General features: G+C 60.2%; 49 protein-coding genes and 4 pseudogenes (1 of these 53 running past the window's edge). 30 read left to right on the top strand and 23 right to left on the bottom strand.

Features of this window, described 5'->3' with window-relative positions:
* On the bottom strand, positions 1 to 1,793 hold the 5' portion of the coding sequence (locus BM374_RS35310; protein ID WP_092303300.1) for a UPF0182 family membrane protein. 988 nt of this gene lie to the left of the window's left edge; only the first 1,793 of its 2,781 coding nucleotides appear in the window; its start codon is at positions 1,791 to 1,793; its stop codon lies off the left edge, out of view.
* A gap of 467 nt (positions 1,794 to 2,260) precedes the next feature.
* Here BM374_RS35310 and BM374_RS35305 point away from each other — a divergent pair, with 467 nt between their 5' ends.
* The 4 genes from BM374_RS35305 (at position 2,261) to BM374_RS35290 (ending at position 6,514) form a co-directional block, all read left to right on the top strand.
* On the top strand, positions 2,261 to 2,731 hold the full coding sequence (locus BM374_RS35305) for an aminoacyl-tRNA deacylase (protein WP_177248762.1): 471 nt from the start codon (positions 2,261 to 2,263) through the stop codon (positions 2,729 to 2,731).
* A gap of 176 nt (positions 2,732 to 2,907) precedes the next feature.
* On the top strand, positions 2,908 to 3,327 hold the full coding sequence (locus tag BM374_RS35300) for a CBS domain-containing protein (RefSeq protein WP_092303260.1): 420 nt from the start codon (positions 2,908 to 2,910) through the stop codon (positions 3,325 to 3,327).
* Positions 3,328 to 3,742: 415 nt separating this feature from the next.
* Positions 3,743 to 5,449, top strand: a complete 1,707-nt coding sequence (locus tag BM374_RS35295) for an ethylbenzene dehydrogenase-related protein (protein ID WP_092303258.1) — start codon at positions 3,743 to 3,745, stop codon at positions 5,447 to 5,449.
* A 54-nt stretch (positions 5,450 to 5,503) separates the two neighbouring features.
* Positions 5,504 to 6,514: a 2Fe-2S iron-sulfur cluster-binding protein gene (locus BM374_RS35290; protein WP_092303255.1), complete on the top strand. Its 1,011-nt coding sequence runs from the start codon at positions 5,504 to 5,506 to the stop codon at positions 6,512 to 6,514.
* Positions 6,515 to 6,561: 47 nt separating this feature from the next.
* On the opposite strand, the gene BM374_RS35285 is transcribed toward BM374_RS35290, so the two are convergent.
* Positions 6,562 to 7,365, bottom strand: coding sequence for a PstS family phosphate ABC transporter substrate-binding protein (locus BM374_RS35285; RefSeq protein ID WP_092303253.1), 804 nt, complete (start codon positions 7,363 to 7,365; stop codon positions 6,562 to 6,564).
* Between the two features lie 386 nt (positions 7,366 to 7,751).
* On the opposite strand from BM374_RS35285, the gene BM374_RS35280 reads away from it, so the two are divergent.
* On the top strand, positions 7,752 to 10,241 hold the full coding sequence (locus BM374_RS35280; protein WP_244552817.1) for a bifunctional diguanylate cyclase/phosphodiesterase: 2,490 nt from the start codon (positions 7,752 to 7,754) through the stop codon (positions 10,239 to 10,241).
* Between the two features lie 1,493 nt (positions 10,242 to 11,734).
* Here BM374_RS35280 and BM374_RS39040 read toward each other — a convergent pair.
* The 3 genes from BM374_RS39040 to BM374_RS35245 form a co-directional block, all read right to left on the bottom strand.
* A complete protein-coding gene (locus tag BM374_RS39040; RefSeq protein ID WP_177248761.1) occupies positions 11,735 to 12,007 on the bottom strand; it encodes a hypothetical protein in 273 nt (90 codons plus the stop codon).
* A complete protein-coding gene (locus BM374_RS35260; RefSeq protein WP_177248760.1) occupies positions 11,988 to 12,398 on the bottom strand; it encodes a hypothetical protein in 411 nt (136 codons plus the stop codon). The genes BM374_RS39040 and BM374_RS35260 overlap by 20 nt, the downstream gene beginning before the upstream one ends.
* A 1,139-nt stretch (positions 12,399 to 13,537) precedes the next feature.
* The gene (locus BM374_RS35245; RefSeq protein ID WP_092303298.1) at positions 13,538 to 14,038 is read right to left on the bottom strand and encodes a YybH family protein; all 501 of its coding nucleotides are present in this window, start codon (positions 14,036 to 14,038) and stop codon (positions 13,538 to 13,540) included.
* 1,960 nt (positions 14,039 to 15,998) lie between these two features.
* Between BM374_RS35245 and BM374_RS35235 the strand changes: the two genes are divergently transcribed.
* The gene (locus tag BM374_RS35235) at positions 15,999 to 16,178 is read left to right on the top strand and encodes a hypothetical protein (RefSeq protein ID WP_092303239.1); all 180 of its coding nucleotides are present in this window, start codon (positions 15,999 to 16,001) and stop codon (positions 16,176 to 16,178) included.
* 20 nt (positions 16,179 to 16,198) lie between these two features.
* On the opposite strand, the gene BM374_RS39035 is transcribed toward BM374_RS35235, so the two are convergent.
* Positions 16,199 to 16,387: a cysteine peptidase family C39 domain-containing protein gene (locus BM374_RS39035; protein WP_177248759.1), complete on the bottom strand. Its 189-nt coding sequence runs from the start codon at positions 16,385 to 16,387 to the stop codon at positions 16,199 to 16,201.
* A gap of 1,696 nt (positions 16,388 to 18,083) precedes the next feature.
* On the opposite strand from BM374_RS39035, the gene BM374_RS35215 reads away from it, so the two are divergent.
* The 3 genes and pseudogenes from BM374_RS35215 to BM374_RS35200 all read left to right on the top strand — a co-directional run bounded on the left by BM374_RS35215 (position 18,084) and on the right by BM374_RS35200 (position 19,636).
* Positions 18,084 to 18,485, top strand: coding sequence for an MOSC domain-containing protein (locus tag BM374_RS35215; RefSeq protein ID WP_244552816.1), 402 nt, complete (start codon positions 18,084 to 18,086; stop codon positions 18,483 to 18,485).
* 490 nt (positions 18,486 to 18,975) lie between these two features.
* Positions 18,976 to 19,197 carry a hypothetical protein gene (locus tag BM374_RS35205; RefSeq protein WP_092303296.1) on the top strand — a complete coding sequence of 74 codons (222 nt, stop codon included), beginning with the start codon at positions 18,976 to 18,978 and terminating at the stop codon, positions 19,195 to 19,197.
* Between the two features lie 57 nt (positions 19,198 to 19,254).
* A pseudogene (locus BM374_RS35200) lies at positions 19,255 to 19,636 on the top strand (hypothetical protein).
* 238 nt (positions 19,637 to 19,874) lie between these two features.
* Here BM374_RS35200 and BM374_RS35195 read toward each other — a convergent pair.
* Positions 19,875 to 21,032 carry an MFS transporter gene (locus BM374_RS35195; protein WP_092303294.1) on the bottom strand — a complete coding sequence of 386 codons (1,158 nt, stop codon included), beginning with the start codon at positions 21,030 to 21,032 and terminating at the stop codon, positions 19,875 to 19,877.
* Positions 21,033 to 21,420: 388 nt separating this feature from the next.
* On the opposite strand from BM374_RS35195, the pseudogene BM374_RS40380 reads away from it, so the two are divergent.
* Positions 21,421 to 21,672 (top strand): annotated as a pseudogene (locus BM374_RS40380) (Ku protein); the annotation flags it as partial.
* A 95-nt stretch (positions 21,673 to 21,767) separates the two neighbouring features.
* Positions 21,768 to 22,529, top strand: coding sequence for a Ku protein (locus BM374_RS35185; protein WP_092303227.1), 762 nt, complete (start codon positions 21,768 to 21,770; stop codon positions 22,527 to 22,529).
* Here BM374_RS35185 and BM374_RS40050 read toward each other — a convergent pair.
* From BM374_RS40050 to BM374_RS35145, 9 genes are all read right to left on the bottom strand, one after another.
* Positions 22,526 to 22,657 carry a hypothetical protein gene (locus tag BM374_RS40050; protein WP_283807105.1) on the bottom strand — a complete coding sequence of 44 codons (132 nt, stop codon included), beginning with the start codon at positions 22,655 to 22,657 and terminating at the stop codon, positions 22,526 to 22,528. The genes BM374_RS35185 and BM374_RS40050 overlap by 4 nt on opposite strands.
* 230 nt (positions 22,658 to 22,887) lie before the next feature.
* Positions 22,888 to 23,085: a hypothetical protein gene (locus BM374_RS35175; protein ID WP_092303225.1), complete on the bottom strand. Its 198-nt coding sequence runs from the start codon at positions 23,083 to 23,085 to the stop codon at positions 22,888 to 22,890.
* A 160-nt stretch (positions 23,086 to 23,245) separates the two neighbouring features.
* Entirely contained in the window at positions 23,246 to 23,419 is a 174-nt protein-coding gene (locus BM374_RS38220; RefSeq protein WP_283807104.1) for a hypothetical protein, read from the bottom strand.
* A 64-nt stretch (positions 23,420 to 23,483) separates the two neighbouring features.
* Positions 23,484 to 24,575, bottom strand: a complete 1,092-nt coding sequence (locus tag BM374_RS35170) for a HupE/UreJ family protein (RefSeq protein WP_244552815.1) — start codon at positions 24,573 to 24,575, stop codon at positions 23,484 to 23,486.
* Positions 24,572 to 25,630, bottom strand: a complete 1,059-nt coding sequence (locus tag BM374_RS35165) for a DUF4340 domain-containing protein (RefSeq protein ID WP_143270325.1) — start codon at positions 25,628 to 25,630, stop codon at positions 24,572 to 24,574. Before BM374_RS35165 ends, BM374_RS35170 begins: the two co-directional genes overlap by 4 nt.
* On the bottom strand, positions 25,627 to 27,216 hold the full coding sequence (locus BM374_RS35160; RefSeq protein ID WP_177248758.1) for a Gldg family protein: 1,590 nt from the start codon (positions 27,214 to 27,216) through the stop codon (positions 25,627 to 25,629). Before BM374_RS35160 ends, BM374_RS35165 begins: the two co-directional genes overlap by 4 nt.
* Before the next feature lie 8 nt (positions 27,217 to 27,224).
* Positions 27,225 to 27,926: an ABC transporter permease gene (locus BM374_RS35155; RefSeq protein WP_092303219.1), complete on the bottom strand. Its 702-nt coding sequence runs from the start codon at positions 27,924 to 27,926 to the stop codon at positions 27,225 to 27,227.
* A complete protein-coding gene (locus tag BM374_RS35150) occupies positions 27,923 to 28,861 on the bottom strand; it encodes an ABC transporter ATP-binding protein (RefSeq protein ID WP_092303217.1) in 939 nt (312 codons plus the stop codon). The genes BM374_RS35155 and BM374_RS35150 overlap by 4 nt, the downstream gene beginning before the upstream one ends.
* A 112-nt stretch (positions 28,862 to 28,973) precedes the next feature.
* Complete coding sequence (locus BM374_RS35145; protein ID WP_177248757.1) at positions 28,974 to 29,771, bottom strand: N-acyl homoserine lactonase family protein; 798 nt, start codon at positions 29,769 to 29,771, stop codon at positions 28,974 to 28,976.
* Between the two features lie 555 nt (positions 29,772 to 30,326).
* Here BM374_RS35145 and BM374_RS35140 point away from each other — a divergent pair.
* From BM374_RS35140 to BM374_RS35120, 5 genes are read left to right on the top strand one after another with little or no spacing between them, the layout of a single operon-like run.
* Complete coding sequence (locus BM374_RS35140) at positions 30,327 to 31,562, top strand: ABC transporter substrate-binding protein (protein ID WP_092303214.1); 1,236 nt, start codon at positions 30,327 to 30,329, stop codon at positions 31,560 to 31,562.
* 6 nt (positions 31,563 to 31,568) lie between these two features.
* On the top strand, positions 31,569 to 32,468 hold the full coding sequence (locus tag BM374_RS35135; protein WP_092303212.1) for a branched-chain amino acid ABC transporter permease: 900 nt from the start codon (positions 31,569 to 31,571) through the stop codon (positions 32,466 to 32,468).
* A gap of 44 nt (positions 32,469 to 32,512) precedes the next feature.
* Entirely contained in the window at positions 32,513 to 33,424 is a 912-nt protein-coding gene (locus BM374_RS35130; protein ID WP_244552814.1) for a branched-chain amino acid ABC transporter permease, read from the top strand.
* Between the two features lie 38 nt (positions 33,425 to 33,462).
* Positions 33,463 to 34,173, top strand: coding sequence for an ABC transporter ATP-binding protein (locus tag BM374_RS35125; RefSeq protein ID WP_244552813.1), 711 nt, complete (start codon positions 33,463 to 33,465; stop codon positions 34,171 to 34,173).
* Positions 34,170 to 34,880 (top strand): ABC transporter ATP-binding protein, encoded by a 711-nt coding sequence (locus tag BM374_RS35120; RefSeq protein WP_092303206.1) that lies wholly within the window; start codon positions 34,170 to 34,172, stop codon positions 34,878 to 34,880. Before BM374_RS35125 ends, BM374_RS35120 begins: the two co-directional genes overlap by 4 nt.
* 28 nt (positions 34,881 to 34,908) lie before the next feature.
* Here the strand turns inward: BM374_RS35120 and BM374_RS38215 are convergent, their stop codons facing one another.
* A complete protein-coding gene (locus BM374_RS38215; RefSeq protein ID WP_143270324.1) occupies positions 34,909 to 35,193 on the bottom strand; it encodes a hypothetical protein in 285 nt (94 codons plus the stop codon).
* A gap of 539 nt (positions 35,194 to 35,732) precedes the next feature.
* Between BM374_RS38215 and BM374_RS35110 the strand changes: the two genes are divergently transcribed.
* Entirely contained in the window at positions 35,733 to 36,041 is a 309-nt protein-coding gene (locus BM374_RS35110; RefSeq protein WP_092303202.1) for a c-type cytochrome, read from the top strand.
* A 135-nt stretch (positions 36,042 to 36,176) separates the two neighbouring features.
* A pseudogene (locus BM374_RS35105) lies at positions 36,177 to 36,857 on the top strand (helix-turn-helix domain-containing protein).
* A gap of 586 nt (positions 36,858 to 37,443) precedes the next feature.
* On the opposite strand, the gene BM374_RS35100 reads toward BM374_RS35105, so the two are convergent.
* Positions 37,444 to 37,656, bottom strand: coding sequence for a hypothetical protein (locus BM374_RS35100; protein ID WP_092303200.1), 213 nt, complete (start codon positions 37,654 to 37,656; stop codon positions 37,444 to 37,446).
* A 469-nt stretch (positions 37,657 to 38,125) separates the two neighbouring features.
* Between BM374_RS35100 and BM374_RS35095 the strand changes: the two genes are divergently transcribed.
* The gene (locus tag BM374_RS35095; RefSeq protein WP_092303290.1) at positions 38,126 to 39,556 is read left to right on the top strand and encodes a caspase family protein; all 1,431 of its coding nucleotides are present in this window, start codon (positions 38,126 to 38,128) and stop codon (positions 39,554 to 39,556) included.
* 1,674 nt (positions 39,557 to 41,230) lie between these two features.
* The gene (locus BM374_RS35080; protein ID WP_092303196.1) at positions 41,231 to 41,503 is read left to right on the top strand and encodes a hypothetical protein; all 273 of its coding nucleotides are present in this window, start codon (positions 41,231 to 41,233) and stop codon (positions 41,501 to 41,503) included.
* A gap of 929 nt (positions 41,504 to 42,432) precedes the next feature.
* Here BM374_RS35080 and BM374_RS39030 read toward each other — a convergent pair.
* The gene (locus tag BM374_RS39030) at positions 42,433 to 42,582 is read right to left on the bottom strand and encodes a hypothetical protein (RefSeq protein ID WP_177248756.1); all 150 of its coding nucleotides are present in this window, start codon (positions 42,580 to 42,582) and stop codon (positions 42,433 to 42,435) included.
* A 463-nt stretch (positions 42,583 to 43,045) separates the two neighbouring features.
* Positions 43,046 to 43,606 carry a hypothetical protein gene (locus BM374_RS39685; protein WP_244552812.1) on the bottom strand — a complete coding sequence of 187 codons (561 nt, stop codon included), beginning with the start codon at positions 43,604 to 43,606 and terminating at the stop codon, positions 43,046 to 43,048.
* Positions 43,607 to 43,633: 27 nt separating this feature from the next.
* Between BM374_RS39685 and BM374_RS39680 the strand changes: the two genes are divergently transcribed.
* From BM374_RS39680 to BM374_RS35010, 10 genes are all read left to right on the top strand, one after another.
* A complete protein-coding gene (locus tag BM374_RS39680) occupies positions 43,634 to 43,819 on the top strand; it encodes a hypothetical protein (protein ID WP_244552811.1) in 186 nt (61 codons plus the stop codon).
* A gap of 344 nt (positions 43,820 to 44,163) precedes the next feature.
* On the top strand, positions 44,164 to 44,469 hold the full coding sequence (locus tag BM374_RS35055; RefSeq protein ID WP_092303190.1) for a DUF1488 family protein: 306 nt from the start codon (positions 44,164 to 44,166) through the stop codon (positions 44,467 to 44,469).
* A 47-nt stretch (positions 44,470 to 44,516) separates the two neighbouring features.
* On the top strand, positions 44,517 to 44,693 hold the full coding sequence (locus BM374_RS39025; RefSeq protein ID WP_177248755.1) for a hypothetical protein: 177 nt from the start codon (positions 44,517 to 44,519) through the stop codon (positions 44,691 to 44,693).
* 2,064 nt (positions 44,694 to 46,757) lie between these two features.
* The gene (locus BM374_RS35045) at positions 46,758 to 47,486 is read left to right on the top strand and encodes a hypothetical protein (protein ID WP_092303288.1); all 729 of its coding nucleotides are present in this window, start codon (positions 46,758 to 46,760) and stop codon (positions 47,484 to 47,486) included.
* 998 nt (positions 47,487 to 48,484) lie between these two features.
* Positions 48,485 to 48,844, top strand: coding sequence for a VanZ family protein (locus tag BM374_RS35035; RefSeq protein WP_092303188.1), 360 nt, complete (start codon positions 48,485 to 48,487; stop codon positions 48,842 to 48,844).
* 1,748 nt (positions 48,845 to 50,592) lie between these two features.
* Positions 50,593 to 50,925, top strand: a complete 333-nt coding sequence (locus BM374_RS35030; RefSeq protein ID WP_092303186.1) for a hypothetical protein — start codon at positions 50,593 to 50,595, stop codon at positions 50,923 to 50,925.
* Positions 50,926 to 52,047: 1,122 nt separating this feature from the next.
* Positions 52,048 to 52,221: a hypothetical protein gene (locus tag BM374_RS39020; RefSeq protein ID WP_177248754.1), complete on the top strand. Its 174-nt coding sequence runs from the start codon at positions 52,048 to 52,050 to the stop codon at positions 52,219 to 52,221.
* Positions 52,222 to 54,035: 1,814 nt separating this feature from the next.
* A complete protein-coding gene (locus BM374_RS35020) occupies positions 54,036 to 54,824 on the top strand; it encodes a hypothetical protein (protein ID WP_092303286.1) in 789 nt (262 codons plus the stop codon).
* A gap of 388 nt (positions 54,825 to 55,212) precedes the next feature.
* Positions 55,213 to 55,428 carry a hypothetical protein gene (locus BM374_RS35015; RefSeq protein WP_092303182.1) on the top strand — a complete coding sequence of 72 codons (216 nt, stop codon included), beginning with the start codon at positions 55,213 to 55,215 and terminating at the stop codon, positions 55,426 to 55,428.
* 360 nt (positions 55,429 to 55,788) lie between these two features.
* Positions 55,789 to 56,322, top strand: coding sequence for an NUDIX domain-containing protein (locus tag BM374_RS35010; protein WP_092303181.1), 534 nt, complete (start codon positions 55,789 to 55,791; stop codon positions 56,320 to 56,322).
* Positions 56,323 to 56,375: 53 nt separating this feature from the next.
* Here the strand turns inward: BM374_RS35010 and BM374_RS35005 are convergent, their stop codons facing one another.
* From BM374_RS35005 to BM374_RS39235, 3 genes and pseudogenes are all read right to left on the bottom strand, one after another.
* Complete coding sequence (locus BM374_RS35005; protein ID WP_092303180.1) at positions 56,376 to 56,573, bottom strand: hypothetical protein; 198 nt, start codon at positions 56,571 to 56,573, stop codon at positions 56,376 to 56,378.
* Positions 56,574 to 57,158: 585 nt separating this feature from the next.
* Positions 57,159 to 57,407 carry a PRC-barrel domain containing protein gene (locus BM374_RS34995; protein ID WP_502689487.1) on the bottom strand — a complete coding sequence of 83 codons (249 nt, stop codon included), beginning with the start codon at positions 57,405 to 57,407 and terminating at the stop codon, positions 57,159 to 57,161.
* Positions 57,408 to 57,451: 44 nt separating this feature from the next.
* Positions 57,452 to 57,671: pseudogene (locus tag BM374_RS39235) on the bottom strand (hypothetical protein); the annotation flags it as partial.

The following is a 57,671-nucleotide window of genomic DNA, read 5'->3' as shown; positions in this document are numbered from 1 at the left end:
TAGGAACTCACCGTGTAGGCGTCCTGCATCCAGAACATCCGCCCATTGCTGATGACCAGATAAGGATCGTGATCGAGCCTGAGGAACGGAGCGATCGTTTGTACCCGTTCCCCGATATTGCGGCGGATCATGATCCGACTGTCTGTGGTGATGTAGCTTGAGAGCAGCAGGTTCGGGTCATTGAAATAGTAGGCAAACAGGCCTCTCCACACCGCCGCTCCTATCGGAATGCCACCCGTGCCGTCATAAGCCGCGTAGACATTGTCTTTTCCCTTCGGATAGTCGAACTCAGGTGTGCTCCCCTTGACGATGACGTAGTTGTTGCTCTGTTCGCTGTAGTAGATGCGCGGCTCGTGGATTTTGGGGCCTCCATCCGCAACGGGAGGGATATCCCGCAAATAGAGGAGCGGCAGTCCTTCAGTGCTCTTGCGAGTGACCGGGCTCATCACCGCACCATTGCCATGAGTAAACAGCACGTGGCGGTTGACCCAGGTCTGGGCGTTCGGCGGCAGCAAGGAGGGCCGCAGTTCGCGTGCCGAGAGCATCACACTTTGGTAGGAGCCGTCGAGCCAGTAGCGATCGACGTCAAGATCATGGAATTTGTAGTAAGTGCGGATCTCTTGCAGCTGCGCGTAGGTGTCCGACAGAGGCAGCCAGTCCCACAGCCTGATATTGTCGATTGTCGCCTTGTTGGCGTCGAGCGTCTTGGAGGTAAGCTTCTGTTCGGCCGCAAAGGGCCTGGCTGCGATCTTGTCCAGATTGTAGGCCTGCCGGGTGAGCGCAATATTGCGCTCGATGTAGGGCTTCTCCAGATCCAACTCGCTTGGTTTGACGAAGAATTGCCAGACCAGAACGGGGGCTACGCCGGACAGCACGAAGGTGCCGAGGACGACGAGCAGGAACGCGGCGACAGGAAGCCGGTAACTGCGCGTCCGCAAGTTCGCCCACGTGGCGAGAGCCGCGACGATCGAAAGTCCGATCATCAGCCACAGGGCCGGCAGCCCCACATGGACATCGGTGTAACTTGCGCCGACGACCACGCCGTTGTCGCCGTAGAGCAGCAGATAGCGATCGAGACTATAGGACCAGGCCTTCACCGCGAAGAAAAGACCGAGCAGCGCCGAGCCGTGGCCGATCACTGTTGGCGACATTGAACGATGTTGAGAGTCGTATTCGATATCGCCGTGAGCCCAGTAGATCGTTCCGGCGACAAGCGCACTCAGAGCGAGCGTGAGCATCATCCAGTTCTTGATCAGGATATAGGCGGGCAACGAGAACAGATAGAAGCCGATATCCTTGCTGTAGAGCGGCTCGTCAGCGCCATATGGCACCTGATAGAGAAACCGCAGGAAGGCGCCCCAGTTGGCTACTTCGGCCGCTGCGACGAGAAGGGCGATCAGGACAGCCCCGCCCGCGATAATCGAGCGCCACGGCCAGCGATCACGCCACTGTGCAAGCGGATTGGGCGGCGCGCTGCCCGCGGCCTGCCATACCGCCGCCGCAAGCTGTGTCGACCGCTTGCCGGCGACACGCAGCGCGAGCCACCCGTTCACCCAAAGTACGAGAGCAGTTGCTGTCCAGATCGCGACAAAGACGGCGGCTTTAGCGCCGATCGTCATCCAGAAGACCTGCAGATAGCCGACCGACGAAAACCATAGCCAGTCGACCAGGAAATCGCTCCCGAGCGCGAGCAGGATCAAGCAAATCGTAACGACGACAGCCGCAACGGTTAGCGTGACCACGCCACTTGGTCGTGGTGCCTTGCGTTGGGGTCCGGCAATCCGGATCGTCATGCGCCTGATCATAGCGCAAATGACGGGCATCCGCCGCTTGATTCGGGCCGGGATTACGCCCACGGCGAGGGACGCACGTGGGCGAAGCCCCGGCGCGCGCGGAGCAACGCAAAGCGGAAAGCTCGGCGATGCTGCCAACGCAATCAGTCACTCATCGCCCGAGATGGTGCTGCGGCCGCGGAGCCGTATCGTACAATGTGCTGGTAGAGCGCAGACTTGGCGCGCCACCCAGAATAAAACCGCGAACTCTTATGTGATTGAAATTACTATATAATTTTGACTTGGCCTGATGTGCCCAAATGAAGCGCGGCCATCCCGCTATGATGTTTGGTCAAGGATGATGAATTGCAGCTTGCGGATGGAAGACCTATGTTGGCTCTATAGTCAGGCAGCCGCCCATCGTATGGCGAGAGTCTGCGGGTCGACCTCACGATGGATGGTTTCCAATCCGCTTCGGAGGTGACGCCATGGCCATTGCTCCCACGCTCCAGAAATACCTCGCCGCTGAGAACATCCAGTACGAGATCATCCCGCACGAACTCAGCATGACGTCCGCTCGAACAGCGCAGGCATGCCATATCTCGGGCGACCGCCTCGCCAAGGGCATCGTACTGCGGCGCGACGGCGGATACATGCTGGCCATATTGCCCGCATCGCATCACCTCCGCCTGTCGGACCTGAGGACAAGCCTCGGCGACAGTGTCCGTATGGCCGATGAAACCGAGATCAATCGGCTGTTCAGCGACTGTGCGCATGGTGCAGTTCCTGCCGTCGGCAAATGCTACGGATTGGATATGATCGTCGACGACAGCATCGAGACACAGCCGGACATCTACATGGAAGCCGGCGATCATGAGACGCTGCTTCATATGGGTCGCGCGCAGTTTGCACGCCTGACGGTCAACGCACCGCACGGGCACTTCAGCGCGCATGATTGAGGATTTTGTGCATCGCCCATTGGCCTCGCGATCCTGGGCGGGAACTTTGGCCGCGAAGTCGCCGTCATACTGTTCAGCAGGGTGGCGGCAAGAGTGTCTGCAGTTGGCCGTCGGAGTGGGAAGATGGGGGTGCCGCTGCATTGCATCAACGCACTTGAAACCCACGGAGGCTCGCCATGAAAGTCAAAGACGTTATGCACAAGGGTGTCGACTGGGTCAGCCCCAACACCCCAATCACCGAGCTTGCCAAACTGATGCGGGCGCATGATATCGGCTGCATTCCGATTGGCGAGGACGATAAGCTGGTCGGAATGGTGACCGACCGCGATATCGTCTGCAAAGGGCTCGCAAGCCACAGCTTCGATGCCGGCCGTGCGACAGCGCGCGACGTGATGACCGAGGGTATCCATTGCTGCCGCGATGACGATGACCTTGCCAAGGCGATGCATCATATGGAGAAGCTGCAGGTCCGCAGGCTGCCGGTGATCAACAAGAGCAAGCGGATGGTCGGCATCATCAGCCTGGGTGACGTCGGCCATTCCGCGTCGGGTGATATGCTCACCGAGACCGTCAGGAGCGTTTCGGCGCATCACTGACTTACGGCCAGGCGCCTCTCGCGATCGTCGCTCGAACAGGCGTTGAGGGGAGCCATGCGCTCGTCATGCACGCGGAACGGAAGCAACGGCGCGATATGGCTTATTTTGCGCCTGAGTATCGCGGCTTTGGCGCACCAGTCAGAACAAAATTACGAACTCGTATATAATTGAAATTATTATATAAATTCAATCTGTGGGGCAGGATCGACTCACTGACCACCTGCCCCCCAACGGTTTCCGCGCGGCCTACAATAGACGTGGTTTAGCGACCCGCGCAGCGGCCGCGCTCTGAGCTGCTCCGCACCAGAGCGCCCAATCCCCAATGCGTCGCAGCCTTTCTGGCGCAACTGCTGGTTTACCGCGGGTAAGCTTTATGCAATGAACGAAGTCACCGCTTCGAAAGAACGCCGCTGCCTTGACCGAGAGACGCATCGCTCAAACAAAGACTCGAGAAAGCCCGCCACGTACTGACGTCGGGACGATAATCCTCCATTGGGCGACCGCGCTCGCGTTTATCGTAAGCCTCGTTACCGGCATCCGCATCGCAGCGGACGCGCTGCACGCCCCCTTCTCGAAATGGCTTGCTCCGGTCCTGCCGCAGGGCGAGATCTTTTCCTGGCATTTCATCGCGGGGCTCGCCCTCTTCTTCTGCGGGGCGGCCTACGTCGCCTACCTCGCGCGCAGCGGCCTCGTCGAGCGCAACAGCCCCAAGAAGACGCGGATCCTGGCGATGCGCGCCCCGGCTCGCCTCAAGTGGGGAGCCGCCAACGTCATCCTGCACTGGTTCGTCTATGCGCTCGTGACCTTCCTCACGGGGACGGGCGTCATGATGTATCTCGGCTATGGCGGCTGGTGGGCTTATCTCCACTCGATCGCCGCCTTCGTCGCACTCGCCTATATCTTCGCGCATGCCGCCGCGCATTATCTCTATGGCGGCTGGCAGCAGATTCTCCGCGTGTTTCGGCCGACGCCGCTCGCGATCACAAAGGCCGTGCTGCCGAGGCCTCTTCTCGTCGCCGCTGCAATCGGGGTGGTCGTCGCGTGCGGCGTTGCCGGGCTCGACTGGGCGACGCGCGATACGCTCGTCGTCGCGCGGGTGGACGCCGCGCCCAAGCTCGACGGCGCCATGGGAGATCCCGCCTGGTCGCGCGCGCTCCCCGTCTTCATTCGCACGCAGCAAGGTGCCAATCTCGGCGGATCGGGCGAATCGCTCGTGGAAGTGCGCGCCCTGCACGACGGGCAGAAGATCTATTTTGCCTTCCGCTGGGAGGATCCCACGCGCTCCCTCCGCCGCATTCCGATCATCAAGCAAGAGGATGGCTGGCACGCCCTCGACGAGCGTGCGGGTCTGCAAGACGCCGCCGACTTCTACGAGGATAAACTGTCGGTCATTTTCTCGGATAATCCATCGCTAGGCGGCGCAGGCGCGACGGATCTCGGCGCCAACCCGCTGCCCGGCAAACCGATGCCGATCAACGGCCGGGGCTTCCACTTCACGACCGATGGCAGCTACATAGACATGTGGCAGTGGAAGGCGTCGCGCGGGGGCATGCTCGGGCGCGTCGACAGCCAATATATCGGCCCGCCCTACGCCCCAACCCTGGACGAGCAGAATTACGATGCCCGCTATCAGGGCGGCTATTGGAATAAGCCTGGCCGCACTCTTTATTCGTACAACTTCAAGTTCATCCACCGGGACGACAAAGGACCGGTCACGGTTCTGCGGCTTCCCAAGGACTGGAAGGCGCAGGTCGCAGCCCTCGGCAAATTCGATCTTGATCCCAACAGCAGCGACGACGAGAACGGCCGCTGGTACATGTTCGAATCGGAGAGCGAACCCTACACGCCAGAGGCCGACGCGAGGATTCCCGTTGGCACGATCCTGCCTGGCGTGATTATTGCCGGCGACAACGAAGGAGAGCGCGCCAATATCACCGGGGTTTCAAAATGGAGCAACGGACATTGGACGCTCGAGCTGACGCGCAACATGAAAAGCGATGGCAGATATGACAAAGCCTTCGTGCCGGGCCGCGATCTCTACATGTGGGTCGCCGTCTTCGACCATGCACAGACGCGGCATGCGACCCATAACCGCCCGGTGCGGGTCGTGCCGCAGAAATAGGGCTCTCATGATCGGCGACGTGCTCGACCGGAGGCCACTTCTAGAGGCCTCGCGATGAAGAGGCATTGTCGGCTCGTCATCAACGGCAAGCCCGTCGAAGCCCGCGCCGGCGAAAGCCTGATCGACGCGGCGCTCGGCGGCTCGATACTCGTTCCACACGACTGCAGATCGGGACAATGTCAGAGCTGCCGGGTGACGGTCATTTCGGGCTCGGTCGATGACGGCGGCTCGGGCCACGGCCGCACTGTGCTCGCTTGCCAGGCCGCGGTCGCAGGCGATGCCGAGATCGAATTCGAAGAATTGCCGCTGCCGATGAAGCGGGCGGGCGCCGTCACCGAGATCAAAGAGCTCTCGCCGGAGATCGCCGAAGTGGTGCTGACGACTTCAGCGCCGCTCGAGTTTCGGCCGGGCCAATATGTGCGCGTCAAGTTTTCCGGCTATCCTGCGCGCGAGTACAGCCCGACCTTCAGGCTCGATGGTTCCTTCAAGCAAGTCGAACTCGTCTTCCACATCAGGCGCCTGCCCGACGGCACCGTGTCGAGGCAACTCGGCAAAGCCATCAGGCCTGGCCATGCGGCGCATGTGCAAGGCCCCTTCGGACAAGCCTATCTACGACAGGGCCAGGGGCCGCTGGTGCTGGTCGCCGGCGGAGCAGGCTGGGCCCCGATCTGGGCGCTCGCCCGCTCGGCGCGCTCGACCCAGCGCAACCGCGAGATGGTGGTCGTCGCCGGCAGCCGGGATGCCGATAATCTCTATATGCTTCCCTCGTTGCAATGGCTGATCGACGACGGTGTCCGCGACGTCGTCGCGACGACGGAGGTCGGGTCTACCCTGCCGATCAGGCCCGGGCGCCCATCGCACTACCTGCCCCTGCTTGGGCTGGAGGATACGGTCTACGTCGCCGGCCCTGTTGGTCTCGTCGAGATCGTGAAGAACAAGGCGCGCTCGGCCAATGCGCAGTGCTATGCCGATCCTTTCGTGCCGAGCTCTCAAACCCCATCGCTGATGGACAAAGTCACCCGTCTATGGCGAAGCCGGGAGCAGCCTCATCGCCCCGGTCTGTGAGCCGATGCCGGGTTCAGCAGCGCCGGCGGCCGCCGAGCCCCGGCGCCTTACGGCTTGACGGGCAGACTACCGAGGCTGGTGATGACGTCGGCTGCCTTCTGCGCATCGGCAAAGCGTAGAAAGGCCAGGGCCTCCGGATCCTGCAGTGTGTTTAAATAGATCAGCGCCAGCACCACGCTCGAGGGATAATCCGCATCCGTCGGGTAGTGGCCGTCCACGCGAAGCACCGTCAGCCCCTGCTCCAATGGCCGCGAGAAGGGACCGAAGCCGATCGCGCCTTGAACATCGCGAACCGTCTCGATCGCTTCCTGTGTGGTCGTTGCCATCTTCGATTTCTCGGTGATCTCGAGATCATGCCAGCCGGGCATGCTGGCCCTTAGCACGGTGAGAGTGCTGTCCTGGTCCTCGCGCCGCACGACGCGGATACGCATGTCGGCGCCACCCAGCTCCTTCCAATTCGAAAGGCGGCCCGAATAGATCGCAACGAGCTGAGCGCTTGTGACGGCACTCACTCCGCAGCCGGGATGGACGATGAAAGCCGAGGGAAGGCGGGCAATCGCCTTGTAGACGATGCCGGAAGCCGCTTCGGCGTCGGTCAGGCGGCGTGCGACGCGCCCTAGGGTCGCCTTACCGGACCCCACGGCCGCGATGCCTCCGCCAGAACCGATGCTCGGCGGGACCTCGACCTGTGCCGATCCTTCCTGCTGCATGAAGCTCGCTGCGATGGCACGCAGGACATCGATGCCGTCTCCGGTCCCGACGATGTCGAGCTTGCGTGTTTCGGCGCCAGCGGCATTCACCCCCGCAAGGCAAAGGCCCAAAAGGGCTGCCATTATCCGCGAAAAGGCCATTGCGAACCCCTTCAAATCACGAGGTGCACAATCTGGCAAAGAAACCTAAACCTTCTGTTGTCGCAACGCCGCGCCTTTTGGAATCATCAGTGTGGCGAACAGAAAGTGAAAGCACACAATCTGATGGTTTCGAAAAACCATTTGGTAATTAACTAGCCACAAAATATCGATTTATAGACGATTTAGAGGGTTTCACTCGCCTAAATTCGGCGCCCGGAAGACAACTCAGTCGGGGCCTCAGTGAGCGAGATTGATCGGCCCCTAAGTTCAGGGTGCTGGCAGTGGTGGCGACTGACACCGATATGGCGAAGGCATCGAGGGCGCCGCCCCGCTGGCGTCGTTGGGCCGTTCCGTCCGGGGTCCCGGGTTTCCCCTCCTCCATCGCCATGCGCCTTGTTGCCGTCGTGCTCGCGACCGGCGTGCTCGGACTCGGCCTCATCGGAGGCTTGACGGCACTACGCCTGCAGCAGCAACTGAGCCAGCAGGCTGCCGCACTGGGTGAGCTCTCGGAAGACCAGCTCGCTCATCGTCTCGACGGCGAGGCGCAGTTGGCGCGAGCGCGAATCGAGGTCCTCGGCGCGGAAACCGCATCACGCCTGCGTCAGATCGCTCAGCGCGTCGATGTCGCCAAGGCGGTCGTCTCAAACAACGATGTGACTATTCGCGAGCTGCTCAGCACCGTTGCTTCGACCTCCGGCTTTGAAAGGCTGATCGCCTTCGACGAAGCCGGCCGCGTGATCGGTGCCAACACGCCCCTCGACCTCCTCGCTCTGAACGGGGCGATCGAGGGGACCGACCTCACTGTCAATCTCAGGGCGATCCTCAAGGACAATAGCCGCTCGCATCCGCGGGGTGAGGAAGGCACCTATGAGCTCAAATTGGGTGAATTGTCAGCGCTCGGCCTGCCGCAGCGCCACACTATAGCGCACACCGCAATCGAGCCCGTGTTCGACGACTTCGGCGACCTCATCGGCGCGCTTGTCGCCATCCGACCGCTCGGGCGCACGGAGCGGACTCTCGAGAACTTCACCTCGCTAGCTAACGCCGGCGTGGTCATCATCACTGCTAACAGCGAGATCGTATCTTCCGCGGGGCCTGAAGGGGTGAAATTCAGCAGCGCCAGGACGCGTTCGGGCGGGCTGCAGCGCTCGGATGACGGCAACTACGTCGCGCGCTGTGTCGAATATGAGGCGACGCTCAAGGTGTGTACGTTCGCGAGCGCATCGCTCGTGACGACGACACGCGATCAGATGTTCCAGATCGGCGCAGCCCATACCCGTTCGCTAATGTGGCAGTTTCTAGCATCCGCGGCGCTGGCGCTCGGCGCCTTGGTCGTCGCGCTATTGGCCGCCGTAAGGCACCTCACGAAAGGACTTTCGGCGCTCGCCAAGACCGCCCAGGACATCGCAGGAGGCAATCTCGACGTTCCGTTCCGTGCATCGGGCATCGGCGAGGTTCGCGGTCTCGGCCTCGCATTCGAGCGAATGCTGACGCATTTGCAGGCCAGCACGCGAAGAATTCGTCAGCTCGCTTTCTACGATACGGTGAGCCACATTCCCAATCGGGAGAAGATGCGCGTCGATGCGCCGGCGCTCATCGACGCGGAAGAAGGCGTAGCGCTGTTCTTCCTCGACCTCGATGGCTTCAAATCCATCAACGACACTTTCGGGCACAAGGCTGGCGACGAGCTGCTCAGGATGGTGGCCGAGCGCTTGAGCAATTTGCTGACGTCCAAGGTCGCTGCCGGCAAAGGTCTGCTCGCCCGGGTCGGGGGCGACGAGTTCGTCGCCATCATCGCTGGGGTGAAGACGGTCGAGGCCGCGAGCCTCTGTGCCCGCGAGATGATCGAGACGCTGCAGGTTTCCTTCAAGCTCCAGAGCAACCATGCGACCATCGGCGTCAGCATCGGCATTGCGATCTGTCCCACCCATGGCACAACCTATGACGATCTCCTGATCCGCGCCGACCTTGCGATGTACGTCGCGAAGAGCTCGGGACGCAATACCCATGCCTTCTTCACTCCGGATCTCGCAGAGGTCGCCCGTGCCCGGCATGCGCTCGAAACCGATCTCGCCTTGGCGATCCGCAATGAAGAGCTCGTCGTCCATTACCAGCCCAAGGTGTCCTGCGTGGATGGCCGCATCCTGGGGGTGGAGGCGCTGGCGCGCTGGCATCACCCGAAGGAGGGCAACATTCCTCCTCAGCGCTTCATCAAGATCGCGGAAGAGATCGGCCTCATCATGGAGATCGACCGCTTCGTGCTCAGGCGCGCGCTCGCCGAAATCGGGGGCTTGATCCGGGCCGGCTCGAACCTCGTGCTCGCCGTAAATGTCGCGGCGACGGAAATCGAGGACCCGCTGTTCATCAAGGATATCGTCACGAGCGTTCGCGAGGCCGACTTCCCGCCACCAAACCTCGAGATCGAGGTCACGGAGTCGGTCGCGATGCGCAATCCTGACGTCGTGCGCGAGAGAATAAGCCTGCTCAGGCAATTGGGCATACGCTTCGCAATGGACGATTTCGGTGCCGGCTATTCGAATCTTGCGACGATGGCCAGGCTCCCCTTCGACGCTGTGAAGCTCGATCGCACGCTTGTCGCAGGTGTCGCCAAAGACCGCGAGAAGCAGACGATCCTTCGCCTAGCGCTCGGACTTGCGGACGAATTGGGGTTCGAAACGGTCGTAGAAGGCATCGAAACGGCCGAAGACCTTCGGTTCGCGGCTGAAAACGGCGCGACCATGGCGCAAGGTTTTATTTTCTCTCCGCCGCTATCGCTCGAAGAGTTCACCGTCCTGCTCCAGCCGGGCCTTTTGGCTTCGGCGGTCGAAGTGGCGCCCAGGGGACACGGACCGGAGCGGCAGGCCGCTATCCGCTGAGGCGTCGGACGACATCACCGCCGCAGACGCTGGTCGGGGACCGAACAGGCCGACGGGGGCTCGGCAATGGTTCGCGGCTTTGTACTGAATGGTGGGGAAATGGTGCGCCATTCAGAACAAAACCGCGAACTCATATATCATTGAAATAACTGTCTACTTTCTATCTTCTGGCAGCGTTGCGAGACGTTACTTCCCTGTTTTCGCGGCGCGCTCGCGCCTATCGTGTCGCCAGCTGGATTTTGAGCAATTCCACCGGGCCACCGCTAAGCTTTTCCAGGTGTTTCGGTGCGCTCGTATAACTTGCCCCTTCACTGGCAGACCAACCAGTGCGATTATCGCGCGAGGGGGTTTTGCCGGGATCCTGCTGGTGGCAAAAAACTCGGCAAAGCTAACCCGATCTTACGAACGGTATGTCCTGGTCATTCACACCGACGAGATGTTCTTGGATAGCGTCAACGTCGAGCGTTTCTTGAAAGGCGCGAGCTTCAACACCACCATGATAACCCATGCCTTTCTTGGCTTGTCGTATGAGCCCGGTAAAGGCTATCCGGCGTTCCCGCTTGAACTAGTCCGACCCTGATGAGCATTGGCTCGCGGTCACTTTGCGGGCCGCGCCCTTACTCGGCTTGCTTATGTGTAGTTTCCACAGCTTGACCACCAACCAAGCCGCCATCCCGTACCCGTGATCCGCAACACAGAAGCCAGCCACCGAGATGACGATGATGCGTCAGTCAATCACCGCGCGCTAGCTCCGCGATGGCTCGACGCAGCTTGATTTCAATACACCGCGCGCAGATCAGTTCGCCGTCACCGGCCGGTGGCGCAAGAACGGTCAGCTCTTCTTGCGCGAACTCTGCTGCGCAATGATCGCAGCGGGGGATTTGGTGCATTGCGCATATGCTCACGCTCATGTGGCGGAATTCGGTACTCTGGTCCGTACCTGCGTCAGCTCGTTCCAAATCCGGAACGTGGTGAAGTAAACTCGCGGCCGTTGCAGATTTACAACCAGCTTCGCCATTCAAGGTACTAAGCTCGTTCCGTCCATTGCTACGACCGAAACATATTTCACGCTTACCTAATGCAAACAGCGGAGACGCAAAGTGTTTGATGTCTATCGCAATGGCAAGCGGGACTTGCTCGTTCTAAACACAGGGGCCGCAATACCCGCGGCGTACGCATCAAACAAATGGCGCAAGAGCAGAAAACGAATTGCGAGAGTAAGCGACGAGATTAGGTCCAAGGTTCAGACGCAAGGCTATTACGTCCGACCTCTCCCGATTGCGAAGAAGCGACCGATCTAGTTCAAACACCGCTTGCGCCCATTCGGGCGCGATCTAGGGCAACGTCGCCACCAGTAAACCGGCATGGTCGCTTGTGGCGCGTGTCAACCTCGGGTCTGCGCGTTGGCACAGCCATTCTCGCCGAGTTCGATATTGTTCGCGACGCAACCTCCATACTACGGTACCTGCCGCTCGCAACCTCGTAAGTATTTGTCAAACAGTTTGGCGTAAGTTCTTGAACATTCTAACGACGGGCCGCGCGGCCATGGTTGTCATGGCTTTTTTATACTCGCGTATATCGTATTTCTCCTTGCGACCTTTCGGCACTCCCGCCGAACCAAATAGAGAGGACGACAGAACTAGGAAGAACTCCTGCGCCTTGAGAGGGTCCGTTGAGCCCACGACCTCAAGCTTTGCACCGCTTGCCGAGGCGTCGATGAGAATGCAGCTTCTTCGCCACGTGCCATCAACACCCATGATGCTCATGATGTGCTTGTGTTCGAATTGAACGCGGTGTGCCTTTCGATTGTTCTCTGTCATCTGCAATCCACGATTTCAAATCAGTTGGTTCAAATAAACAGGTCGCCTCTCTGCGCGTCTCTGCAATCAGCAGATCGATCCGCGCCGACTGAGCCAGTGGAGTGGTTCTGGTTGTCACATTCAGTGGGGTTTGTCCGACCATCAACCGGATGCAGCCATTCGCGAGTTCAAGAAGGAAGATCGCCTGACGAGCGTCATCCTTTGTCTGAATTTCGAGAGCTTGAACTCGCGACAAGAGAGCGGCGATGTTGGCGAGAATGTCAGGCAGTTTCTGCCGCGAGCGGTACGTGTTAGACTTCGCGTTGTGCGGCTGGCAAAATTTGAGCACCGGCGACATCGTCGCAACGGCGCTGCGAGCTGATTTGGGTGGATGGGTCTCACGTCGGAGTTCAATTCGTCACAGCAAAAGACGAAGGGGAAGGCAAGCCGACAGAAACGTCTTGTCGGCTCACAATGAGACGGGTTTGGTCCCAAATGAGCGCTCAGCAGCCTGACAAGCTTGTTGTCGGCGGTCGCTTCAAGTTGAGCGAGCTGGGGATCGTTTGGCTCCCAGAGTTCGCCCATAAGACCGGCACCATTGTCGAGACCAGTGTTCGCACCTCCGGCGTGACGGTGCTGTTCGATGGCGCGGCGAAACCGACAGTTAGACCGAAGCTACATATCACCTCTCTCGCCGTGACGATCTTTATCGACCGAGAACCTTCTCCGACTTGCAGGTCGCGCTCAATATGAAAACACCGAAGCTGAAGCAATGGGCCGAGCAAGAGGTCCGACGATTGGTCAGGCTCGCCCAGCAGGAGGCGCCTGATCTCACAAAACCCGCGCTTCGCAACGCAACGTAGCGCCAATCGCCCGTAATTCCACGTTTGGGGGGCGCCCGGAGCGGCATACCGCTCGTTGTGGGTGTGGATAAAACCCGGCGGCTCGCGTAGCATCGGCGAGGGTTCAACGTCTCACCGGGATCTGACAAATGAGCCGTTTGTTGCTGTGCAATGTAGCCGCTACCTGCTTCATGGGAGCTTTGGTCTTCCATTCCTCCGAAGCGAACGCTGTCTCTTGGCGCGGCGTCACCGCGCCAACAAACATCGATATTCATGGTTGGTCGATCATCAAAGAGCCCCCGCCGAGCCCATGCCAGTGGATACGAGTGAGCGGTGGCTACTGGGTCCGACAGTGCGTTTACTAGACCTTGCATCACAATCTCTGCTTAGCCCCGAGAACGGCGCAAAGGGAGACATGCAAGTATTTTGTCGGCGATGGGCCAGATTACTCGATGCTGCCGGTCTTCACTCGAAGCTGATTGTTCGGCCGATCAAGGAGCCGCGCCATCCTCTTTATTTTCGAGAGGCTAGGCTCCTTGATCTCACGCAGCCGATGCGAGTAGTCGGCCTACTGCCCGCAAGACCGACCTTTCAGTTGCTCCCTCCGCCCGTTAAGCGCGAAAGCCGGTTACGACGAACTACTCTCGGGTAGACGCTATTTTCCACTCGGCGCGTTCCCCGTTGTAGTCGCCGTGGTCCCCGCTTGTTGCGGCTGCGGCGGCGCTGCCTTGGGAGCCGACGTCAGCATACGGATCCTCCATTGCCCATTCTCACGAACATCAAGAGCAGTCCAAATAGCGGTTATTTCTAGGGGATCACCTTTCTCACTTTTTCCAGTAATGTGAGCTTCGCCAGTTGATAGGGCCATGTTTTCCGACAACGGCTGAACGTCCGTCACCTTTACCTCGAGGCGATTAAGTCCAGCTTTGAAACCGCCCTCATAAAATTTGGTATTATCGGGCTCAATTCCATTCTCAGTAACACGCAGGTAGTTCTTCGTATAAAGTGACGTAATCCCGGCAGCATCTTGTTTGTCGAAGTATTGCTCGTATGCTGAAGCTATCTTCCCAATCTCCTCCTTGAGATTTTGATCTGCTGCACTCGCAGGAACTGCCGACAGTAATAGTGAGAAACATACAGCTCCAAATGCGCGCATGATGTTAGCTCCCTGCTGTTGTGCCTCCCTAGAATAGAGGATGGAGACGAGGCTTACCTCCGTCCTCCTAAGCAACGTCGATCACGCGGTCGCTCGATTTCGAGGAACGGTTCCTGTCACTATTACGGTTGCTGCACCTCGGGCGCATTAGCGCCGACCCGCCACCGTCCTGCTGACTCATCTGATGATCGCGAAGTGACGTTGGCTCCTGCGCCAATATAGCTCAACGCAGCGATGTCCGCCATGGGTTCAAAAACGGCGATCCGGCGCTCGCATACGTGAAAACACCAAAGCCAAAGCAATGGGCCGAGCAGGAGGTCCGACGATTAGTCAGGCTCGCCCGGCAGGGATTTGGCACATCGAGGATAGCCGCCGAACTTGGCCGCCACGCCGGATCGGTGAGGCGCATGGCGCGAACGTCGGGACTGCTGTTGAAGAAGTAGTCCCCGACTGATCTTGAGCAAAGCCTGGCTGACCTACAGCCCAAAGCCCGGCCCCCTGCCGCGAGCTGGCCTGTTCGCGCAGAATTAAAAATTAGACCGTTTGCAGCAATATCATCCCGACGACGGTCACAAAGAAACCGATTGCCGTGACTGCGGCAAAGCACCGCTCTACGCTATCCATGAACGCAACCCTGCCAAAAAATATTCCAGCTTATTTCGTGATGTACTCTGCTATTCCAACCGCTGACTCGCTCGTACCCCCGCGAGTAAGTTTGCCTCGTCCTCTCATAACAGAACGCTCTTCAAAGACTGAGAGCTAGTTGTGGCCGTCGAAGGGACTTGGATAAACCGAAAGCGCGCATGCCGCCACACCGCGCGCCGATTGCGTGGTGTTCGCATGGTCTCCAATTGCTGGGAGCGAGACGCCAGATGTGCACGTGTGATCGAGCCGAGCATCATTGGCTAAGTGCTCCCAATACTCAGCCTCGGCGAGCAGTTTCCAATTTCTATCTGGATGATGCGCGGCGGTCTGACGGCACAGCGATGCCATCGCGCGCAGGCGATTCACAGTGTCCACCGACTCCTCCCAACACTTTATTTCTGGATTTCTGGTTTTTTCTACTCTATTTTCTATTTTTGCGTCGGAGTCATTATGATTATGACGCAGAACCAATTTTTACTTCCGAAGCGCGATTCGGCTTTCGTTGCAGCTTCAAATCGCGTTTCAATCACAATAGGCGCGATCCGGTGCTTCTGATTCGCCCTCGGCAATCGAGCTACAGAGAGGGTGTTGAGGCAGTGCCTCGCCTACGGAGCAACGGCCTAGCGCTGCTGCCCGTAATTCCACGTAACAGCGCGACGCACGCAATCAGCGTCGCCGTGCTTAGACCGACGACGACAATTGCGCGTTCATTATGAGCTTGAAGGTCTTTGTCATCCATCCATACCAACGTCGCTCGCCTTCTCTCGTTCAGCCTCCGGACAAGATGTTTGTCAGCGCGAGTTGGAGCCGCCGTGCTGCGACCTTTTCGGTTCTCCGGAGAGTGGCTCTAAAGTTCCTCTCGCGGGAACGAGACGATCGTTACAGACATGCATCCTGGACGATTAGGGGCACATCAGTAAGCTATCTTGAGCTGCGGTGCAGCAGCGATGAGGAAGCCAAGGCGAAGGCGGCCTCAGTTGTTGGACGGGCACGACATCGAGACGACTCGGGCAGCAAGGGCGCAGGATTGCGGATTTGAAGGCACCAAAGCATGACCCTAGTGACAGCCGTGGGGCCGCCGCAATCAAGGTTGCGCCCTTCACCGCCAACTACGACATTGTCGCGGGATCACGCACGCCTCATAAAGGCCCTGACGAGGACGGCGACCTCCTCAGGCCCGAACTGCATGTTCTGCAAGAACCGATAAATTGCCAGGGACTGCCCAGCCCCGGACTATGGAACCTAGCACGACCGGCCCTTTGATTGACTGCCAGTGGATCTCGGAACGAGATCGGTCACCGGAAATTAGAAGCGAATGAGCGAATATCGCCGTCTTCAAAGCCTCGCTGAGCGGCAGGCCGCATTAGCCTCAGATGCCGAGACCCGGAGAGCATTGGAGGCGATTGCCGATGACGCAAAATGGCGGAGGCTGAAGAGGGCCACCAAGGAAAAAAGTCTGAAGAGTGAGGTTCGCGGCATGCTGGTCCCGCAGTAGGCACAATCCGGTGCTTCTTCTTATTCGCCCTCACTGATCAAACCACCAAAGGAGTTATCGGGGAGGATTTGCTCCGTCTGTGGTCCAAAGCCCCACGCCGCAGCCCGTAATTCTACGGACATTGCATATTTATCCCATTCCGCCTCTACTTCAGATTGTTTTATGACTATCCGAGTGTCAGACGGGTCGCCAATGAGCGTCAAAGCCATGATGGCAACTATTCTCCAAGAGCAGATGAGATCACGCGGCATAAGCTCGTTATCGCGATCTGACTACGAGGAGATTATACAAATGCTGATTGAGCAGCTTCGGGAAGTAGAGCTTGGTTTGGCTGCACGAGAGAGAACTGAGAAGCACGAGCCGCAATGATCAAGGCTGGCGCGATGTCTTTGTGGCTTAGTCAGATTTCGTCCGTGCCGCGATCTCTTTGACTCTTATCAACGTTCGTTCGAATTCCGATCGGAGATACTGCTCTTCCGCAAGGCCTGTTGGCTCTACTAGAAATGCAACTTTCACGAAAAAGCGGTTCAACAACGACGCAATCAAAAGATTGTCCGAGTGTTTTGAACGGAGCGCCGTAAGTTGGCGACGCATCTCGATGAGATCAAGCGTTTCTCGTTCCGGCTGCTCTCTCATGCTCGCGTGCCAAGCTGAGGACGAACTGGCCGCACCGAGTATGATGGTGCGGCCACTTCGCCGGTGGGGACCGGACAAGGGCAATTTCCGGTGTGCGAGACACTAAGGCTCCGGAGCGCCGCCGCAATCGCGCTCTAGAATTAAGCTTGATGTCCTTGTTGCGGGTTAATTCTGGAACTGGTCCCATCCCAAGCTGATACTATGATGCGCCTGGAGGATCAGAGCGCTTGCTGGCTTCTGGTGGGGTCGCAATGCCGCCGTGTAGCTCAATGTGAAGCGCAGCGAGGACACTCACCATCTGCCGCTGCGCTCAACTGGCGTGCGATTTCCTCCCTGAGGTCTAACCCTCTCCAATTCGTGCCGTCGCTTTTGACGATCCCCTTCGCGCGCTCGAAGGCATGGCTTTCGGCTGCATCGTCACCGATGCGGATGGTTTCATCAGAATGGAAGGGGCAGACCGCAACAGCACGCGTTGTCTCTAGTGCATAGCGCACGGTCCCGCTGAGATCGTCTGCATAATCTCTGGTGCACACGCCGAGGCTCCAACGATCTCAACGAGCGGTAAGTAGGCCCCAAGAGCGCGGCCCGGCCGCCTAGGAGCCCGAGCCCCATAACCTCAGCAGCCTGAGAAGAGGTTGTTCGGCTATGCTTCCAACCTAGTCGGGCACGGAGGACTTGCTTTGATCCTGCGCAACCCCCTCGGACCAGCCTGCCCTCTGTGCGGGGCTGGAGGGGACATAGGGACAGGCGGTCCGACGGCTGGCGCGTGAGAAGTGCGCCATGCAATCGAACGCTAGTCCCAATCCCGGATTTCGCTCTGTCCACTTGTGAACTCAAGAGCGCATTTGTAATGTTCCCACGACGGATCATCGAGGCCGCAGATGGAAGAGATGCAGGCCCAGTTCGAAAAGTCGATGGTGAAGCGGTCGTGCTCGGCGTCGATGGTTCTCAGATTTTACGCGCCTCACTCGCGCAAGCACGATCACGGAAGTGCCGTTGGCCGGGCAAGCAGGCTCTCCCTGGGACTAGACTTGGCTCGCAGCCCCGACCCGCAGCAGAAGGCGTCAGGATCGGCTCGCCTGTAACCCGCAAGGGTTACTTACGTATTTCTCCTACACTGATGGTGGCTGGGCGCAGGTTACGGGTCGAGGGACATTGCGATGCCGGACAAGACCACCGACGGACGGGCACACACACCGCTCAAAGTCGGATGGACCACGTAGTCCGCTGCATTCACGTCACTTCGCGCGCGTTTTTGCCAATGTGCCCATGTCTGGGGTGACTTTGATCGCTGGCAAAGGCATTGAGGGCGATCGCTACTTGATGAAGGAAGGCTTTTATTCGCACCTACGCAGGGACGGCGACCAGATCACCTTGTTTGAGTTCGAGACGCTGATCGCACTCAAGCATGAGGCGAACATTGAACTCGCGCCAGAGGAACACCGGCGGAACGTGACGGTCGAAGGCGTGCTGCTAAACCATCTGGTGAGCCGGCGGTTCTGGCTCGGCGAGACAATGTTGGAAGGGACCGAGCTTGTGGATCCCTGTGGGCATGTCGAAAAACTCACCGGCAAGGCAATCTCCAAATACCTGATCAATCGCGGTGGGCTGTATTGCAAGATCTTGCAGGGCGGCGTTGTCAGGATCGGCGACGCCGTGCGGAGTGCATGATCGTAGTCGTCTTTCTAGTGAGCTAAATTGTGCTTCGAGGATGGCGCGTGCGAATGTTGCGATTGCGGAGACAAGGCCGCTGGCCGAGTGTTCAGCGTTCGATGATGCCCACCGGCTCTGACAAGATGGTCCTACAAGCTCCAGTCTGTGAGACGTGCGGGCGGCTAATGATGCTGCTGGCCATGCTGCCAAGGATGAGCAGCAAGCCGTGCATCTGCGTGTACAAGTGCCTGCCGTGCGCACGGATAAGAGCGGTCTACGAGAACTAAGCCACGACCATTGCGGTCTGCGGCGATCCGCTGGCGTCATTAGACCTTGACCGTGGCGGCACTCTCTTGCGTGCTGCCACTGCTTGCGGTGCATGCGCGCGTCCTCGGCGCTCGGCAGGCCAGCGGCGAATTGCGATGCAATACTCCTCCCTTGAAAGTCCGCGACTTTGGCCGGATACTGGGTCGAGGTCCTAGGCTATCAGCAATCCGAGGAGCTAATCATGGCAATCCAGATCGTGATGGACCATAGCGGCGATAGCCGTCATCCTTTCAGCCCGAACGATGCACAAGAACTGGCGAAGGCGGAGCGACGGTTCTACGAGCTGACGAATATCGGGTTCACCGCAGCGGTCCGGACTGGTCCAGATCAGGTCTCGCAGATCCGATCGTTCGACCCGAGCGCGGAAGAAACCATCTTCTTCCCTCGGCTGGTCGGCGGCTAAGTCGGCGTTTCTGCAATGCGCGGTTTTCGATCGATGCCGCCGGGCGGCCGCTCCCGGATGCGAGCGATGCGGGCCCTTATCATCAGACACGGCGCCGAGAGAACTCCGGAGGGCCGCTCGCTGCAGCTCTTGCGGGCGTGGCTATCGCCGGCGCAGCGCGCGCAGTTCGCCGGAAAAGGCTATTTCGAGGTCATCGGTGGCGACACTGGCAGGCAATATCGGATCTACGCGGGCGCTTCGACGAACGTCTGCGAGATCGACGAAAAAGGGCCGCCCTACGCGCGGCCTGTGTTTCATGCCGCGTGGTAATCTGCCGGTCGGAGATGTTATGCTTTCCCAAAAGATCGCGCTGGAATGCTGCGAGAAACGCGCGCTGGAGATAGCCAGAAGCTTCACACCGACCGGTTTTATGTTTAGCCGAAGCCGGCTCCTTGGTTGAGCCGTTACGGACCTCAATTTGGGCATCGGCGAAAGGTGTGCCCTATCAGAGATTCAGGCGTGCCGAATGGATCGGGACACCTGTCTGCAAGGCCCGCATGAAGACAGCTAAGCCGAAACTTCGAGGCTGCGTCGCTGTCAGTGCAGAGCGCCGAACTGGCCGAGGCATGAGACGAAGTTCGAATTCTGCGTTTTGGCAGTGCGTAGAGCGACGGCCCCCAGTTCGCTCGACCGAAGAATCAGCACCTCCCATTGGCGAAGCCAAACCAGGCGAATGGGAGTGCGAGGACGCAGAGCGCCGCCATAGGAAAGAACGCCGCCCCGCCATAAGAAGCATACAGTTCGCCGGACAAGAAGGTTAGTATGGCCGTTAGAGCCCCCGAGCCAAACGCATAGAGAGATTGAGCAGTTGCGGCCACGCTTGCTGCCACCAGGATCCCCATCACTCGCATGCAAGCGAGATGAAGCAAAGCAAACGTTACTCCGTGCAACGGCTGTATCAGCGAGAGCGGCAATACCGACGTGATCATGCCTGCTACGGACCAGCGGACGATTCCGACCGCAGCTGCCAAGATAGCCGCGCCACGTACGCCGATCCTATCCAGGAGCGGTGGACCGGCCAGCATAAACACCAACACTTCAGCAATCACCGCTTCCGACCAAAGGAAGCTAATCGCCGAGGTGCTGATACCCGCATCGCTCCACCTGATCACTGCAAATGCATCGTGCACGGCATGACTGCCATAGATCAAAGCTGATGCGATGATCATGATGCGAAACTGGGATACGCTAATCAGGGCTTTCATCTCTGATAAAACAAAGGACCGCGACCTCTGCGATCGGGCTTGCCCAGGTAGCAATGCAGTGGCGCCAGCGGCGGCGATCAGGAAGGCAGCGTTCATCCAGATAACCGGAGTGAGATCGGCCGGGCTTACGAGTTGTCCGGTGATCAGTGTTCCCAGAACAAAAGCCGCGGATGCAGTCCCCCGTATCCACCCGTACTCAAATGGCCTTCCTGCGAACCGAGGCCTCGCTGTATTGACAGACAATGCATCGGCGATCGAGGTGGTGGGGGCAAGAGCGGCAGCCTGAACCAACGCGACAAGAAGCAAGAACCAGAATTTATCGTCCCAAAGCAATGCGACGGCTGCTGCGGCCGCCGCGGCAGCACAGCCCGCGAGCACGAGGCGCAATGACCCGAGCCGGTCCGCCAGCATAGCAACTAACGGTCCGAAAACGAGCCGCGTCAGCATTGCGGCAGCCAGGATCAGACCGATCTGCTGAGACGCCAGAGCTCGCGTTTCGAAAAATTGGGGCCAGAACGGAGATGCGGCGCCGAACGCCGCGTAGAGAGCGACGTAAAGAACTATATAGGCGATTGGTGCGGGAATGCGCACAGGCTCCTCATCGCTTGCTGTGTAGCCTGCATGGTGTGCGAACGCTGGTGCCAATGCGCAAGTCAGATCGGAGCACTGGCTCTGAGAGCTAAGTTTGGTCGCACAGATCAGTCGGATCAAGTCGATCCGCACGCCCGTGTTCGCGAACTGTCGCCTCCGTCGCTGTTGTGCCAGTGCTCCCCCGAACGAGTACTGTAGGTCAGTCATGCCGACCAACGGAGGGAAAGGACCAGCTTGAACCGCTGATCAGGGGCGATTTCGAGCGATGCTGTCCCGGTGACACGCTGGACGACTCTCAAGCCCTTGAAACTCCCGTCCTCTCCGGCCGTTGATTCCGCGACTTGCCTACCGGCTTGGCGTTTGTACCCCTGTTGCGTTGGAGTTTCCGGTGCCAGCCTCCCGATCCTACTGGAAGGGCTATCTGAAGCTCTCCTTCGTCTCATGTCCCATCGCGCTCTTTCCCGCAATCTCAGTGGCCGAACGTATCTCATTTCGGCAGGTCAACCGGCGAACGGGCCATCGCCTCAAACACAAACTGGTCGATTCTGTCACGGACCAAACCGTTGATGCTGCAGACAAGGCGCGCGGGTATGAGGTCGGTGAAAACGACCTTCTGGTAGTCGAGGACCAAGACCTTGAGCGCGCGAGACGCGTGCGCGCAGGGCCTGGTGAGGAGGAGCTTGCCCCGCAACCCCACTGGATAAGCCGCCAACCGTTCCCGCTGACCTTGGCGACATGGCTGACGAAGGCGCCTCCGACTTTGACAATGAAGACGGGGAGCAGGAGGAAACCGTCCCTCTTCCGCGACCTCAGAATACGCGCACGATCCAGATCGAACGCTTCCTTCCCGCAGGGCAGATCGATGCGCGATATTTTGAGAAGACGTATTACATCGTGCCGCGCGAGGAGATCAGTCAAGAATCGTTTGCCGTGATTCGAGACGCAATGAGCCGGGAGGACGTTGTCGGACTTGCGCGCCTCGTGCTATCCTCGCGCGAGCGGCCAGTTCTGCTCAAACCGGCAGGTCGCGGCCTTCTCGGCGTGACGCTGCGCTTCGCGCAAGACATCCGAAATGAGGCAGACTATTTCAGCGAAATTCCGGAAATGAAGCTGCCGTCCGAAATGATGAAGCTCACGCAGCACATCATCAGGACGAGTCGGCCGGTTTCAATCCTGCTATGCTGGAGGATCACTACCGCAGAGCGCTCGTGCGCATCCTGCGCAGCAAGCAGGCGAATCGCCCAGTGCAGCTGCCATCGAGTAAGCCATCACGCGAGAACGTCGTCAACCTCATGGACGCGCTGCGCCGAAGCGTCGTCGCCGAGCTTCCCGCTCAGCCTTCGGGCCGGCGCGGCAGGGGCAAACGGACCACCGCAAAGCGCCTCGCGCGCCACCACAAAGCCGGATGACCGGACGCCCGCCGTTGCATCAGCCGCACCGATCGTTGCCGGTTCGATCGGCGACACTTGTCCGAAGTGTCCGCCCGAGGCCGACTAAGCCGCCTCGCCCGTCATGCCGCGCTCGCGGCGAGCCGAGGCACGAAGGCGAGTGAGTTCGATCCACGCCAGCGCGGCGTTGATCCATCTCTGCCGTTCAGATCCATCGGCATCGGCGGCGAGCTTCATGGCCGCAACGCCTCGCGCTCGGGATCGTACTCGAGGTCCATAGGCTGAAACATAATCTCTGACAGTTAACGATCACGCAGCGATCCGACCGTAGGAATCCGGGGCCGACCACCGGCGACCGTCAACCCTCTGGAAGCCTTACACCCGCTGCTGGCGGACTGCTCTCGTTGGTACTTGGTCTCGAGCCTCGACCTGGCAGGCCACCGGTGCTACCCGCCCGATCTTCAAGCCTAGGTCTTCGGCTTGTGGTTCGCTGCAGCCTCTCGAGCGATCCGCTCCGCCTTCAGGCGCTCCCGGTTTGCATGGAATGCCTGTTGCTCGCGTTCATGCTCGGAGACCGGCGCCTCCGCGCGCGTGTCGCGAAACACCTTTAGCGCTTCCCGTTCAGCCGCGGTCGGGATCCTTCGGTCCGATATGCAATTGTTCATTTTTCCCTCCCTCGGGCGCAAACGGTCCTTGCGCTATGTTGCGCATTCGCACCGCCAACCTTGGGGTAGGTTTTCCCCCGGATCGGGCTTTTGGGGGCCGGGGGCATGGATTCGACGCTTGACGAACCCGTTCGTTCCAATCTCCTTGGTATCTCGAAGATCATGCAGACTTCCGCTGCGGCTTGGACGGCTTTCTCGCCGTCGCTTCTTGTGCGGCCTTCTTGCCCTCAATCGGCATCAGCATTTCCTTCTGGCCGGAGGCCGCCTTGCGCGGCTTCTTGGCCGGCTTGGCGGCCTTCGCCGGCGCGGCGCACGCAGAGATCCGCCGCCACATGCCGCCTCATGCGCAATCGAGATTGCAGAGAAGGTACTATCTACCGCTCCGATCGGTTGAATGGCTATGCATCGAGCACGCGCGTGAAGAACCAATAGCTGCCGAGCACTGTAATCACCGCCGACAGCGCATAGACCAAAGCTGCGGGCCGCGCCGGTTTGGCTCTGTCGATCGCCGCGAGGCCATCCAGGGCGATCAGCACCGGAATCACGGTTGCGGCGATCGCGACTTGGCCGATCTCGACGCCGATATTGAAGGCCGCGAGTGCCGAAAGGACCGCATGCGATGGCAGACCGATTTCCTGAAGCGCGCTGGCAAAGCCGAAGCCGTGGACCAGCCCGAACACGAAGGTCACGCGCCACCGCCGATCGATATCCCGCGAAAAGAAGTTCTCAACTGCGACGAACACGATCGAGGCCGCGATCGCCGGCTCGACGATCCGGCTCGGAATGACGACGACGCCGAGCGCCGCCAGAGACAGCGTGATCGAATGCGCGATCGTGAACGCCGTCACGATCTTAATGACGGGCATGAGCCGTCGGGCCCAAAGCACGACGGCCACCAGAAAGGCGATATGGTCGTAACCGAGAAAGATGTGCTCGATGCCCGTGACGAGGTAGCGCTGCATGGTCGAGGCGAGCGCTGGCGCCCGCCCCGACAGCGTCACGCTGGTATTGCCGCCGTCGAGCAGCGCCTGCGCCTCGGTTTTGCCCTGTACGACCCGTACGACCTGCCGCGCATTCGGATCCCTCTCGGTCAGCACCGTCGAGCGATAGATGATGTCGCCGGTGACGGTGGCGCAGGAATACGTATTGCGGAAGATGACGCCGTCGGCATCGGCGACGATCGCGGCATCGCTTGCGGCGCACGAGATGCCAGCGGCGTTGGTAACTGCCACATGCGTAGTCAAATAGGCGAGGATCGCCGGCGTAGCGGCAGCGACCGCGGCGGGATCGACCGCGTCCTCCTTCGCGTCATAGAGCCTGGTGCCCACCAGACGATCGACGTCGCTGCCCTTGAGCCCGATCTCGACGGTGACCGTGCGGTCGTCGGTCAGGCCGAGGCGCGCCGTCGCGAGGTTGATCTGGTGCGCCGCGGCCGGCAGGGCGCTGGCGAGCAGGATTGCAGCCGCCAGCCGGTGGCTCGTCCATCTCACGATCCGTCTCCGACCGCGCGCAGCAGCTCGGTCAGCCGGCGCATCTCGAACTCGGCAACGGTGATTACGGCGCCGTCAGGCGTAAGTCGCGCATAGCGGTCGAGGGGATCGGCCGAGGCACCGAATTCTAGCCGGGCCAGCGGCGTCGGACTGTCGCGCGCGAAGACCAGCAGGATCAGAGTCGGCAGGTTGAGCCCATACCCCGCGAGCTGCGACGAACCGGCCGGGTCGATGCGCGTCTCGATGGCGGCTGCGTCGAGCGCGCGCAGCGCCGTATCGATGATGCGGGCCTGCGCGGGGTCGGCGACATGGGTGACATTGGCGGCGACATGGCTATGCTGGCCGAGATGACGGAACCAGTTGCCGTCGACATCCCGCTCTAACCGGGTCAGCTTGCCGGCGAACACGATCTCGATTGCCCAGACCTGCGCCATCGAGACCGGCAACAGCAGGTCCTTACCGCGGCTCGCCGCACTCGCGCCGGCTTGGTCGCGGAAGCGGCGCGCGATATCGAAGACCACGCGCCACTCCTCGGCAACATGGCGCGGCATCAGCGCGACCGTGGGCCGGCCGGCGAGCCGGACATAGTGCGATGTGCTCGCCGGATTGAGCGCCCCGAAATTGATGGTGGCAGCAGCCCCGCCGCTAGCCTCGATCGCAGCGACGACGGCCGGAGGATCGAGACCGAATTCGGCGAAACTCGCCGCGGTGAGCTCGCTCGCCGGAATCTCGCGCGAGACGTCGCTGACATTGATCAGGCGCAGCGCGGTGTCGAGATGCTTGCCGAGTTCGGGCGGCGCAGCTGCATCGACAGAGTCGATGCCCCAGCCGGTCGCCCGGCGGACCAGCGCGATGCTGTCGCTGCCGGAGCGGATCGCCACGCGGCGCACGTCGGCCGGCGCAATAGCCACCCAGCCCTTTGGCGCGAAGGCGACCTTGCTGCGCAACTCGGGCCATTGCCCGCTGATCACCAGCGCGGCGAGCAGCACCAGCAGCATCGCGGCCAGAAACGGCATCCGCCAGCGCCCGCTGCCGCTCGCGGCCGGCACTCTCACCGCCGCCTCCACCACATCACCATGCCGAACATAGCGGTGCTCAAGGGCAAAAGCACCTCCAGTAAGATGAAGCTGTCGCGCATCTGCCGGCTCGTCAGCACGATCTCCGGCAACTTCAGCGGCTGCGGCGCGACGCTCGGGCTTGCATCGTCCTCCGCGAGCCAGCGCAGCATCGACAGCGACATCTCGCCGTTGGAGACGTAAGGAAAGTATTCGTTGCTTGCGAACTTGCTGGTGCCGGCGACGACGAGGCGGAAGCGCTTATCCGCGCTCCCTCCGGGCCAGTTTCCCTCGAGCGCGACCGCGAGCGGCTGCGCGCCGCGCTGGACGCTCCGGGCTTCGCCTGTCGCGGCAACGGTTGCCATTGACGACTTCAGATAGCTGTCCTGGCTGCTCGCTGCGAGCACGATAAGGCCGACGCCGAACGGCGGCTGCGCCACGAGAAGCGGCCGCGCCTGCGGAAACACAGTCAGCGCCAGGCGCTTTGTGATGGGATGACTTGGATAATAGGGCACCGCGACCTTGTCGGCGTCGGTCCGGAAATGATTGAGGGGGTCGACGACAATCGCGGCCTCGCTCGACAGCCCGACGGGCCTGAGCAGCAGCCGTTCGAAATCGCCTGATATCTCTGACACGGGATCGAGTAGCAGGAGGAGCCGGCCTCCGCCTTTCAGGTAGCTGCCCAACAGCTGCACCTCATCTGAGGTGAACGCGGTGCGCGGCCCGATTTCGGCGACCACGGAGCAGTCCGGCGGGATCGCCGGGCTCGTCGCGGTGAGGAGCTCACGCATTTCGAAGCCGATCTCGTTGAGCGCAAGCTCCAACCGGTCGAGCTGTTCGGGCGCGGCCTCCAGCACGTCGCCGGCGCCGGGCGTCTCATGCCCCTTCAGCGTCTCGACATGGCTGTAGTGGAAATGCGATGGCATCGGACGGAAAGTCTCGCCATGCCCGGTGACGAAGCAGACCATCTCGGTGCGCTTGCGCAGCACGCGTAGCGCGGCAAAGCCGAGGCGCGTGGGATCGATCACGTTCTCGACCAGGACCTTGCGATCCTCGGCCTGCAGCACGGCGGTGTTGTAGGCGCGCACGCCGAGGTCGCGCGCCGTGTTGGGCTCCTTGTCGAGATCGATGGCGCGGAAGGCGAAAAGCGGATGGTTGCGCGCGGCGATCTGCACGAGGTCGCGCAGCGCAATTGCATTGGCATCGCCGGCATTGTAGAAATAGGTGAGCGCGATCGGGGTGCGCAACTGCGCGATAACGTCGGTGAGCTGCCGCGGCGGCGTGTTTGCCGCCTCTCTGCTGACGTCGAGATGCACGTCGTGCCTGTAAAGCGCGACATTGGCGCCGGCCACGACGGCAATCGCGCCCACCACGATGGCCGCATTCGTAGCCCAGGCCGACCCGCGCGATCCGCTGCCGCGCAGCGGAAGCCGGACCGCCAGCATGAACAGCGCAAGCAGCAGGAGGAGACCGGCTGCGAAGAGAAAGCCGTTCGACATCGTCTCGCCAAGTCCGGCAAAGCCGAGCATACTGCTGGCGACAGCACCGGCCACAAGCGCGGTCAAGAAGATGTCGGCTCGGGTCAAGCGCGCCATCATCGCCGTGCCAGCGCCCGCACAGTCAACAACAGCGTCAAGAGCGTAACGCTGATGAAGAAACCGACGTCGGACAGATAGATCGAGCCGATGGCGAAGGGGCGAAAATGAACCGACAATGACAGGTTCACCACCAGCGTGTCGACGGGGCTCGGCAGGAGCCAGCCGAAATTGTCGATGATCCACAACAGGAGGAACGCGCTGAGCGAAACAAGCGCGGCGATCACCTGGTTCGCCGTGAGCGCCGAAGCCAGGAGCCCCGTGCCGACGAGCGCCGAGCCGAACAGCAGGAGGCCGAGATAGCCGCTGTAGATCGGGCCGAAGTCGGGGTCCCCGAACCAGGCGAGCGCAGCGGCGTAAGCGCCCGAGAGCAGCAGCATGACGAAGACTAGGCTCATCGCGGCGAGATACTTTGCCAGGACGATCGCGACTTCCGACACCGGCGCGGTCAGGAGCACCTCGAGCGTCTTCAGTTTCCGTTCTTCGGCGAACAGGCGCATGGTGATCAGTGGCGCCGTGAGCCCGAACAGCACGAACATTTGGAAGAAGATGTGCACCATGCTGGGCTGGTGGCTGAGGAACAGCGTGAGCGTAAAACTGTAGCCCATTATCAGCAGGAACACGGTCATCAGCACATAGGCGATCGGCGAGGAGAACAGCGCCGTCTCTTCCTTTCGGAGCAGGACCGCAAAGCTTCTCATGCGGCCTCCCCGCGGCGCCTGGTGAGATCGAGAAACACACGCTCGAGATCCGGCCGCAACTCCGTGAGCGCCGACACCGCGACATCGGCGGCGACGAGCGCGGCGACAAGATCGGCCGCGAGCGATTCGCGGCGTGCCGCGCGGATCAGAAATTGGCCTGCGCCGGCGTCGGGATCGTGCGCGACGTCGCGCACGCCGGCGACGCCTTCGGCCGCATGGCGGACGGCAGCCTCGGGCGAGGGAGTCGACAGTCGCAGCGCCAGGTCCTGCGTCATCTCCGTCATCACATTATCCGTCAGGAGCCGGCCATCCAGCAGGATCATCACGCGGGAGGCGATTTTCTCGATCTCGGACAGGATGTGGGAGGCCATCAATACCGTGTGGCGACCGGCAAGCGACCGGATGAGGTCGCGTACCGCGATCACCTGATGCGGATCGAGCCCGCTGGTCGGCTCATCCAGCACCAGCACGTCAGGGTTCGCCAACAGCGCCTGCGCGATCGAGACCCGCTGCCGGAAGCCGCGCGACAGCTTTCCCGTCGCCAGCGTCATGACCTCTGTCAGGTCGAGCCGCTCGGCGGCCTCATCGACTGCGGTCCGCGCCTTGGCGCCGGGCAGCCCCTTGATGCCCGCCATGAAATGCAGGAACTCACCGACGCTCATGTGATCGTAGAGCGGCGCATCCTCTGGCACATAGCTGATGGCGCGGCGCACGCCGAGCGAGTCGGCGACAACGTCGCAGCCCGCCACCTCGATCCGACCGGAGGTCGGCACCAGATAGCCGGTGAGCATGCGGAAGATGGTGCTCTTTCCCGATCCGTTCGGCCCGAGCAGGCCGACGATCTCGCCCGGCTCGATCGCAAAGGATACATCGGCGACGGCGCGCCGCGGCCCGTACCACTTTGTCACATGCTGCGCCAGAACGACCGGAGGCATGAACCCAAAACACTCCTCTGACGGCCGCGCCGCGCAGAGCACCGAGTAGAATCCCGGACCCTAGTGCCCGGGATGGTGACTCGGCGCGCGACGACCGAACGTCGTCAGCCAATCACTCATAGAACTCGGGCGAGTGCTTGTGAGCCTTGAAGGTATCGGGATCGTGGGCATAGATGATGTCGGCGCCCTCGGTATCGCGAAGCCGCTTCACCCACGCGTACGCATCGAGCATGCCGACGGGATCATACACGCTGCCGACGCTCGGCAGGATGTTCTTGTCGAGATTCTCCTGCAGATAGACGGCGTCGGAGGTCAGCACCACCGTGCCGGTCTTCGGCAGCCGCACTACCAGGATCTGGCTTCCTGGCGTGTGCGACACCGTCCGGTGGATGAAGACACTGTTGTCGCCGAACAAGTCGAGATCGCCGTCGAGCTCGATGGTCTTGTACTTGGAAGGCATGCCGCCGCCGACGCTGTTTCGCAGCATGGAAAAATCGTCCGAGATGAAGAACGTCGCATAGCCCGGCGCCGGCCAGAACGCGTTCCTGATCTCATCGCGCTGGAACACGAAGGTCGAGTCCAGGAACTTGCCGATGTTGCCGGCATGGTCGACATGGAAGTGGCCAAGCACGACATATTTGATGTCGGATGGCCTGACGTTGATCTTGGAGAGCTGAGCGTCGATGGCGATGTCAGGATCGCGGCCCGGATCCAGCGCCTTCACGAATGGGCCCCAATAGTCCGGGTCTTTGATGATCCGGTCGTTGTTGCCACAGTCGAACAGCACGTCGCCCTTGGGATGGCGGATCAGGAAAAACCCAACGGGAATCTGGACTTTGCCGCTAGAGCCGTTTTGAATTATTGACTTGTCGAGATTAAGCGCCCCCGAGGAGAAGACGTAGAGCTTCATCTCTTTTGGAGGCTCCGCCGCCACAGCTCCGGCGGCTGCCCAAACCAGTCCTATGATCAATAAGCCAAGGACTCTCGCACAGCGCATCAGCATGTCGTCCTCCCGGTTTTGACCGATTTTGCTTGTGTTTTGTACTTTCCGTCGTGATTGGACATTCTAAACGTTGGTCGGACGCCAGCTTTATACCACAAACTGTGTCGATTGTGCAGATCCTGGCCCACCCATTCGACGAATTGCGCGAACAGCTTTGCTGCGAGGCAGCAAGATCAGGATCGCTCTGGCCGAGTGACTAAGCGGGGCGAGATACTGCCGGCTCCCCGGTCACCTCCTTCGCTCGCCTAATCTTAATAATGGCGCACAAGCGACCCAGCCGCCTTCGATCATGGTCGGCATCGCTCGACCTAGCGTCGCAACCGCGCCCCCGTTACTGGTTGGCGCCAGTCTCAAATGTCAGTTGATCAAAAAGCGACCGCCGATCTACAGTCCTCGCCTGAATAAGAACAGCCGGGTATCTTCAAGGCAGTCACGGCAACAGTCTATGGGAGGTGCGGTTCAATGAGCGCAGTGATCACGCGTCGCACTGTGCTGGCCGCTGGTACCGCCAGCTTGCTGGCGGCTCCTTGGGTGGCAAGGGCACAGGCCAACACCTTGCGCATCGGAATGCAAAGCATCCTGTCGGGGCCGATCGCGCTGCTCGGTACGTCGTCGCGGAACGCGCTGATGATGGAGCAGGACCGTATCAACGCGGCCGGCGGCTTTCTCGGCCGCCAGATCGAAATCGTGTACCGTGATTCAAAGGGCCAGCCGCAGGAGGCCGCCCGCATCGCGCGCGAGCTGGTGAACAGCTCAGGTTGCGAACTCCTGATCGATGCCGAGGCGTCGTCCGCCTCTTTCGCAGTCCAGGAAGTCGTGCGCAGTCTCGACGTCGCCTGTATCCACACCAACAGCGAGACCTCGTCCCTGACCGCCGATCCCAAGATCCGGGCGCCCACCGCGTTCCGCGTCGCGCGGCAGGGCGTGCACGACGCGGTCGCCGGCAGCATTTATCTCGCCGAATACGCCAGCGCCAAGAAGCTCAACAAATGGGCAACTTGCTCGCCTGACTACGCCTACGGCCGCGACACCACCGCGCAATACCTGCAGTTCTTCAAGCAGTTCAAGCCGGACCTCGAGGTGATCACCGAGGCTTGGCCCAAACTTGGGCAGCCCGACTTCACCGAAGTGATTACCAAGCTGATCCAGGCCAAGCCGCAGGCGCTGTTTACGTTGCTTTATGCCGGCGACCTCTCAGCGTTCGTGAACCAGGGCAACATCTATGCGCTGTTCGCGCAGATGGCCGTGGCGACGCCCAATGTCGATTATCCGGTACTGGCTGCGATCAAGAACCTGCCGGCCGGCATCCAGTCGGCAACCCGCTATCTCGAAACCTTCCCGGATACGCCCGCCAACAAGGAATGGGGCCAAGCCTACTTCAAAAAGTGGAACGAGCGGCCGACCAATTGGTCATGGCAGAACACGGTGGCGATGCAGTTCTACGAGCAGGCCATCAAGAAGGCCAACGCGTTGGGCGGCAAGGCGCTCGCCGCTGCGCTCACCGGCATGAAGATAAACACGCCGTTTGGCGTCGATGGCACGATCACCATGCGCGACGACCACACCACGATAGGCTATGCCATCGGCTGGGGCCAGACCATACCGAAGGAGCCGTTCATCGTCGACGTGAAGGCCGCCGACTGGGGTAAGATCATTGAGCTCGAGACCGAGTGGAAGAAGCAGCAGAAGTACATCTGAGCTCAGATGGACCTCCACGCGCTCGGCGCCTGCCTCACAACATCAGCCTGTGTGGTGACCCAAACCACCAGCGGGCTGATTGTGGGCATGCTGCTGTTCCTGGTCGCGGCAGGCGTGACCCTGATCTTCGGCGTGCTGAAGATCGTGAATTTCGCGCATGGCACCTTCTACATGCTAGGCGGTTACGTCGCCTATACGGCACTCGGCGTGACCGACAGCTATATGCTGGCGGTGCTGGCGGGCGCGTTATCGATGGCGCTGTTCGGCGTCGTGTTTGAGCGCGCGCTGATAAGTCGCGTCTATGGCTCCAATGTCCTGATGCAGCTTCTGATCTGCTACGCTGTCGTGTTGATCTTCGACGATCTCGTGAAGATCGTCTGGGGGCCCGAATTCCATGCCATGGGCATGCCGCAGGCGTTCCAGGTGCCGCCCCTCTTCATCGCGGGTGGCGTGGTGCCCCCATTTTACGCTGTGCTGATCGGCATCGCTGCGCTGATCGCGATCGTTCTCGGCGTCGGCTTGTCGACGACGCGGCTCGGCAAAACGGTGCGCGCCGCGGCGATCAACGCTCAGATGGTGTCCGCGCTCGGCGTGAATACCACGCTGCTGTTTGCGATCGTCTTCGCGGTGGGCGGCGGGCTCGCGGGGCTCGCCGGCGCGCTCGCAGCCCCGGTGCGTTCGCTGTCGCCAGGCATGGGTTTTTCGGTCCTGATCGAGAGCTTCATTGTCACTGTGATCGGCGGCATGGGCTCGATTGCGGGTGCGTTGGCTTCGGCGCTGTTGATCGGGCTGGTCCGCGGCTTCGGCACGATCGGCTTCCCCCAGTTCACCGACGGCTTGATCTACATCGTGATGATCGCAATCCTGCTGCTCCGGCCGCAGGGCCTGTTCGGCCGCCGGCTATGAAGAGCAACGGCCGCTCGGGGACGCGCGAAACGGCGATTGCAGCAGTGGCGTTGCTTATCGTGCTTGTAGTCCCGTTCGTCCATCGCAGCCCCGCGTTCGAAGACTTCGTCATCCGATTAAGTGCGATGGCGCTGTTTGCGACCTCGCTCAATCTCCTGGTCGGCAACACCGGCATGGTCTCATTCGGGCATGGCATGTTCTATGGGCTGGGCGCCTACGCCTTCGCATTGATGATGCAGATGACCGAGCTCTCACTGCCGGTCGCCGCCATGCTCGCGGTGCTGTTCACGACACTTGCCGCGCTCTGCGTTGGTGCTATCTGCGTCCGCCTCAGCACGGATTATTTCGCCTTCATCACGCTGGCGTTCCAGATGCTGATCTACAGCGTCATCATCTCCTGGCAGAGCCTCACCGGCGGCGATCAGGGCCTGCGCGGGGGCCTGCCGCGCCGCGAGATCTTCGGCTTCGACCTCGCCTCGCAGCTTCATCTCTACCAGTGCTGCGCGGTCGTCGCGGTGCTCGGCCTGCTCGCGCTGCGCCACATTTCCGCAAGCCCCTTTGGCCAGACGCTACGCATGATCCGCGACAACGAGAGTCGCACGGGCTTTCTGGGCGTGGTTCTGTGGCGCGCCCGGCTGTGGGCCTTCACGATCGCCGGCGGCTTCGCAGGCCTAGGCGGCGTGTTGGCCGCACTGTTCGTGTCGGGGGCGTATCCGGAACTCGCCGATTGGCCGAATTCGGGGCAAGCGATCTTTGCCGTCATGCTGGGTGGGATCAACAGCTTCCTCGGACCGGTTCTCGGCGCGGCCATGCTGCTTGCGCTGAACGACGTGGTGGCACGCGTCACCGAATATCAGGGGCTGGTGCTGGGGATTGTGATCCTCATTTTCGCCCTAGGCTTGCGCCGCGGCGTGCTGGATTTTTTCCGAGTTGCCTGGTCGAAAGATTCACAATGAAGCTCGAGATTAGACATCTCACCAAGTCGTTCGGTGGCGTGCGGGCGATCGACGATGTGTCGCTAACCTTTCCGTCGGGCTCGCTTTCGGCGGTGATCGGCCCCAACGGTGCCGGCAAGAGCACCTTCTTCAACCTGATCAGCGGCGCGTTCGCCCCCGATGCCGGGGAGGTGCTGCTCGAGGATCACGACGTTGTCGGTCGCTCCAAGACTGAACGCATGCAGCTTGGCATCGGGCGGGCGTTTCAGGTGGCGAGCTGCTTTCCGAGCATGACAGTGGCGGAGAACCTAATGGCCGCCGTTACGGCCCGTATCGGCGAGTGGGGCAATATCGTTCGCCGCTTTCCGCCGCCCGGCGTGCGAGAGCGCGCCGGAGAGGTGATGGAGTTAGTAGGCCTGACCCACGTCGAGAATGTCGAGGCCGCCATCCTTTCCCACGGCGACCAGAAGCTGCTCGATATCGCCATCGCGCTTGCGCTCGAACCGAAGGTGCTCCTGCTCGATGAGCCAACGGCCGGCATGGGCCCCGACGAACGCTGGCGCATGATCGAGCGGGTTCGACGCTTATGGGACCAGCGCAAGCTGACGTTGGTGTTCATCGAACATGACATGGACATCGTCTTCCAGGTCGCGAGCACCATTCGCGTGCTGTGCTACGGCCGCGTCCTAGCCGAGGGCACGCCGGACCAGATCCGCAACAACCAGGCGGTGATCGACGCGTATCTTGGCAAGGAGGAACATGCCGCATGACGGAGCTCCTGCGCGCCGAAGGATTGAGCGCCTTTTATGGTGCCAGCCAGATCCTCTTCGGTATCGACCTCTCGCTCCAAGAGAAGCGCACGCTGGCGCTGCTCGGCCGCAATGGCGCTGGCAAGAGCACAACCATGAAGACGCTTGCGGGTATCGTGCCGGCCCGGAGCGGCCGCATCCTTTTCGCGGGCCGCGACGTCACCCGCGCGCCGCCGCATACGCGCGCCAGGCTCGGCCTCGCCTATGTGCCCGAGGATCGTCAGGTCTTTCCCGAGCACAGCGTCGAGGACAATCTCCTGATCGCGGCCAAGAGCGGTCCCGATGGACGGCGCGACTGGACGCTGCCGCGCATCTGGGACACCTTCCCGCTGCTCGCAAATCTTCGCGCGCGTCCTGCCGGCCGCCTGTCCGGCGGCGAGCAGCAATTACTGGTGATCGCGAGGGCTCTGATGGGCAATCCTATGGTTCTCTTGCTCGACGAACCGAGCGAAGGGCTCGCGCCCATCGTGATCGCCACCATCAGTGGGATGCTGCGCGAATTGGGAGCAGGCGGAGCCACCATCCTGCTTGCGGAGCAGAACATGCATTTTTGCCTGCGGATTGCGGACGAGGCCGTAGTCATCGATAAAGGTAAAGTGGTGCACCACCAGGATACGGCCGGTCTCGCCAGGAACGAGGATATCCGCCGGCGTTATCTTGCCATGTAGCAGTCATGCTGGGAGTGGCAATGGAACTTCACCCAATTGGGTTAGAGGACACCGGATGATGAATGTCGAATTGCTCCGCTGAGACCTCGATCCCTCCTCTGCCATCGCTGAGGGCAATATTCGCTGCCTGTTTGGCGCCAGCGTTGGCTGGACTGTTTGCGGCGCTTGAGACCGCCACCAGAAGATCATCGCGAACGGTGAAAGGACCTGAAAAATCAGAACCTAAGCGGCCGCAAAACACCGCGTTTCGGCCCAGTTCGTCCTTGATTCCTGAGGCTGACTGGGAGGCGTTAGTGGCTCCTTTTTCGGTCAAGGCGCTCGTTGAACGAACGAAGATCGATCACTAGTCGCTGGTGGGTCCCCCTGCCAACTTCTTCTATGCCGTCGCTTGCCAAGACCTTGAAGGCGATTCGCTTCCTGTCAAGGTTGCTACCTCGGCTGTCGCGCGCACGTCGCGACCTACAGGCATGGCGGCGAAATGTCGTACATCTACCGCCGTGCGCAGTGGACCAATGGTCGGACCAAGGCGTTCCCAACAGCACTGGCGCGCAAAAGGCAGCGACGGCGACTTGATCTCCGGTTGAGTTGCCTGAGTCTCTTACGCGCCCGATCGCAAGGAGCCCCGGTTTATCTTCCGCTTCATCAAGGATGTGCTCGGCGAATACGGGGAAACGTGCGAGGTCTGCCAAACCAACGTCGAGCTGGACGCGCGGAACGAAAGAGAAGCCGAAGAGAAGGCAAAGGAACGGTTTTGCGAGACCCACGCGATACACGACTGGTCCCTTCATGCCGACCGGACGAAGGTGGATCCTGCCGACTTCCCCTCCTGACCAAGACACCTGAGGAGCCAGCATGTCGAAAGCATTCGGATTGGCTGCCGTCGCCTTCTGCATGATCTTCATGACGGGCCTGAGCCAAGCGGCGGCCCCCTCGAATGGCAGGGAGATCGCCCGGCGCTGGTGCGCGAGCTGCCATCTGGTGGAGAAAACCCAGTCCAGCGCCACCGACCAGGCGCCGCCCTTCTCCTATCTGGCGAGAACGCCGGACTTCGACCAGAACAAGCTCGCATTCCTCCTGCTCGTGCATCCGAACATGCCGCAGGTGTCGCTCAACAGAGCCGAAATTTCGGACCTCGCGGAGTACATGCGCTCGCTGAAATGAGAGTCGCCCTACAGGGCCGATGGGAGGTTCCCAAGCACCTACGCAAACATACGTAGGGAGATTCCCTTGCGAACTCTGCCCAATTTCCTACCGCGCTAGGTCGGGATATTTGATCTCCATCAACTGGAGATTCCGATGCTCACGGCCGCCGCGCACCTCGACCCGACTCTCCGACAGAATGCAGTTCCCGCGCCGCGGATCACCGATCAGTTCGGCGCCATCGCAGGCCTGATCACGAGCGAGTTCTCCTACGGCAAGGACGAGGAGATCTTCGGGGAAGGCGAGCAGGCGGAATACGTCTACCAGGTCGTCTCCGGCTCCGTCAGGACGTACAAGCTGCTTTCCGACGGGCGGCGTCAGATAGGCTCATTCCACGTGCCGGGCGACGTGTTCGGCACCGAATCGGGATCGACCCATCGCCTGACCGCGAAAGCCATCGTCGATACCACCGTCCGTTTAGTGAACCGCTCAGCGATCGAGAAGGCTGCGGCAACCGACGTGCAGGTCGCACGGAAGCTGTGGAGCATGACTGCGGCTGAGCTCAGGCACGCCGAAGATCACATGCTGCTGCTCGGTCGCAAGACCGCCATGGAGAAGGTGGCGGCGTTTCCTGCTCGAAATGGACCGGCGGCTGGCCGGAGCCGGTATGCTCGCGCTCCCGATGTGCCGCCGCGACATCGGCGACTATCTCGGTTTGACACTGGAGACGATTTCCCGCGCGCTGTCCCAACTCAACACGCAGGGCGTTCTGGATTTTCCGGTGCGAGGCAGATCGTGTTGCGCAATCGTCAGCGCCTGCGCGACGTGGACGCCTGATCGCGCCGGGGCACCAGCGGCGAGATCAACCAAGGGCGACAGCCGTCTCGCTTGAGCCGTGGAATCGCAATGAAGAGGTCCACGAAGCTTCGCCAGGATTCTGCGAAGATCGCGGGCAAATTCTTCAAGGATCTGCACCGTCGCCTGCGCGGCAGTGGGGCCGGAGGTGGCCTTCGGTGTCTAGAGCTTAGGACAGGTGATCTTTTCCGAGCAATTCATGCGCCACAAGATGGCCTAGCCCGAACTGGATCGTTGATCCAAGTCAGCGGAAACGGTTCGCTTTGCGATTTCCCGTGCAAAGAACACGACCGGGGGCTGCTCTGTGCGCGGACCCCATCGGAGCCGTCAGGTCCAACCTGCATACGTCGGCTAGACGAGGCCGAGCGTCTCGATAAGCGCGAGCAGCCGGTCGATTTCCTCGCGTTCGCTCGGTCCGGGAGGCTCTCAGCCGTTCCAGGAGAGCCCGCTTGCGCGCAAGCAACTTTGCCACGGTCGACATCGCACCTCCCAGCGTTTGGAACCTACAAACGATTTGGTACGCCCCCGACGAGCTTGCCAGTCCTCGTCGCGATTGTCGGTACATGGATCAAGCAGAGCGCTGACCGCGATCAGGCTTGCCGCTGCCGGCCTCGCCAAGGAGCTTGCCGGTCGTGCTGTTGACGAAGTGAAGCGCCATACAGGCTGGACACCCCACGGGAAGATGGGTGTTTTCCGGCGCCCACTCCCGCCGATCATCGTCGATCCGCTGCTGGACGTTCATGCCGGTGCGCGGACACTTGAATAGGATCTGGCGCTCCATGGCTCGAGCATGCGCCCGGTCGCGGCCGAGAGAAATTGCGGATGATTACTTAAGGGCTCCACGGCTCAGGCCGTGACCGGGACAGGGCATTCGCAAGCGCGCGCGGTTCCTCGTTCCGAACGGCACGATCGCCGTGCCGAGATTCACATAAGAAGGTGCTGCACAAGCGGGGAGCTGACACCATGCCGGAGCGAAAGTGTTGTCGGCACAGATGTTCGGCCTCGAAAGAACGGCCGAGCGACCAGCGGCCTAGGGCTGGCTTAGGCCGGAGGCGCTCGACCGCCTGGTCGCGGGGCAACCCGCGGCCAGGCACTAACGTATCGATCGCCTCCGCGCGGTTCAGTGCCTAATGGTGCACCGCGGAGATTAAATTTCGGACAAGGCGAACCGCACGTCAGGCCCAAAGCTGCTTTTTGCGCGAAGCTGCTTGAGGTAGCCTACCAACTGTATCAGTCGCTGGGTGAAGCTCATGCACACCGCGGATCGGCGCGCCGGCAGAACTCGTTTCATGGTCGTGACGCTTGCGCTCGCGTGGCTGTGCTGCGGACCGGCACTTGCCGGGACGCGGGTCGCACTCGTCATCGGCAACTCCGCCTATAGGCACGTGCCGATCCTCTCGAACCCCGCTAATGATGCAGCGGCGGTCGCAGACATGCTCAAGATGGCTGGCTTCGATGCGGTTGAGACCAGGTTGAACCTGGCCGCCGACGAGATGCGCAAGGCGCTCCGCAAGTTCGGTAGCCGGGGCCAGGATGCCGAGATCGCCTTGGTCTATTATGCAGGACATGGGATTGAGCTCGATGGCATCAATTATCTCATTCCGGTGGATGCCGCGATAGAGAGCGACGCCGACGTGCTGGACGCCACCGTATCGCTCGACCGCGTCCTGTTCGCGGTGGACCCGGCAAAGCGGCTGCGGCTGGTCATTCTGGACGCCTGTCGCGACAACCCCTTCACCAATCGGATGAAGCGGGCCGTCGCCTCGCGCTCGGTCGCTCGCGGCCTCGCCAAGGTCGAGCCGACCAGCCCGAACACGCTGATCGCTTTCGCGGCCAAGGCGGGCTCGACCGCCGCCGACGGCGATTCCGGCAATAGCCCGTTCGCCCCCGCACTGATCAAGTACCTGCCGAGACCTGGCCTGGACGTCCGCCGCGCCTTCGGCTTCGTGCGGGATGACGTGCTCAAGATCACCGCCAACCGACAGGAGCCCTATGTCTACGGCTCGCTCGGCGGCGAGGACCTCCCACTCGTCGCCGCCAAGTCCGTTGACGCCGCCGCAGCGCCGGATCCCGCCGCGGAGGTTCGGCGCGAGTACGAACTGGCGCTGCAGCTCGGCAGCCGTGCCGGGTGGACGTCGTTTCTGAAGAGCCATCCCTCAGGGTTCTACGCAGACCTGGCCAAGGGACAGTTGGACAAGATCGCCACCGAGGAAGCGCGCGCCCCAAGCGAGAAGGGCCGCATCGCGGATCAGCGACAGAGTGACCAGCAGGCTGCAAAACCGGCCGGGGAGGCCTCCGCACAGGAGCGACCGTCCGCTCGCCTAGCTGCGCTGAACGGCAAGTGGAATGTGGTGTCCGATTGCCCACGTGAAGGCGTCGCGGAAGGCTACGTCTGGCGGTTCGTCGCAACAATCAAGGATGGCCGCTTCCAGGGACAATTCGGAACTCCGGGCGGCATTCCCTCGGCAAGCTATCAAGGAACACTCGACGAGGACGGATCCGGCACGCTGCAAGTGACGGGCTTCGCCGGCAATCCCAAATACAACCTGAAGAACGCCGTCGCCGGCACTCCCATCAGCCACCAGGTCTCTGTCCGCTTCGAAGGCTCGCACGGCACTGGCGAACGCCAGAGCGGGCGCACCTGTCACTACACATTCGATCGACAAGGCGCATTGCGCTGACAGAGGGACGAACCGACAGCCGGATCCGACTTCAGCGCTGGACGAGTCCCCGCCATGGTTTGCCCGTGCAGGGTCCGATGAATGTTCCGGATTTCATGCAGGCATTCCCGGCGGCGGTACACTTCGCATCCGCGTCTGAATGCCGGGAGCCCTCCTGTTTGCAGTGCGCGATGGCCTGAGAGCACGTCTCTGCAGACGCGGGTAAGGCAAACAGGCAGGCCAACGAGAAGACGACGACTGACAGCAATCGCATGGCAGCAACTCTCGAGTCGTAGCAATGGAGCGATGATACCAGAACATTGGCTTGGCGAACGTACCCTAGCCTTTCACGCGCCGCCATGGCTTGCACGGCCGTCGGATCGGTGCACCACCTCTTCCAGCGGAATCATCCTTTCGGCAGGGCCAATTCCTCCACGGCCCAACCGCAGATCAGCGTCGACGAGTTGCCGGCCGGGTTCGAGGTAGTCAAGCGAGCGGCTCATCGGCAGGACACCGTCCTTATCCACGCACCTTGCATGGTCAAGTTCACCTTCTGACCGAACATCCTTGGTCGAACTACTCGCCGCGCTGATACTGTATTTTCATCAGGATTATCATCTCACCAAGCCTTCATCGGAAAGGCTACCCTCGGGGACGCTCTGAACGCCGGCTACTGCTTTCTCGAGGTGAAGTGCCTTGGCTGCGACACTCATCAGACCGTGCCCCTTGTCAGCGTCAGGCGCCCGAAGAGCACCTTTTCCACGCAGTAGCTGGCGTGCGCCTGAGGTCCAGCGGTGCATTGCTAGCGCAGGCTCTCTACGGCATGGTTGCACCGTCGGGATCAAAGAGTCCCGAAAGGACACGCTCCCAGGCTTGGAATGCGAGGCCCCCGGTATCGGGTACGGCCGACAAGTGCCCCCTCCTCCGAGGACACGGCGACGACCTGACCGCCACCCGCGACCCCATCGCCCGGTGGATTTTCTGTTTCTCTGATCGGCCACCGTCGGCGCAGTATGATGGCTGAGTAAGGCAGTCACAGTTCACATGGAGTCGCAGCCATGATGAAGAACGTTGTAGCCGTATGCACGGCAGTGGCTTTGATGATCCTGGCCTTGATTGGCTTCGCCCAGAAGCGCCATGAATGCTGGAACGGGCACGTGCTCAAAAATTGGCACGCGCACGTGCTTCATAAAACCCTTGAGCCCTGCGGATCAGTCAGTCCTTCGATATAGGGACCACCGCGCCTGGGAGCCTTTCCACACCCACGACGCGCAGTAGCTCGAGGGCGTTCCGAGCCACCACTAATCGAAAATTTGCCTCTCGCCGGCGCCACGCTTCGATAGCGCCATGCTAACCCTCGACGCAAGGACCGCACTGAACCTGACGGCCGCCCGCTCAAAATTACGCTGGGCGAGCTCCGCTCAACGGGCGTGCGCGATCTGCTAGTGTTCTGCCAGTACTATCGCTGTAGCCATAACTTCAGGCTCTCAGCTGACGATGTCGACCGATGGCCGGACGAGATCCGGATCTCGCAACTCGAGCCGCGGTTCGTCTGCACAGCCTGCGGCATGCGTGGCACCAACATTGTCGCCGGCAGCAGCGGCACCGAGCAAGTCATCCTGCCTGGGAAGAAAAGCCTGCCTGCCCGATGATTGAGAATCGCCTATAGCTCGGCGGCAATGCTGGGGCCGATCCATGAAACTAATGAACGAGCGTCCTTACTCCGATCCAGAGGCCGCAGCGCGGAAGCTGGTCGAGATCGCGAACGGCATCGAGGCGCTCCAGGACGGCCGCATCCACATTGAGAAGATCAACGCGCCGTTCCTATCGAAGAACGGCTGCAAGGCCACCGGGCCCGAATTCGGCACCGGTATCCGCTATGCGATCGAGCGCGGCTGGCTCCAGGTCCACGAGAGCGGGACGTATGTCCGGCTCGTGTCGCCTGGCGACAATCTCATGTCGCCCTGACCACCTGTAAATCTTCCAAGGAACAATGGCCGTGTACCAGGCTTGTGAGTATCGCCGGCTCGCCGAGCTGGCGGAGCGGCCCCGGCCATACCCCAAGCCCCCCTGCCAAGCCGGGGCCGTCTCTCCGCTGTCTAGGATGGCGGAACGACGAGGAGCTTGCCAAGTTTTTCCGACAGCCCGGTTTCGTGATCCCGGGCCAAGTAACTTGCGCCCCAGCTCACTTCCCCTTGGTGATGCTAGGGTCTTTTTCGCCGAATCTGTCCGACCCACGCCGTGCCTACTTCAAGTTCACGAAGCCATTTCCTAGCGGCACGAAGCACCCCTGAAACAAAGCCTGTCTATCAATTCCTCTATTGAACCAAGGGGGATTGCCATGTGGACGCTCATTGACAGCCTGTACCGCGAGTTTTGCCTAGCCCGGCTTGAGGAAATCAGGAGGCTGGAGCCGACGCTGTAAGGGCACGCGACGCCGTCATCAGCCCGTGGCATAGCCGTTGCATCCTAAACGCCAACTGGGATTTCAGCGCTCAGTTAGAAAATAGGCGGTGCCGAGACACGTATTTCGAGCTCGGCACCGCTTTTTCGGCTCAAGACATCAGGATTTGGCTCATGTCTTACGACGCAGCCACCGTGCAAATGCTTCGCGATGTCCTGGACGAAGTTCTCTCCAGCCCAACTTTTACCCTTCAGAGCCAGCGGACCGCTGTAGAGGTCGCCGAGCGCGTGCTTACGCTCGCCGCCCAGGGGGAGCGGCACCCCGAGAACATTAAGCGGCACCTGCGAACGGAGTTCTTTTGCAGGGAACGGTCGCGGGATTGAGAAGCCCGCCGGCGTGAACCGGCGGGCCCGTGGTCGTTATCGCCGCAGCCGCCGGCGGTGTGTCATGAGCCGCTGCCGGTCGCGCTTCCTGTGTGCCCGGCGCCGGCGCTTCATCGATCACCCTCCGCCAAAATCCTAAGGATCTCAGCCGTCGCGATCGCCTTCTGCTCGTCCGTAAGCCGGGCGTATAGGACGAAATCAGCCTCTCCCTGATAGACTGGCTGTAGAGTGTACTCCTCGGCGATGATGTCGAGGGCCACTGCGAGCTCACGGGCGGCCCTCGGCGCCTTTGCGAAGGTCTGATACTGGATTGTAGGAGAAGGCCGTCGGCTGGCCGCGCTGGATCCGCCCGGCGATCGTCACAGCCAGGGAGACCCGATTGCAGGGGTGCCGAAGGCGGTTGCGTGCTCGGCCGGCCTTCTGGCGCCCAGTGACACGGAATTCAACAGGCTGAATGTTTTCGGGCGGCAAATGCCGTCGCGCGAAGGATGGATCGCCCTGCGTCGCGGGATTGCGCTCTGGCAATCTGGGAAGGTGACGACCTTGGACATGGTTGGGCTCTGGGTTCGGCCGATCAAGCCATGCCGGGTGTCAGACCAGGCAGCCGGGCGTTGATCACCAGCCAGAGCGACTGGTCGAGACGCTTTTACGGTTTCCCGCTGGACAGCACGCTCGACCCCCGCCATAGCTGGCTGGTCGGAGCCGCGCCGCCAAACGCGCCCATCATTTCAGCCGCCGTCGCTCGGCGTCAAACGAGTGAGTCCTTGACCAAGGGACACCCGGCCTAGCTCTGGTCCGGGTGATCAAACCCACAGCCATCCCACTTTTGTCTATGCCCTTCCGGGGGCGCTTTGGCGCGTTCTTGAACAAAGCCCGCTCACCCCAAATTGCCGCCGGATGAAGTGGCTCTCTTGTCGCCCTCCTGCTCTGCCTGTTGGTGTATGCCGGATCGGCTTTCGTTTCCGCGCTGGGCCTCGTTTCGGCCGTGCGGAATGGCGATGCTACCCAGGTGATGGCGCAACGGATCTGCCGCGGGTCCGCCACTCCATCATTGATCAGGTTATGTCCGCATACCTCGATCGGCTCGGCCAAAAGCGGCCGGTGCGACCGCTTGAGAGAATGGCGATCAACACGTTCGGTGCAACGATCGCCGACGATCTCGCGGCCAAGCTCAACGTCCGAGAACCTGTCTGTGCTTCTGAAAAATGGCACGGTCCGCAACGCCGCTGAGAAGGTTTCCTTCGGAACAATGCCGTCATTGGCCGATGTCGACATCTCGAACATCTTTGTTTTCGCCGCCGGATCCGGCTGGTGAAGCCTGTTGAGTTTGCTTTGCAGCTCAGCGAAGGTCGGGACGCGGGCAGCGTCAGCATGCATCTTGAAGGGACCACCTGGAAGCTCTCGGGCATCGGCCTACCGCCGCGGGTGTTGTCTAACATCGTGGACCGGCTGAGCGATGCTCTGGCTCACCAATTGGCTGGGGAAATCGCGCTGTAGGTCAGCGCCTCTGCACTTTCCGAATCAATAATCTGTAATCTGTGCTCGCTCTCACGGCGGAGTCCTAACACCGGTCGTGCATGTGAGCCACTTCGTCTCAACGCTTCTCCTTGCCGTACACTGACCCTCACCTTGTGCTTTGGGGTGGCAGCTTGGCGCTTGTCCGGCAGCGACGTCGAAAACGCTGCCCCGATCCCGCACTAAGGCTACAGCTTGATGCCCGAACATCTGGACACCCCTCCGCTCGCCCTCCGCTGATTTGCATTAAGAAATTCACCCCTCGGGTTGGGGAAATCATTGCGCCTGTTGGCTCGGTGCGGTTGTATCGGCGCAGGAGAAGTCCCATGCCGCTTGTCGCCGACGGGAAAGCCAAAGCCGTGGCTCACGGCGAGCTGCGGGCAATCGGATTTTGGATGATCGTCAGGGGCGCTACGCCTGTTAGGCCCGTCCGTGTTTTCGTCAGCTATGAAGCTCTCGCCCAGCTAGATCCCTATGACATTCGGGATTTGGCTTCCGCATTTGAGCACTTCGAGAGGTTTCGAGCTCGCATCGAGGCCGCGGCTAGCGACAAATTTGATCGGGATGGGCTCGACGCGGAGAAGTATGAAGGTATGCCGACGATCCGGTTGACCACTAGCGATCCAGTTTAGTCGGCGGGTCAATACCCGGAAAACACACCATTCTCAGGAGGATTGATATGGGGGCTATTTCAGTTCTGATCGGCGTGTTGATCATCGTAGTCGTCGGCGCAATCTGTTTTTGGGCGATCGACAGGTTTGCGCCGGACGGTAGATTGGCCAATCTGCTGAAGCTGCTTGTGGTGCTCGTATGTCTCGGCGCAATTGTGCAGCGGCTGCTGGCACTGACCTATTAGCGATGAGCCTTCCGACGGCAAACGGGGACCTGGAATGCTCGACCAAGCGATGCAGCTTCAGTTTCCTCATTGGCTGATGATCGCCGGCATGTTTCTGGTGATAATCGGGACTATCGGCATGCTCACGAAAAAAACCCTTCCGCGGAGCAGGCCGACAATGACCAATAGCTAAGTCTCACCGCCTTACGCTTGCCCTCCGGTTGTTCACGACCTGTTTGGGCATGGTGGCCTCTGACCCACAGCCGTCTCTCGTTTCACTGAGTACGAGCTTCGATCGCATGCCGATCAGCATTGTGTAGGCAAGTCGTCGCCAAATCAGGCTCATCAGGACTAGCATGGTGGCCTCCCCGCGTCTGATGTCGTCAACCTACAACCTTGCCTGCTTTCGGACGACTTCGCCGATTGCGTTGAATGGTTTCGTGCATCGGCGCCGGCTGCCCAGCAACGATTCAAGCATCAGTCCGCCCAGTGTTCCTTTCTCGAGAAACGGCGTCGGGCGCATTGCTCAAGAATTCACCTTGCGATTGCGCCAGTCCACTGTTGTAATGCTATGATTGTCGAAATATTTTTCAGTCCAGTTGTGTTGAGGCCGTGATGAGTATTTCCGATCGAACTTTCGATGCCGTTTTTGCTCTGCACCGACGTACCGTATTTATCGAATGTCAAATGACTGAATTAGGTGTCCTGCGAAACCGATTAGCGCAAGCTCAGTTGCGCCGCTCGCGGTCAAGGTCGACTCGTGCAGCTTCCAAGAAACTAGGTCGGCGCCGCAGGTGTAGGTAACTCTCTGCGCAACAACCCCGAACTTGCCATCTGCCCCGCGTAAGCCCAAGCTATGGGCAATTCGTGAGTCGGGGGATTCATGGAACGACAGCCGTTTGAGAGCATGTCTCTCGAAGAGCTTTGGCGACTCCATGCGGTCGTCAATGACATTCTTGCCGCGAGACTCGTGGCCAAGAAGGAAGAGCTTGAACGGCGTTTGGGACTGCTCAATCGGGAAGACAAGCCTCCCAATTATTAAAATCACCGATTGTCGGGCCTGCCCTTCACGCTGACCAGCCTCTGTATGAGCATTCGCAGTGCCGCGGCGATCGTGCGGAACATGCCGCCGCCGGAGAAGTCCTATAAGCTTTCAGGCGCGCCTGCGGCGCTTCGTCGTTGCTCTTGCGCTCTTACCCGCAATTGGATCGGCAGCCGGGAGCCTGGGGTCTGGTAAACGATCCATGCCATGATTGCCGATCAACGACAATCGGCAGGATTACGTCGAAGTGCACAAAGGTCGAGATGCGGATCTCGTAACGGTGGTTTCCCTCATCAAGACGACGGGTGAAGAGCAATTTTGCTGTCTCTACGGCAACTGAGAGAGCGGACCAGAGACAATTCGCCAGTCGTGAACCGGCTAGAGCGTCCACCGTTAGATTCCCCAAGCACGACGGGCCCGCTCACACGTGCCTATGCAGTCCCCAAAACGCAATAAGCAGAAGGGCCACCGCTCCAATTCCCAGCAGCATGAGAATAGCTTCCAGCATGACGAATCAAGCTCCGCCCGAGCGAAGGCTACACCCCCGTGGGAAATTGTCATCAAAGGCTGAGCCGCTATTCGAAGTCAGGCCGTCGGGGTAAGCCGCGGCCCAGCTTCAGCGCGCGGGGGCCACTGTTGCGTTGCTGCTGATGCCGCTGGGGTTCGATGCCTTCGCTTCCCGTCACCAAAGGCCCACAACGCGCATATCTTGCAGTGAGGTCAGATACTACGTCGCGAAATACTCGGCAGCCGTCGCCGAGATGTACGCTCAAAATCATGGCACTACCGACGCACAGATCGAGCGGGCGCGACGTTGCTTGGCGACAAACGAGACTGCCGAAACCGACCGACCACGCCTTATACCGATTGAAGTTGATTGGCCCCGGAAACTGGACCAGATGACGGCGGCCCGGCCTTGCATTCGCACCCGTATCCCATGGCACGAGCACAATGAATCCATCGCACCGCCAGATTTGAGCCGTATAGCTGCCCAGGTCGGTGCCAAGGGTCGTTCCGGGTGGGCGCAACACCGGGAGTTTTCGATGTCCGGTTCTTTGCGATTGTGCTTCGTCAGTTTCGTTCTTCTTGAATCTCTCACGGCGCCTGCGTCCTCCAATCCTCTTGCGGATCTCTTCAACACTGCTGCAGCCCCATCTCCAGTGACTTCCCCGCCGCAAGCAGAATGCGTGGGACGCCCCGGCAACTCGGCTCCCGACGGCCAACATTGGGTCTATCGACTGGACGGGCACCGCAAGTGCTGGTTCCTGAGCGAGGGGACCGTGAAAGTGAAGAAGATCGCTCGTCGCGCCCCCAAATCTGCCACGGCCGGTTTAGACGAGAGCGGGACCGAGCGGTCCAGGCAGAGCGGGGTCCTCGATGCGCGCGCGGAGTTGCTGCGCTCCGCACCCGCCTTGCCTTCTCAGCCGCCTCGCGCACAGTTCAAGGTAGCTGATGCTGACCCTGATCGCGGTGCAAGCCCTGCTCTGGCATCGGCCGCTCTCATTGCCCAGCACAGTCGCCAGACCATGTCCTTCGAACAGAACCAAAATCAAGTCGACGTTGAGCAACTTCTGGCGGCCGCGCCGGCCAACGATGTGGTAACTTCGTCCGAACTTCAGAGCGGTCCGGTCGGCCTACGCCTCGCTAAAGCCGATGGCGAGGCGACGAGCCGGACGGCAACTTGGCTCGGCGTACTGCTGATGATGCTAGGGGTGCTTTCCATCCTAAGCACGAGCCGCTCGGTTCGGCATGCGGTCAGATTGCGCTCCTAAAGCGCGTTGCGCTCGGCAGGACACCTTGCCGCCAACACGAGTCTCGCGCCGAGTTTGCGTAGGTACGGCAAACGACGACGCCAGAGCGGACATTCTCGCGATGGCCGTAGTGGACGTCTCGGTCCAACTCTCGCAACAGTCGATGCAAGAAGTCGCTGGCGTGGTTATATTGTGCGTCGCCGTCCAAGATCTGATGAGCGAGCGGTGACATTAATTTGCCAATAGCCTCAGGGCCAATCAGCTCGGTCCGTGATGACGACAAGTCTAACAGACGATCGGGGATGTGGTCGCTCGATCCAAATAGTTTGAGGAGCCGGCCTTCGGCGACGCCGTTATGATCATGGTGGGCTTTGGCCGCATAGAACGCGAACAACCCACGAAAGGCGTCACGGGAAACGGAACGCTTAGCCCTCGCAATGTCCCCCAAACAATTTGATGAATTTTCTAAATATGGAGCTGAACGGAACCTAACCTTCAAAATACCGGCGCGAAAATTCTGCAGCAGGTCGGGAAAAAATGGCAAGCCTTTAATTGATGTTAGATGTGGCCGACTGCGTAAGCCTTTTTGGCATCGTAATCAGCCTTGTTCATTTTTCATCGCGTTGGCGCGTCAAAGCGCGTCCATTACGGCCCGCGAGTGCCTAACGGCATACATGGCGTGCACAAGCGCGAAACCGGAGGTTCGGATCATGCCTTTGAATTCAGCGAACGAATGGGGCTCCATCAAACCGACGCTACCGAACAAGCCGCGCGGCCTTCACACTCGACGGAAGCGGCGCCTGATAACGCGACGGACCAACAATTGCCGATCGACACGCCCCGGCGACGGTCAGCGCGGCTCCCTGGTAATTCGTGTTAATTAGTTCCAAATTAAAAAGTGACATCTAGTTCTGCGACCATTGGTAGTGCCGCCTGCCGCACGGCGGCAGAAGTTCTGGATCAGGGTGACGGTTGGCGTCGAAGTATGTTGCGGCAACAACTCGGGGTTAGTCGCTAGCATGATGTATCGAATTTCGGTTGCCGTGGCGTGGGCTTCTCTTGCCTTCATCACCTACGCAAGTCTGTCTCCAATCCACGACAGACCTCAACTGAGCAGTTCGGCCAACATCGAACACGTCGCGGCCTTTGCGTTTCTAGGTTTCGCATTTTGTGCCGCGTACCGGGACCGGATGACGCTGGTGTGCAGCGTCGTGCTTGGTAGCGCAGTGGTGCTGGAATTGTTGCAAAAGCTGACGCCAGAGCGCCATGCTAGATTGCTGGATGCGTCCGAAAAGGTCGTTGGCGGGTTGCTCGGGATTTTGCTCGCCAGCATCGCTTTACGCCTGATCGTGCGCTGGACGGCTGCGTCTGATGTCTGATGGTTCTTGCGGGTTTGCCGGGCCCATGATGCCCTGCGCAGGACGCCAGCAAAGGCGCTGGGGTTGGCGGATCGGGCTTGGCGGAAACAGACCCTTCAGCGTAAATGGGCGGGCATAGGCCGCATGGTCAGGCGCGCCAATGTGCGATCGGCCGGCGCTTCATGCTGCCCTGCTTATAGCCGACAGCGATATTTTCGGTACGGGTTATCGGCCCACGGACCTGCTGAGCTAATTTGTTAAAAATACCATTCCGCCTACAGGGGAAAATTTGCGTGTGTGCGCCTTGATGTGGCTCGCCGTCAGCGTGCCATGGAGGCGTATAACGATGGGACAAACGACCCGACTTTTGAAGCCGGCAAACGTCCTGCCCGATCTCCTGAAAATGCTTCAGGAACTCGAGGACTTAAGAGAGAAAGTCCGGGTAGCAGAAGCCGCTCGCGTATTGCACTAAAGTTCGCGGGGTTGAGGCGATGCTCCAGCTGATTTGGTCCATCCCCCTCGCCGGGGGCACTTCGGACGCTGCCCCTTTCGCTCTCTGACGTGAAATCTCAACTGCCCTTCGCTGGCGCGGTTCTAGTCACTCCTGCAGGAAGCCGTGTCGCGATCAAACAGAAATCTCGAGTGCCAAAGCCGCACGCCCACTCTGGCGCATATGGTCTCCGGTCTGGTGAGATTGCTTGAAGCAATGTGAGGCTGAGAGAGAAGGTCCGGCAAGCAGAAGCCGTGCGAGCGTTGTACTAAGGCGGTTCGGGTCCCCTCGGTGGCGCTGGTAGGAACGCTGCACCCTGGTACCGCATTCGCTGGTATGGAGCGGTTCTCTTTACCCTTGATAGCGGTGGCCGCATTCACCATCGGCGTCATCGCTGGCTATTGCATTAGGGCACTCATATCCGCAAGGCGCCGAGCAGCGGCCCGCCGCAGGCGCCGTGATTTCAAATGACGCCGAGGCCCAACTGTTCGCCGTGGCCGGAAGTACGAAATAGGAGGCACATGGCCTGCCGCTCGTTACTGCCTCAGCTGCAGCTGCTTCAGTCCATCCTCTATCACTCGGAGGTCCCTAAGTATAAATTCCCGAGACTGGACCGCGTTGGTGCTAGATGTGGACTGTAGCTGTTCGAGCAACTGGCGCCAAAGGTCTGCATATTCTCCAAGGCTTGCCGGACGTTAAGACGTCAGGACTTCAGGAATTCGCGCCAGTCGTCGTCCTGTTCGGTCATTGCAATCTCCCAAACCTGCTCGCGAATAGCAGTTATGGAGCTCGGCGGCGTCTCACCAGCCAATACACACCATAGCCAACCGCTAGAATAGCAAGGTTCGCACCTGCGATCGGTCCGACGGCCCCACTGACGTGGCCAGGCTTGTTCTGCCCCGGCGCGTTCTCGCAATTTACTGCCGTTGCGAGCCAACGCTTGGCTCAGATTACGCCCGCAACTTTCGAAACTCCGATCTCAACCAGTGATCCGATCTCAACCAGTAAGACGGCACCCGTCAGTGCGGAGAGGAAACTTCATGGTTCGCTCCCCTATATGCCGAAGAAACGGCCCCGCATCCGACCGTGAGCAGGAGGCAGGATGCTGGGGCCGTTTCTCTGAGGACTTGACGCGTTCGTCCGGCGCCAAGGACCTTCCAAATTAATCCATATTTAAATTTTGTCCACATTTAATGGCGTTTAATTTGGTTTTTTATGTTTACTGCTCGCATTAAATTGTCATAGTGTCGGGGACTCGCAGGTTCTCGGAGTTTCTGACATGCGCCGCTCCCCATCCATCGTGCCTCATGTGGCCGCGGACCAAGATGTCTACCTTGTGCTTGAGGACTTCGGCGGCCGGCTGGGACGCGCTTGGAGCGAGACGGCGGAAGAGGACGGCAATCGTGCGACGGTCATACGGCACCTGATCGAAGGCCACTACATGCATCCCGCTCGCATCGTGGCCTTCAACACGACACAGGGATGGTCACGCGATGTGACCGCGGATATCGCGGACGAATTGCGCCGTCGTTTCGTCGAGCTTGAGGAGGTGGCCCCCTCCATGCTGGAATTCCTGGAGAGCGCGGCAAGGCGCGCAGAGACAGGTTCGTAAAATGCAGGCTTATCTCCGGCCGCTGGGCTGAGCCGGAACCCTGCATTAGACCGGGCCTGCCAGCGGGGCGGCCCGTAAGGCACTTCGGTAGTGCGGTTAGGCTCCCAAACTGAAGCGGCCCTACTGTCCTATTGGAAGATTTACGGGTGCTTGCCACGCGAGCCGCGCCAATAGCCGACTAGTGCGCGCCACTCGAATACAACGATGATGCTACCCACCAGCGCGGTCCCGAGACCGGTTATTATCAAGATCATTTCCAGCATCGAATCGTCCCGCGCTGTTGATCAAGTTCGTAAGGGTATCTTCTTCTATACATCTTCCGGTATAACCCGTGCCCTTACTGCCTTGTGTGATGCTTCAATCGGCGACGCGCCGCTCTCTCACGCCCCTTGCAACGGGAAATAGCGCCTTAAGCACTCTGGCTTGGCAGCAAACTATGCATCCGACTTCGCCGTGCACGGTCGTCCCCCATAGAAGCCATTCCGGCTCATGAAGAAGCCTGAGTCTAGCGTTGGAGGCAATGGCGTGTGGCGAGTAAATCGGCGACGTGCTCAAGCGGCCACAGCGCCGATTGCCAATTTTCGATAATCGTCAGTATTGGGCCGGTGGTGCACCCGCCGTCCAAGAAACTTACTCTGCCTGCAATGACGCGGGATAATCCACCGATCCTCATATGCCGGGAATGCAGGAGGCCCATGGATTTTCTTGCAGTGCTGCCACACGTTGCAAATCTGCCCGCCGTATACGCCTACAAATGCTTGCCGTGTCGGAGGGTCGACACGATCACCCTCCCGGCAAGATAGATCGTGGACGATGGACAATGGCAGTCGCCTACGCCATCTCGGCGGCCCTCGTGGGTGTTTGATCTTTTTCGCCGGTCTATCCTCCAACTCGCCTGCCCTATGGCAATCGTTGCGCTGGCCCCGATCACGATCGGTATGGTGAGAGTCTTTGGCCCCATATGACGAGATGTGGAAGACCTCAGCCTCCTTCCTTAGGCCAAGGCCTTTTCGTCGGCAGCATAGCCGGCGCAGTCAGTTTTTTTGGGCTGTTCCATTGAACCTTTAGTCGCGCCGCCGGACTAACCCTCAATCGGGGGGAAGCCAGAGCTAGAGGTTTCCCATGCGTGCCATCTTAACTGCAATCGCGGCCGTTACCTTTCTGGGTGCTGCAACGAATTTGCTGTGGTCCTACCCGCTGTCGACCAAGCTTCATGTCGCCACCATAGCCATCGGTCACTGCCAGAATTTCCACAGCTTGGCCGGGGTGAAAGCGTCGGAGCTACTGCCCGACTAAGTAATTCCGAAAAGCGGAACAGAGCTTCTGCCTGCCCTGGGCGGCGAGGACCTGCGCTCCCTGCCCATCTACGTGCGCAAGAACCGGCGCAGCAGCTATTGGCTCACCGGCCGGACGGAATCATCATGGCGCCTTTCGAAGGCGGCGAGATCGGGCCCGATCTATTCGAGCCGCCTGCTTCAAGGACTTGCGCCAGGACCTGCAAACATCGCCCCGCTCACCCGCGCCGAGCAGATCGAGCAGAGCTATGTACAGGGTCGTCGGGCACTCGCGGGGCCCGGTTGCTCGGTTCGGCCTGTAATCTGCGATCATCAGCAGACATCCTGATCCTGTTGAAGGTCCGCAGCGAGGATCTGTTGATCCCGGTAGGCCAGCGGCGAGGCCGGCACCCTGTTCGATTGATCATCGAAAAAAAGCGATTGGCATAGCTTGGGATGGATCGCCCCCTCAACCGGTCAGTTTCGCAACATAAGATTCCGGCAAGACCATCGTTCGCGCGACAGCCTGTAGTGCGGCGGCATACTGCGGATTGCCGCTCCCCCGATCGGGCGGCCTCGGCAGATTGAAACATAGAGCGGGCTCGGCGCTGCCGTCGCCCAAATCTACGAGAACCGGCTCGGGCCTGTACTCAACGACGCTAGGCTGCGAATATAGTTGGTCGATCTCAGCGTGTGTGAGACGCATGACGCCCTCCTTGACTGGGGCGAGCGTAGCGCGCTCACCAAGTCTCATTTCAAAATGCTCGACATGAGCCTGCCTAACCTGCGATGGACGCAGCCCCTTGGCTTCGAGAGCTTCCGGGTCCATGAAAATTCCGTAGAAGAAAACTGTTTTTTGCTCTTCTATGTCAGCGCCTAATTGCCCTCACCAGGTCAAGCACTTTACCTGAGTTGCCGCCGCTGCCCGATAATGAGCCCCTCTCTTGGCGCCAAGGCGAGGTCCTGCGGAAATGGGAGCTGGTTTGATGTCGCGAGGATTCCCGTTAATGTATCGACAATCGGTACCCCGTTGCAGTGCAATCTTAGCCATGTCCGCTATCGCCGTAACGACACGCATTCGTAGCTTGTTACCGTAGATTGTCACACAAGCTTTCGACTAGGTTGTAGGAAATCCCAGATCATCCAACGACGTGGTCGTTCGGGTGTGGAGGAGTGGATATTCTCGGCACGGCGAGAACCAGGGACCAGTAGCTCGCCCCTCTTCCGAAAGAGCGCGCGGCTTTTTTTCCGCGCGAAGCTTGCCACTTCTACAGGTCAAGCCACTTGATACGTTAGATTGCGGGAGCCGCTAGGCTCAGCGCGCTTGACCGAAGTGAGATGTGAGGCTCTCGGCTGCGGCTCGCCTCACAAGCCACCTCCGGAATCCTCCGCGAAAAGCGTGGAGAGGTAATCTGGAGCGGCCGGATTATCGGCGCGATGATCTACGCGCAAACTCGCAAGCGCACCCAGGAGGCCGTTCGAGAAGCCGACCGGGCGGAGGCGGAAGCCTGGTCCGCCGCATGGAATGCTACGGGGGCGCTGCGCAGCCCTGCCCGACGATCGATCAATGCTTAAGTGGCGGACTCGCCTGGCTGGAGGTTGAGTACGCCCGCTGCAAGACACGCGAGCCTGCCACTCGACGTCATACGTCGGCATAAGCACACGCCGCTCTGAAGTTTAGGCGCTTTTCCTGCCCCATCAGCCTCGAACTTTCGGCGATCGGACTCATTTGCCGACGGGGCCTTCAAGCACAGCGCCGGGCCCGAGCGCACAGGCTAAAACTGTGCTAGACAACAAACCTCAGCAACGTCGTCAAGGGTTCATATGGAGGGCCAAATGGCTTCCACGCGGGACGACAGCGTCGCGGAACGGCAGATCGCGGAGGAGCTTTCGCAACTGGCGCGCAAGCCGGAAGACGATCTCTCGTTCCAGCCGAGCAAGGAGACGTCTCGAGCACCGGCAACGAACCATCAATCGACGAAACAGCCCCGCGTGGCCTTCGTCTGCTCTCTGTTGGCTGTATCCTTCGCTGCTTGGTGGTGGTGGTGGTCGCCCTCCGCTCAGCCGGCGATGAGGGCCCCTTCGGACCCTGCACCCCTGACGCAGGGGCCCCGAGAAGCTGCGGCGCCGAAAGAGGCGGCGCCGTCTGCAATCGCCCTGGTTTCCGACTTGACGCAGCAGCTGCAGTCGATGATGCGCGATCTCGCTGCCTTGAGGCAAGCTGTCGAACAGCTTAACGTGACGCAAGAGAAATTGGTCCACGACAATGAAAATGTCGCGCGCCAACTCAAGGCAGGCCAGGAAGAACTCGCACGTAACAACCGTGTCATCGACGACATCAAAGGGATCCAGATCCAGATGGCACGCGAAAGTCAAACGCTTGCCGATCGCCTGAACGCAAACCAGGAGCAACTCGCCCGCGCGACGGCGAACGCCTCAGCGCCAAAGGAGAGGATGCCTGAAGTTTCGAACGCGATCCCAGAAAAGCCAAAGGTCATGCAGGAAGTACCATTGCCGCGTCCGCGGCAGTCGGCCAATGTTGCCAACGCGCCAAAGCCGGCGCCAACTGCCGGGCCGCAAGCTAAAAAACCGCAACCGTCGTTCGCGTGGCCATGGTCGCGCTAAGCGGCGACCGACTTGCTCCTGTGGCCCAAATTAAAGCTACGGAGACGGGGGCCGTTGACTGCGGCTCCTATTCAGACTTTCGCAACTGGCCCGCTGTCGCCTCGCGGTGCCTTTCGCTGCGCTCGTCGTCGGTCGGCACCCAAGACCGTTGTACCTTCAACCTTATCACTGCCGATCGGACCACTCGTTTCGCGATCTTGCATTCTCATTTTAAACCTCCGATTTAGGAGTTTCCGGAATGAATGCCGACGACGTTAACTAATCCGGATTAAGCGGCGAGGGTTCGCCGAGGGGCGCCGAAAGACTTCGATTAACGTTCCGTGGAAACAAACAGCTCGGCGGCTACGTTGCTTTGAAAGACACCGCATAAACTGCTTCGAGAATATTGATGGACAATAGTCACGTTCAAGACGAGTTCCGGCGGCTTGAAGGGGATGTAGTTGTAGCGGAGCGTCGGCTCGCTGAACTTGGGGCGGCTGTGGCTGAGATGAAACGAGAGAAGCTCGATGCCTCTGAGAAAGAAACCGAGTTGGAAGCCATGCGCGAAAGCCAGCGGCTGCGACAGCAGGACCGACGGCGTCTTCTTTCCCTGCTACAGCGATGATACGTCATCGCATGAGCGGGAAAACTCTGTCTTGGCCCGTCGGTCCAGCTGAGACACACAAGAAGGCAGCATGACGCTAATGCCTCGGAGCGGCCGCTTGGATTTTCACTCTCATCGCCGGTTCGGCCACTAGGACCCGCTTACGTAATTTTTCGAGTTCAGCAAGTTGAGATGTGAGCAGTTGGAAGGCGCTCGTAAAGAAGCGCACCGACGCGCGACCAAGAGGGTGCATTGCCAGCATCTTCGAATGTCGAGGGCTCGGCTTCAGGATCATTAAGAGATGTAGTTGGGACAACAGCCCGAGACCCAGTACAGCCGAAGAGCTGTCCCTCTGGCCTGCAAGGCAGTGGCGGTTGATCCATGTCAGACCTTGGACAAACTCGACATTCCACACTTCTCGACGCTGCGTGGCGGACAGCATACCGAGTCGGTTTCCCGCTTGCCGGCATCTGGTGGCAACTGCGACACCAGCAGCATGGAGGGGCACTTGTGGCTGTCTACGTCGGTCAGGCGCTGCTGCTGGTGCGCTCGTCATATAGCATCGAGTGGAACTTTCCCGGCGGCGGTGTGCGGCCGGGCAAGACCCCTGAATTAGCGGCTCGCCGCGAGCTGGCAGAAGAGATCGGCCTCGCCGGAGCACTTCCGCTGGTCGCCAAGGGCGACGTCCAAGGCCTCTGGGAAGGGCGAAGAGACAAAGTGCCTTTCTTTGAACTACGACTGGATCGGCTGCCGGAGTTACAGCTCGACAAGCGCGAGATCATCGGCGCACGGCTGATATCACCGAGCGAGTTGCGCGGCATGGCGCTGACCGGACCGGTCGCCGTCTATCTTGGCAGGAATTGCCCCGGGCTGCCATTCAGAGTGACCGCGCAGTGCAATTTTCAAGATCCTTGAAGCCGAAAGCGAACCTGAGCGCCAAGCGGACACATGAGCATGCGGCAGCAGTGCTAGGCAGAACCACGCAATTTCGTAAGCCCTTCTTCGATCACCCGCAGGTCATCCTGAACATACCTTAGCGCGGTCCGGGCCGCCCCGGATGATTCATCAATCAGCAACTGGCGTCGAAGGTCTCGCATACTCTCCAACGCTTTCCAGTTCTTCAGGCGTACATAAGCCGAAACAAGCGGTTCGATCGGTGATGGCATGGAGGCATTCCAAGAAAATGAGACACACCGGTTTGCCATGGTTTCCCGACACCATTGGTTCCTGCCCTGACACAGGCGTTCCTAGTGAGGTCGGCGGAGTTGACGCTCCAGATTGATTGCTTGATCTGCATTATACGCGCGCTTCAACAGCGCGGATCGTTCGCTGCCCGGAGGTGTCTTATCGGCCTGTTCATGCAAATTCATTGCGAACTGATGCAGCCGAGCTTCCAGTGAATCTGTTTGCTTAAACCGTCTTCGCCTTTTTCCCATCAGCATGCTCCCTATCAGGCAGAGGAGGAGGTGGAGTGTATGTGCGTCATCATGCTTGGACGTTCACATGGGTTAATTTGACTGTTGAACTATCGTATTACGATATGCTCCGGTGGCTACGACATCTGAAATCATGAAAATCGGGACTGCGTGTCACAGGACCTTGCCTGCAACAATCGCAGAGTTTCCACCATAAATCGGCGGGCTAGAGCGTCCCAATCCGCTTTCCGGTCTACACCCGCAGCCGACAACTAGTTGAGCGTTCCACTGAGCGCCGATGGGCCTCGAAACCGGGGCAGCTGCGCAACTACGGACTCAGCCCTGGATGTATCTTATAGTGGAAATCGGCCAATGGCCGTGATGTCCACTGATCGATATGCGAAGCCCGTGCACGCCATCGAGCTCGATACCATTTATCGCGCCAGCCTTGCCGTCGCTCATCACAACGGTTCTGCCGAGCAACTCCTCCTCGGCGGCATGCAATTCGCGAAGTATGTTTCTGGCGCGCTCATCCCCGGTGCTCATCACCTTTTGAAAAACGGGGATAGCCGAACGCTGCGGCATGGAAACTCCAGTGAGAAGGCATCGTTGCGATCAGGACTAAAGGGCTACTTATCGTCTTCGCTCGGGAAGGGTTCGCAGGTTTTGCGGCCAAGGAATGTATCCGGCGCAGGATCGCGCAATATTCGAACAGTTTTGTAGATCAGCTCCTGCGATTGTGCGATGGCGTGCCCATCTTCCTCTAACGAATGCCGGACTGCCACGGTCTGCGCCTTGGCTGACGCCTTCAGGCGCTTTGATCTCTTTGTAAGCGTCAACTCACGCATC

Source organism: Bradyrhizobium sp. Ghvi (genome assembly GCF_900115265.1).
Classification (GTDB): domain Bacteria; phylum Pseudomonadota; class Alphaproteobacteria; order Rhizobiales; family Xanthobacteraceae; genus Bradyrhizobium.
This window is presented reverse-complemented; position numbering and strand designations above follow the sequence as displayed.

Excerpts from the sequence above, each read along its gene's own strand:
- BM374_RS35305 (WP_177248762.1), top strand. The coding sequence starts at position 2,261 with ATGGCCATTGCTCCCACGCTCCAGAAATACCTCGCCGCTGAGAACATC.
- BM374_RS35300 (WP_092303260.1), top strand. The coding sequence starts at position 2,908 with ATGAAAGTCAAAGACGTTATGCACAAGGGTGTCGACTGGGTCAGCCCC.
- BM374_RS35290 (WP_092303255.1), top strand. The coding sequence starts at position 5,504 with ATGAAGAGGCATTGTCGGCTCGTCATCAACGGCAAGCCCGTCGAAGCC.
- BM374_RS35285 (WP_092303253.1), bottom strand. The coding sequence starts at position 7,365 with ATGGCCTTTTCGCGGATAATGGCAGCCCTTTTGGGCCTTTGCCTTGCG.
- BM374_RS35280 (WP_244552817.1), top strand. The coding sequence starts at position 7,752 with ATGCGCCTTGTTGCCGTCGTGCTCGCGACCGGCGTGCTCGGACTCGGC.
- BM374_RS39040 (WP_177248761.1), bottom strand. The coding sequence starts at position 12,007 with ATGAGCATCATGGGTGTTGATGGCACGTGGCGAAGAAGCTGCATTCTC.
- BM374_RS35260 (WP_177248760.1), bottom strand. The coding sequence starts at position 12,398 with ATGTCGCCGGTGCTCAAATTTTGCCAGCCGCACAACGCGAAGTCTAAC.
- BM374_RS35245 (WP_092303298.1), bottom strand. The coding sequence starts at position 14,038 with ATGCGCGCATTTGGAGCTGTATGTTTCTCACTATTACTGTCGGCAGTT.
- BM374_RS35235 (WP_092303239.1), top strand. The coding sequence starts at position 15,999 with ATGAGCGAATATCGCCGTCTTCAAAGCCTCGCTGAGCGGCAGGCCGCA.
- BM374_RS39035 (WP_177248759.1), bottom strand. The coding sequence starts at position 16,387 with ATGGCTTTGACGCTCATTGGCGACCCGTCTGACACTCGGATAGTCATA.
- BM374_RS35215 (WP_244552816.1), top strand. The coding sequence starts at position 18,084 with ATGTCTGGGGTGACTTTGATCGCTGGCAAAGGCATTGAGGGCGATCGC.
- BM374_RS35205 (WP_092303296.1), top strand. The coding sequence starts at position 18,976 with ATGGCAATCCAGATCGTGATGGACCATAGCGGCGATAGCCGTCATCCT.
- BM374_RS35185 (WP_092303227.1), top strand. The coding sequence starts at position 21,768 with ATGGCTGACGAAGGCGCCTCCGACTTTGACAATGAAGACGGGGAGCAG.
- BM374_RS40050 (WP_283807105.1), bottom strand. The coding sequence starts at position 22,657 with ATGAAGCTCGCCGCCGATGCCGATGGATCTGAACGGCAGAGATGGATC.
- BM374_RS35175 (WP_092303225.1), bottom strand. The coding sequence starts at position 23,085 with ATGAACAATTGCATATCGGACCGAAGGATCCCGACCGCGGCTGAACGG.
- BM374_RS38220 (WP_283807104.1), bottom strand. The coding sequence starts at position 23,419 with ATGTGGCGGCGGATCTCTGCGTGCGCCGCGCCGGCGAAGGCCGCCAAG.
- BM374_RS35155 (WP_092303219.1), bottom strand. The coding sequence starts at position 27,926 with ATGAGAAGCTTTGCGGTCCTGCTCCGAAAGGAAGAGACGGCGCTGTTC.
- BM374_RS35150 (WP_092303217.1), bottom strand. The coding sequence starts at position 28,861 with ATGCCTCCGGTCGTTCTGGCGCAGCATGTGACAAAGTGGTACGGGCCG.
- BM374_RS35145 (WP_177248757.1), bottom strand. The coding sequence starts at position 29,771 with ATGAAGCTCTACGTCTTCTCCTCGGGGGCGCTTAATCTCGACAAGTCA.
- BM374_RS35140 (WP_092303214.1), top strand. The coding sequence starts at position 30,327 with ATGAGCGCAGTGATCACGCGTCGCACTGTGCTGGCCGCTGGTACCGCC.
- BM374_RS35135 (WP_092303212.1), top strand. The coding sequence starts at position 31,569 with ATGGACCTCCACGCGCTCGGCGCCTGCCTCACAACATCAGCCTGTGTG.
- BM374_RS35120 (WP_092303206.1), top strand. The coding sequence starts at position 34,170 with ATGACGGAGCTCCTGCGCGCCGAAGGATTGAGCGCCTTTTATGGTGCC.
- BM374_RS35110 (WP_092303202.1), top strand. The coding sequence starts at position 35,733 with ATGTCGAAAGCATTCGGATTGGCTGCCGTCGCCTTCTGCATGATCTTC.
- BM374_RS35100 (WP_092303200.1), bottom strand. The coding sequence starts at position 37,656 with ATGGAGCGCCAGATCCTATTCAAGTGTCCGCGCACCGGCATGAACGTC.
- BM374_RS35095 (WP_092303290.1), top strand. The coding sequence starts at position 38,126 with ATGCACACCGCGGATCGGCGCGCCGGCAGAACTCGTTTCATGGTCGTG.
- BM374_RS35080 (WP_092303196.1), top strand. The coding sequence starts at position 41,231 with ATGAAACTAATGAACGAGCGTCCTTACTCCGATCCAGAGGCCGCAGCG.
- BM374_RS39685 (WP_244552812.1), bottom strand. The coding sequence starts at position 43,606 with ATGTTCGAGATGTCGACATCGGCCAATGACGGCATTGTTCCGAAGGAA.
- BM374_RS35055 (WP_092303190.1), top strand. The coding sequence starts at position 44,164 with ATGCCGCTTGTCGCCGACGGGAAAGCCAAAGCCGTGGCTCACGGCGAG.
- BM374_RS39025 (WP_177248755.1), top strand. The coding sequence starts at position 44,517 with ATGGGGGCTATTTCAGTTCTGATCGGCGTGTTGATCATCGTAGTCGTC.
- BM374_RS35045 (WP_092303288.1), top strand. The coding sequence starts at position 46,758 with ATGTCCGGTTCTTTGCGATTGTGCTTCGTCAGTTTCGTTCTTCTTGAA.
- BM374_RS35035 (WP_092303188.1), top strand. The coding sequence starts at position 48,485 with ATGATGTATCGAATTTCGGTTGCCGTGGCGTGGGCTTCTCTTGCCTTC.
- BM374_RS35030 (WP_092303186.1), top strand. The coding sequence starts at position 50,593 with ATGCGCCGCTCCCCATCCATCGTGCCTCATGTGGCCGCGGACCAAGAT.
- BM374_RS39020 (WP_177248754.1), top strand. The coding sequence starts at position 52,048 with ATGCGTGCCATCTTAACTGCAATCGCGGCCGTTACCTTTCTGGGTGCT.
- BM374_RS35020 (WP_092303286.1), top strand. The coding sequence starts at position 54,036 with ATGGCTTCCACGCGGGACGACAGCGTCGCGGAACGGCAGATCGCGGAG.
- BM374_RS35015 (WP_092303182.1), top strand. The coding sequence starts at position 55,213 with ATGGACAATAGTCACGTTCAAGACGAGTTCCGGCGGCTTGAAGGGGAT.
- BM374_RS35010 (WP_092303181.1), top strand. The coding sequence starts at position 55,789 with ATGTCAGACCTTGGACAAACTCGACATTCCACACTTCTCGACGCTGCG.
- BM374_RS35005 (WP_092303180.1), bottom strand. The coding sequence starts at position 56,573 with ATGCCATCACCGATCGAACCGCTTGTTTCGGCTTATGTACGCCTGAAG.
- BM374_RS34995 (WP_502689487.1), bottom strand. The coding sequence starts at position 57,407 with ATGCCGCAGCGTTCGGCTATCCCCGTTTTTCAAAAGGTGATGAGCACC.